The organism is Microbispora sp. ATCC PTA-5024, assembly GCF_000511135.2.
Classification (GTDB): domain Bacteria; phylum Actinomycetota; class Actinomycetes; order Streptosporangiales; family Streptosporangiaceae; genus Microbispora; species Microbispora corallina.
The window spans coordinates 76,906-132,803 of record NZ_KI866525.1 but is presented as its reverse complement, the minus strand read 5'-3'; the positions used below and the strand labels follow the sequence as shown (position 1 = coordinate 132,803).

Here is a 55,898-nt window from a genome sequence, read left to right as displayed (position 1 = left end):
GCCAGCCGGGAAGTCCGGGCGCGGCCCACCGAATGAGGGATCACACGTCGTACGACCGGCCGCCCGCGCGGGCGTAGGACCCACCGGGACCTTACGCGGCCTTCCCAACGCGCCCGGTCGGTGGGGTTGTCCGCGCGGGGTGCGGCGCTCGGTCGGGGAGACGGCCAGGGCGGACGAATCATGTCAGCGCGGGCGCCTGCTCGGCCGAACCGGACGCCACGCCGGACGCCACGCCGACGGGGACACGCTGCTGGTCGGGCTCCCGGCCGGGCGGCTCAGACGCGGGCGGCAACTGGAGGGGAGCCGCGTGCGTGAGTGCGGGCCGGGCCGGCGCGCGCCCGCGCAGCCGGGCCAGGGCGAGCCCGGCGGCCACGGTGGCCAGGACCACCGCGACACCGGTGACCTGCAAAGTCACGCGGGGGCCCACGATGTCGCAGAGCAGGCCGAGGAGCGGCCCGCCGATGGCCCCCGCGCCCGCGCTGACCACGCCCTGGACGGCGATGACCCGGCCGCGCATGTGGTCGGGGCTGTCCAACTGGGCGCGGGTCGCGAGGGTGGTGTCGATGATCACAGCGCCGGCGGCGATCGGCAGCATGAGCACGGCGAAGGCGGCCAGGCCGGGCATGAAGCCGCTGATGCTTTGGCCCACGCCGGTCAGCAGCGCGGTGACGAGCAGCAGGGCCACCGTGAGGCGGGGACGTCCGGCGGCGATCACCCCGCCGATCACGGTGCCGATCGCGAAGATCGTCGACAGCAGCCCGTATCCTCCGGCGCCCGCGGCCAGCGGCCCGGAGCTCATCGCCGCCATGGTGACCTGGTAGTTGCGGCCCAGGCTGCCCAGAATCAGCGCGAGCGCCAGCAGCACCACGAGCCAGGGCGTACGAAGCACGTAGGACAGGCCGGCCCGCACCCCGCCCCGGTCCGTCTCGGAGCGCAGGAGCCGGTGCATCTCGGAGGCGCGCATGGCAAGGACGGCCACGATGACGGCAGCGAAGCTCAGGGCGTTGACGAGGAACAGGCCGGCCGTGCCGGTGAGCGGGAGAAGGGCGCCGGCCAGGCTCATGCCGAGGATGCGGCCGGCCGAATTGATGATCGATCCCAGCGCGAAGGTGTTCGGCAGGTCCCGTGCGGGGACCACCTCGGCGCCGAATCTGCCGAGAGCCGGGCCGCCGATGGCGTTCACGACGCCGCTTGCGAACACGATGGCGTATACCGGTGCCACCGAGCCGGGGGCGCCCGCGGCGGCGAGCGCGAGGAGAGCGGCGAGCGCCGCCTGGGCCACCTGCGTGGCGAGCACGACCGGGCGGGCGGGGAGCCGGTCGGCCAGGGAGCCGCCCCACAGCCCCAGCAGGAGCGTGGGTGCGGCCTGGAGGACCAGGCTGAGGCCCACGCTGGTCGCCGATCCGGTGGCCGAGAGGATCAACCAGTTGACCCCCAGCACCTGCATCCAGGTGCCGGTGACCGAGACCAGGTCTGCTCCTGCCCAGAGGCGGTAGTTGTGATGACGAAGGGAGCGCAGCGTCGCCGCGGGCAAGGGCACGTCTTGGTCCTTCTTTGGGGCAATTGTCCGGAATGGCAACATCCCGAACCGAGAGAAGGATTCCGGCCGGACCGAAATATGGCGTGTATCACACCCGGAGAAGGTTTGACCAGGCTTCCTCTGAAGGTGGCCCACCGCCGGCTGGAGAGGGGGGCAGTGGCTCCCGGCACCCACGGGACAAGCACCCCCGGCGCCCGCGGCCCCGCGTCCGCGGAGACGTCCTCGGGCGGCCCCCTGCCTCAGGAGAGACGCAGTGGGTGCCGGTGTAGATCGTCGGCATGCCCGCATTGCAGTGGACGCACAGTGACCGGGTGGCGGGGCTCCGGCGCATGCGGTCGACCAGGTCTGGCTCGCAGAGCAGGGCGCGGGCCATGGAGACGAACTGGAAGCCCTCGGCCATCGCCCGCGCGGTGACGTACGCGGCCACCTCGTGGGGCAGCGGGTTCAGCGTCACCATCACGATCACCAACGCCGGCTCGGCCCCCATCGACGGCTGGACGCTGCGCTTCGCCTTCCCGTTCACCGGGCGGCGCCTGCTGCAGGGCAGGTCGGCCACCTGGTCCCAGTCCGGCACCGCCGTGACCGCCGTGAACCTGCCGTTGAACTCGGTGATCCAGCCCGGGGCGTCGGTGCATTGTCCATGCGGACGCCGTCGAAGACTCCCGCGTCGCAGGTGCCGAATATCTCACTACCGGACAAGACGCCGTCGTAGCGTACCCCGGCAGGTAGTCGGGGTCGGTGGACCAGATGGAGCCGTCTGAGTGCTCGACGAGCCCGATCCGAGCGTCATTGACGCCATGGTTACAGAAAAAGTACGCCGCCAAGACGACAGAGGAGCTCACCGTGCGGCTCAACACACTTCGCTCACGGGCCGCAGCGATCCGCCGTCATGGAGCTGTTGCGCGTCTGGGGAGTGGTGCGTCGAGGGCGTCGAGCACTGAGCGCATTCACGATCAACGCAGCGAAGAGATGCGGCAGAAGAACACGATCTGCGGACAGTCCACCCGGGTCCCGTGATATCTGCAACGTAGGCGCAGGTCGCCGGCGCGACGGTGGGATTCTCCCAAGTCACCGCGTGACGTCATCTGGAGCACCTCGTCGACAGCGGCGTCGCGCGCCGCGTTCCCCTAGCCCTCGGCCCGCTGCAGCCAGCAGCGTCAAGCATGGGGTGGGACGCGAGTGTCAAGCATCTCCCGTGACAGGACGTGGAAGCTGCACGAGGTCAGGGACACGTCAAGCCGGGCTTGCACCTCCGTCGCCGGCCCGCTGCCGCTCCGCGGTGGGGTCGACGGCAGATGGGATGGATAAGGTGGAGCGCATCGCGGGGGACGTCCCGAGCCTTCGCCACGGGCCGCCAGCAGCGTGGAGGTCAGTTCGCCGAGCGGTCACGTGAAGGAAAAACGGCATCAACCGTCACAATTAAGAACACGACGGCGAGCGCTGTTTCAAAAGCGATGTGATGAGCGCGACCAGGGTTTGCGTAGTGCGATCCAACGCATAACTCATGCCGCACTCCGACACCTGTATAAGACTCTGTAGCGCAGCCCGGGGATCTCCATGAACCAGGCTGTTGTACGTAGCCACCGCCGCCATAGAAGGTGACCTTCTTGTGTCATCACCCGAACGCTCTTAGCCAGACTGCTTGAAGCGGGGATGAACTCAAGCGAAGACTTCTGGAGCGGTGTAAACCTGTCGCCGCTTCCAATTTTCTCGCCGAGTCGAAGGAGTTGGACGTCGGGCATGCCTCGCTTCTCATAAAGAAGTTGAACCTCCGATAACGTCCTGTAGGGGTTTTCGGCAGGACCAGGCTGCATACTCACCCATCCTCGTATATAGACACTCCTTTCCTGGATAGGTTCAGCAGCCTAGCCCCGTGAGCGCAACCGGGAATTGGTCGCGTACTTACGGCGGGGTCAGGTCAACGCGATGCGCATGGGGATGCCGCAGGTCCCGTTCCGTGAAGATCGCTCCCTGAAGAAGAAGAAGGTGGGCCGCCGAGCATTACCATCGGCTGGCGTGCCCGTTGCGTGCCCGTACGGTCGGCGGTCAGCAGGAAATCACGGGGACTCGGGGTAACTCGACCGGCATGCGCGCAGGTCACCGTTCCCCAAGTCACCCGGCATGACGTTGAAAGACTTCCCAAGCTGCCAGCGCGGGTTTGATTCCCGTCTCCCACTCCACGAGCACAGGCCCAGGTCAGGATGGTAATCCAGACCTGGGCCTTGATTTCTTCTAGAGGCTTCTTGATCTTCTGTGCTCGTTACGCGCCCGATGCGTCTGAATCTTGCTTTTCGGGGCCTCCTCGGCGAGCCTCCCGAGCGCGTCGGCGATGGCCATCGCGGTGTGCTGGTAGATCAGCGCGGCCCGCGTAGTGGAGCGGCCCATGCGGTTCATCAGCTCTCGCAGCGTCGGCTCGCGGGGCAACCGCAAGATAACGCGAAACGATTACGGCAGCGTGAGGAAGGGGCTTCGGGGGGTCCCAGGCCATGGGCTCGGCGGCGTGCCGTTGGCGGCGACGGTGACGTAGGTCGCGTACTGGCCGCTGCTCGCGTGGACGTCCACACCGACCAGATGTAGGTTCGTCACACTGCCCTTCGGACAGGGGAAATCCTTCTTGGTGATGATAGTGCTGCCGTTTCCAGCCTTCAGGGTGGAAACCCTTATGTAGCAGTTTGTCAGTCCATTGAACCAGCCGTTCGTCGTGATGTAGGCGTCCGGGCGACCGACCCCTCTGCTTGGTGCGCTGATACAGGCGTTGACTTTCACGAATATGCCGCCGGTTGGATAGCTATTGTACTGACTGCATCCACCTCCGCTGGCGGCGGACGCGCTCCCAGAGAGCGGTGCAAGCACCGCACCTGCGACCGCCAACGCGGCCGCCGTCCGAGATAACGCCCGAATAGTTGGCACGCTACGACGTCCTTTCTGCGAGCGGTCGCGCCGAGACGGCGAACGGCTCACACATGTTTAATTCCGCCCGTATGGTGCTCGGAACCCACCGTTCCGAATAAACCCTCAGCATATTGAGCGTGATCATGCTGTCAAGAGGCCAGGGCCCCGGAGGTGTGAGGTCCCGCTGAACCTTCAACACTGCCCAAGTCTCCACGCGCGTACAGGAGGCCGCTGTTCCGTCTCTGTTTCCGCTGGACCCCGAGGAATCTCCGAAACGTTGGCAACTGCTGGAACCTGGAATCCCAGTTCAAGGGCGGTTTCGGAGATCGGCCACAGCGGGGCGCACACCTCGCACGTCCGGCCGTGCGGCAACGCCCGCCTGCCCGTGCGTGCCCGTACGGTCGGCGATCACCCGGGAGTCTCGGGGACTCGCGGTTGCTCGACCGGCATACGCCCAGGCCGGCGTTTGCCCAGCTCAAATAAGCGTTGCCTGTGCATGATCGCGATCGCCCCATCCTGCACGCACGGTCGTGAGCGCTCGGCGCGAGGTGGGCGTACTTCTGGGGTGGACAGGCGGTTGGGCGCGAGCGTCCGACCAGCCGACCTCGCTCGCCGGCCTGCTGGAGCCTCAGCGGACGCGGTGACCGAGCCGGAACACCGCCCGCACGTCGAACAGCGCGGCCGGGTCCGCCAGGGGGTCGCCGGCCACCGCGAGGATGTCGGCGTCCATGCCGGGCGCGAGGCGTCCTTTGCGATGGTCGACGCGGCACAGCCGGGCGGGAAGCGAGGTGACCGCCCGCAGAGCGTCCGCCGGTGGCCAGCCGAGCATCCGGACTAGCATGCCGACCGCGTGCGGCAGCACGTCGTGTGGCTTCGGCGGGCCGATCCCGGCGTCGGTGCCGCAGACGATGGTGACCCCGGCCCGCCTGATCTGCCCGAGCAGGTCGGTCAACGCGGCCATCCTGGCGGCGATCCGCGGCGGTACGGCACCTCCGGGGATCACCCCGAGCGTCGCCGACACGACCACTCCGGAGCGGGCGATCCTCTCGATGATCTCCGGCCTGGCCTCGACGCCGTCCTCGGTGAAGAACGAGCAGTGCTCGACGGAGTCGACGCCGGCCTCCACCGCGTCCGCGACCGCCTGGCCGCCGTGCGCGTGCGCCGTTATCGGCAGGCCCAGCCGGTGGGCCTCGGCCACGGCCGCGCGCAACTCGTCGACTCCGTACTGGGAGAGATGCGAATGGGTGCCGGGAGTGAGCTCGCCGCCACTCGCCATGATCTTGATGACGTCCACTCCCCGCTCGGCGTGAGCGCGGACGGCCTCCCGCACACCTTCGACGCCGTCGGCCTCGCCGCCGAGGTACCAGCAGTGGCCGCGGGTGACGGTGATCGGCGGCCCGGCCGTGAGCAGGTGCGGGCCCGCCGCGGGGTCGTGGGCGAACTCCTCGCGTAACCGCAGCCCGAGATAGCCGCGGTCGCCCAGGTCGCGCACGGTGGTGACGCCGGCGGCCAGCATTGTGCGGGCCGCGGCCCGCATGCCCTCGAGGACCTGGGCGTCGTCACGGGCGGCCAGCGCCCCGACGGGGTCGGCGCTTGCGTCGAACGCGAGATGCACGTGCGCGTCGATCAGCCCGGGCAGCAGCGTCGCGTCGCCCAGGTCGACCAGCTCGGCGCCGGAGGGGACGGCGCCGTCGTGCCGCACGGACACGATGCGGCCGTCTTCGACGACCACCGTGGGGTCGCCGTCGACGCTTTCGTCGCCGTCGAACAGGCGAGCGGCCCGGATAGCCTGTATCGATCGCTTGGCCGAAGCCACATCGGGGGATGCCACGTTCATGCCACGACTGTGGACCCCGGAGCCCGGCCGCGCATGAGTATGGGCCTACTCAATCGCGGGACCCGCGTTCGCCGCCCGCTGCTTCGGTGCGAGCGCGGTCAGGGCACGATGTCGTTCGCGACCTCGTGGTGGCTGACGCGTTCGCCCCATCGGCTCAGAGCATGGCGGGCGGCGACCTCGACAACGGCTCGTCCGGCTCCTCACCGGCGAACACACGGACATCCTCCATGCTCGAGAAGAACACGACAGAGGCGGAAGCGCTGGAGTGCTCAAAGGGCCGGTCCGGGTCGGCTTTTGCTTCGCCTGGGCGACTGCCGTTCCGGCAGTCCACGGACATCGGTTACGCCATCAATCCGTCTAGTGGAACCAGACATCAAAGATTGAACAGTGCGGCCCGTCGCCGAGGTTCGTATCGATAATGAGGTGTGGCAAGGCCGGTCGGCTGAGGAGGCGAGGGCCGACGAGAGTGATGCCGTGCAAATCCAGGACCTGGGAGATCTGCTCGCAGCCTTCCTCCCATCCGGGGATCAGCATTTCGGTGACAGCATCGAGCCTTGGCATGGAGTGGTACCCGCGACCGGCGGGATGATAAGAGCGCTCGTCGGGAGCCAGGATGCATGCGATCGGGGCGAGGCGGCACAACGCGACTGACAATCCTTCGACCGCCGTATAGCCGTCTGGATCGACATGACGGGCGGACCCGTCTCGCCGTGTCAGGAAGACGTCGACAAACGACGCGTAGCCGGAGCCGTAGTGTCCGAACTCCGCGTGTTCGACGACCAGCTCGGACACCCGATTGAAGGCGGCGACCACACGGCGCAGGTGGCCCTCCGCGGCCTCCGCCCCACCAGCCCAGGCGCCCTCGGGATGCCAACTCGTCCCCGGAGGCGCGGATCTGCGTGTCCCGATCGAGAAGGAGGGCCTCGACGTCCGCAGGCACACGCTCGTGCTTGCCCATGCCGACAGTCTCCCGGACGAGATGAGCTGGAGCTTGTTCGGCTGATCCTCGGCGCCGGGCCAGGAGTCACCCTCGCGTGACATGCGTCACGCCGCCGTCCGGCGGCGTGTTCCTCGTACTGGTGCTGGGCACTGGTGCTGCGAGTTCCAGCAGGACAGCGAGGTCGCCGGGCGGATCCCTGGCGGTTTGCAAATCGATTGGCTAAAGTTCCGAACCGGGACCCTTACACCGAGGAGAAGCATGGACAGTGGGCGTACCCGCAGAGCCCTGGTCGTCCGGGGTGGCTGGGAGGGGCACAGCCCGGTCGAGGCGACGGAGAGGTTCATCCCGTTCCTCAAGGAGCACGGCTACGCCGTCGAGGTGCAGGAGAGCCCCGAGGTGTACGCCGACGCCGAGAAACTCGCCGCGACCGACCTCGTCGTGCAGTGCTACACCCAGGGCCTCGCCACCGACGAACAGGTGCTCGGGCTGTCCGCCGCGGTCGCCGACGGCACCGGTCTCGCCGGCTGGCACGGTGGCATCTGCGACTCCTACCGTGGCTCGCCCGACTATCTCCATCTCACGGGCGGGCAGTGGGCCGCGCACCCGGGCGGCTTCGTCGAGTACGAGGTGGCCGTCGTGCCGGAGAGGCGCGGGCATCCGATCGTCGAGGGCCTGGACCGCTGGGAGCTGAACACCGAGCAGTACTGGGTGCTCACCGACGAGCTGAACGACGTGCTCGCCACGACCACGTTCGGCGTGCGTGACGAGACTCCGTGGCGCGAGGAGGTGACCTGCCCCGCCGTCTGGACCCGCCAGTGGGGGAGGGGCAGGGTCTTCGTCTCGACGATCGGCCACAAGCTGGAGGATCTCGACCACCCCGATGTGCGGACGCTGACCGAGCGAGGTCTGCTGTGGGCGAGTCGCTGAACCGGGAGCCGATCCGGATCATCCTTGACACGGACCTGGCCATGGGGGCACCGGGGTCGGACATCGACGACGGCTTCGCGCTCGCGCTGGCCCTGGCCGACCCCGGCCTCCGCGTGGAGATGGTCACGACGGTCGGCGGCAACAGCGACGTCGTGACCTCGACCCGGCTGACCCGTGAGCTGCTCGAGGTGCTCGGCCGCGACGACGTGCCCGTGGTGCAGGGTGCCCCGGTCGATGCCGTCGCGGCCGAGGAGATCGCCCGCCGGGTGCTCGCCGAGCCAGGGCGGTTGACCGTCGTCGCGATCGGACCGCTGACCAATGTCGCAGGCGCGCTCTCGATCGCGCCGGGCGTCGCCGGCGCGGTCCGCGAGATCGTCGTCATGGGCGGGGTGTTCCTCGAGCAGACGAACGTCGCGGCGATGCCCGGCGAGTACAACTTCTGGTGCGACCCGGAGGCGGCCCAGGCAGTCTGCGAGAGCGGCGCGCGCCTGCGGTTCGTCGGACTCGACGTGACCCGCCGGGTGCGGCTGAGCCGGGAGGACGCCCGAGCGCTGGCGTCAGGTGGGCAGTTCGGCCGGATCGCCGCGCGCCACACCGAGGCCTGGATCGACTTCCAGGAGCGGGTCAAGCCGCGAGAGGCGATCGAGCAGGGCAGTTGCGCGCTGCACGACCCGCTCGCCGTCGCGGTGGTCACCCGTCCGGATCTCGTGACCTGGAGCGAGGCGCACGTCGCCGTCGAAACGGCCGGCCGCGTCACGCGCGGTGTCGCGGTGGCCGACCTCCTGATGTGGGAGGACCCACCCGAGCCCAACTGCCGGATCGCGACAGCGGTGGACGCGCCGGCCTTCCGGGAGTTGTTCCTCGAACGGATGGAGTCTCTGCCGTGAGCCGGCCGGTCAGTCTCGTGGTCGTTGGATCGCTCAACCAGGCACTGGACGTGATCTGATCGAGGCGGTGCGCATGGGCGTCGCGCCGGAGCCTGCGCCGTCCGGCGCGGCGAGAGAAGGAGCGTCGCCCCCCGCACCAACGCACCTGACTGGCGTCGACCGGAGGTGTGCAGCCGCTTACGGTTTCTCGCAAACCGATTTGCATGCCGGCTGACCGGTCGCCCTTCGGACCACCCACTACCGGAAGGTACAGAGTTGACCAAGCTGCGCGTCGGCGTCATCGGACTGGGCGAGGTCGCCCAGGTCATCCACCTCCCCATCATCGAGTCGTTGCCCGACCGCTACGAGCTCGCGGCGATCTGCGACATCTCGCCGGGTCTGCTGGAGCGTCTGGGCGATCGCTATCGGGTGGGGCGCCGCTACTCCGACTTCCGCGAGATGCTCGCCGCCGGCGGCCTGGACTGTGTGCTGGTGCTGAACAGCGACGAGTACCACGCGGACTGCACGGTCGCGGCGCTCGACGCGGGTCTCGACGTGCTCGTCGAGAAGCCCATGTGCCTCAGCCCCCGTGAGGCACAGGAGATCATCGCGGCGCGCGACCGGTCGGGGAAGACCGTGATGGTCGCCTACATGCGGCGTTTCGCACCGGCGTTCACCGAGGCGGTCGAGAGGCTGCCCGAGCTCGGCCCGATCCGCTACGCGCGCGTCCACGACGTGATCGGAGAGAACCGGCTGATCGTCGACCAGACGTCGTACGTCGACCGGCCCGACGACGTCCCCCAGGAGGCGATCGACGAGAAGTGGGCGCGCCGGTCGGCGCTGGTGAAGGAGGCGCTCGGCGACGTCCCCCAGGAGCTGGAGTGGACCTACGGGTTGCTCTGCGGCCTCGGCAGCCACGATCTGTCCGCCATGCGGGAGCTGCTCGGCCGCCCGAAGGAGGTCTCGGCGGCGAAGATGTGGCGCAGCGGCGGCTACGTCGTCGCCCTCCTCGACTACGGCGACTTCGTCGTCACCTACGAGACGGGGGTGGACGACCAACTGCGCTACGACACCTACATCGAGGTGTACGGCGCGAGCGGAACGATGAAGGTGCAGTACGACACGCCTTACGTCCGGCACTTCCCGACGACGCTGCATCTGGAGCTCACCGACGGCGACTCCTACGAGCGTTCCGTTCGGCGACCGCACCTCAAGGACCCCTACACCTACGAGCTCGAGTACTTCCACGAGGCGGTCACCACGAGTGCGACGCCCAAGACGACCCCCGAGGACTACCTGCAGGACATGGAGCTCTTCGTCGACATCATCCGAGCCCTGGACAAGGGCTGATCGCGTCCGGCGTCGGGCGGCGCGGCCTTCCGGAAGATAGGTCGAGCCCGCCCGAAGACAGGCGTCGCGACCCCGGTCACGTCGCCGTAGCGTCGTCCTCGCCCAGTCCCCCCTCCTACCTGGAAAGGTGCCACACGCGATGACCGAGACCCTGACCGACGCCGATGTGGCGTTCTTCCGCGAGAACGGCTATCTGCTGCCCGGCCGCCAGCTCCTTTCGGAGGATCGCCTCTCGCGGCTGGAGCAGATCTTCAACGAGCACCTCAGAGACAAGGGCGACAAGCTCTCCGACGAGCTCGACACGCCGCACTACCGCGACGAGCGCCTGTTGGACTACCTGCTGTCCGACGAGGTTCTCGACTGGATCGAGCCGCTGGTCGGTCCCGACATCGCCCTCTGGTCGAGCCACTTCATCTCGAAGGACCCCTTCACGGGCCGGGCGACCCCGTGGCACGAGGACAGTGCGTTCTGGGAGGGGCGCTTCGACGACTACGACAACATCGTCACGATCTGGCTCGCTCTCGAGGACGGCTCGTTCAAGGAGAACGGCTGCATGAGGGTCATTCCCGGCTCCCACCTGAACGGCGGGTTCTCCGACAGCTACCAGCCGACCGACATGACCGAGCAGACGTTCCACGCAGAGCTCGCCGGCGTGGACGAGACGAAGGCCGTCTACTTCGAGTTGGAGCGCGGCGAGTTCTCCATGCACGACGGCCGGATCATCCACGGCGCCCGGGCCAACACAAGCGCCAGACGTCGCACCGGCTACACCATGCGGTACTTCCCGAGCTCGGTGAAGATGCAGGACGTCCCGCAGAACGAGGGCTGGAAGATCTGGCTGGCCAGAGGGGCCGACCTCGCCGGCAACGACTACGCGAACGCGCCCGCCCGCGCGTGAGGCCCGGCTCATGAGACTGGGACTTCTGACCGCCTGCCTGCCCGGCGAGTCGCTCGAGGACATCGCCCGGTGGGCCGGCGGCCACGGATACGCCGCCCTCGAGGTCGCGGCCTGGCCCGACCGGCCCGGCCGCGACTGGGAGGCCAGCCACCTCGACGTCGAGGCGTTCGGGCAGGCCGACGCCGACCGGGTCACGTCGATCCTCGACCGGCACGGCCTGACCCTGTCGGCGGTCGCGTACTACGAGAACAACCTGCACCAGGACCCGGAGGTTCGCGAGGCGACGCACGCACACCTGCGCCGGTGCGTCGACGCCGCCCAGCTGCTCGGCGTGCGCCTGGTCGGCACCTTCGTCGGCCGCGACGTGACGCTGACGACGACCGAGAACCTCCGGCTGGCCGAGCAGGTGCTACCGCCGCTGGTCGAGTACGCCGCGGCCCGCGACGTACGGCTCGTGATCGAGAACTGCCCGATGGAGGGCTGGCATCCCGACGGCTACCCGGCCAACCTCGCGTATTCCCCCGAGCTCTGGGGCTGGATGGCCGACCTCGGGCTGTGGCTCAACTACGATCCCTCGCACCTGGTCTGGCTCGGCATCGACCCGGTGGCGGCGCTCGAGGCGCACGCCGACCGGATCCTGCACGTCCAGGCCAAGGACGTCGAGGTGCACGCCGCCGCCCGCAACCGTTATGGGGTGTTCGGGCAGGTGCTCGACAGGCAGCCCTGGGTGAGCGGGTGGTGGCGCTACCGCATCCCCGGCCTGGGCGAGGTCGACTGGCGGCGTCTGATCGACGCGCTCCGCCGGCACGGGTACGAGGGCGTCGTCTCCGTCGAGCACGAGGACCCGGTCTGGAGCGGCGACCCCGATCGCGTCCGCCAGGGCCTGACCATCGCACACCGCACCCTCGCCCCGCACGTCCACATCTGATCGACCGCCCAGGAGGGCCCGTCCATGCACCGCGGTGTCTACTTCGATGCCTGGTTTCCCCGTCAGCACTGTTATCACCCGAGTCTCCCGCCCCGCCGTCTGCGAATGGTCGACGAACTCGTCGACTACCGCGCCACCGTGCTGGTGTGGGCGTCCATGGGCGGTGGCTCGCTGGCTCTGCCGTACCTCGAGCAGGAGGCGTTCGGCCCGGTCGACGCCCGCTCGCGCTTCTACGGCTTCGTCAACGACAGCGAGTTCATCGCCGCCTGCCACGAGAGGGGCATCAAGGTGCTGGGCATCGTCTTCGAGGCCCAGGGCTGGGAGTTCCCGGTCGAACTCACTGAGCAGGAGGACGCCGTCCTCGCCATCAACGAGCTGCGCGGCGTGGGAAAGCGCGACTGGATGGGGCTGCGCGAGTTCTCGTCCAACCGCTACCCGAAGCTCTGGAAGCCGGTCGAGCACTACTTCCCCGGCGGGCTGGTGAACTCCGAGGGCGACCCGGTCACCGACCTGATCGAGGAGTGCGTGGCCCGCGACATCGACGGCCGGCCCTGCCACGCGCACTGGGTGGAGTGCCCGGATCGCGAGCACCAGTGCTTCTACATGGACCGCAACAACCCGGTCTGGCGCGAGTACCTCAAGGCGGTGATCAGGATCCAGATCGACGCCGGTGTCGACGGCATCCAGCTGGACGAGGCCGAGCTGCCGATGGGCGCGTTCCAGTACGGCGCCTGCTTCTGCAAGGACTGCATGAAGGGTTTCCGCGCCTACCTCCAGGAGCTGAAGCCCGCCAAGGTGGACGTCGCGCTTGACGGGGTCGACCTGGAGACCTTCCACTACGGCGACTGGTTGCTCGCGCAGGGCTACGACTTCAGGTCGGACCGGGAGTCGACGCCGCTGTTCGGCGACTACTACGCCTTCCAGTGCCTCTCGATCAAGAAGTACTTCGCCGAGCTCGCCGGCTACGCCCGCGAGTACGCCCGGTCGCGCGGCCGCGAGATCATCGTCTCCGGCAACTTCTTCAACCTCGAGCCGATGTACCTCGCCCTCGCCGACGACGTCGACCTGGTCATCACGGAGATGCGGAACACGACGTACCGCCAGCCGGAGTGGTACCGGTACGTCGCGGCGTTCGCCGGTGACAAGGACGTCGTCGTGGTCGAGAACCCGTACGGCGGCGTCGTCCCGGAGCTGATCGACCTGCTCGGGAAGGGCAGGGGGTACGACCTGTTCCGGCTCTCGTCGTTCGAGGCGGCGGCGATGGGCTCGAACATGTCGGTGCCCTACGGCTCCTGGATGGGCAGCGTCATCGAGGACGCGTTCTACGCGCCTCACGAGCTGGCCGCTGGGATCCAGGCGTTCCTGGCCGACCACGAGCAGCTGTTCGCGCGCCGAACCGTCAACGAGGTCGCGGTCGTCTTCGGCGTCGAGAGCACGCGCGAGCTGATCGGCAAGGCGGACGCCGGTGACAACACCACCAACGCGCGCGACGAGTCGGTGGTGGTGCCGTACCGCGTCGTGACGAAGACGCTGTCGGACGCCGCGGTGCCGTACGACGTGGTGATCTGGCCGGACGGCGTCACCGCGCCGGACCGATCGAGCGCCGAGACGCTGCTGCGGTACTCGACCGTGATCCTGCCGGACGTCTTCGCGCTGACCGAGGGCCAGGCCGCCGCCGTCGAGGGGTACCTCGCGGCCGGCGGGACGGTCGTCGTCACCGACCGGGTGGCGCGCTCCCTCCCGCGGCACGCGAACGTCCGCACAGCGCGCCATGATGTGCTGGACGAGTTGCTCCCGCACGGGCGGCAGGTGGAGACCACGGTGTCCGCGGCCGCGAACATCCAGCACCTCGCCGACGGCTCCTACGCGCTGCACCTGGTCAACTACGATTACGACCCCGATGCCGACGCGGTGCGCGCGCTCACCGACGTCCCGCTCCGCGTGCGGCTGCCCGAAGTCCGCGAGCACGCGACCGTGGTGGCGAGCGACGGGACGCGAACGCCGCTGAAGCCGGTACGCGAGGACGGTGCGCACGTCGTACGCCTCGACTCGCTGGGCGTCTACGCGATCGTGGTGTTTCACGACGGGGAGCTGCCATGAGGATCGCGGCGCTCCGCGGGCGCGAGACCTTCGAGGTGGAGGAGGCCCCGGTCCCGTCGATCAGGCCGGACGAGGTGCTGGTCCGCGTCGCGGTCTCGGGCGTGTGCGCGTCGGAGCTCGAGCCGTGGCTGACCGGTCCGCCGGCGGGGGAGGTCCGGTACCCGGGCCACGAGGTCAGCGGCGTGGTCGCCGAGATCGGCGCCGAGGTGACGGCACCGGCGGTCGGCGACCGGGTCGGCGTCTGGGTCACCGAACGTGGCTTCGCGGAGTACGTCGCGGTGCCCGCGGCGTACTGCTTCCCGGCGGGCGACGGCCCGCTCGACGAGGCGCTCGCGGAGCCGATCGCCTGCTCCGTCAACGCCGTCGAGGCCGCCGGCGCCCGACTGGGCGACGACGTGGTCGTCATCGGGGCCGGATTCATGGGAAACCTGGTGCAGAGGCTCGCCGCTCTGCGCGGCCCGCGGCACCTGATCGTGGCGGACACGCGCGCCGACGCCCTGGAGCGCGCCGCGCGGCTCGGCGCGACGCGGACCGTCGACGTGACGAAGGAGTCGCTGCCCGACATCGTACGGTCCCTCACCGGCGGGCTCGGCGCCGACATCACCTTCGAGTGCACCGGCACCCAGGGCGCGCTCACGATGTGCGGCGACACCACCCGGATGAGCGGCACGATCGCGCTCGTCGGCTTCCACCAGGGCGCCGACCGCACCATCCCGCTGGCCTACTGGAACTGGATGGCCTTCACCATCGTCAACGCCCACTTCCGCGACCTCGCGGTGATCATGCGCGGCATGTCGGCCGGCATGCGCCTCCTCGCCGGCGGCGTGCTGTCCATGGACGGCCTCGTCAGCCACCGCTTCCCGCTCGAGGAGATCAACGCCGCCTTCGCCACCCTGCGCGAGAAGCCTGACGGGTTCGTGAAGGCGGTGGTGACGTTCCCGGACGTGTGACAGCGGGCGGTCGCCGCTCGGAGGCCGCTGGGGAACCCCACGCCGCGCAGCAGGGCCTGGCGTCCCCGGCGGTCTCTCAGGCGGTGCCGCGCTCGATCAGCGGGCAGGGCAGCACGACGGTCCGTCCGGCGCCGGTGTAGCGGCCCGACATCCGGCTCATCAGCAGGTCGCCCGCTGTGCCGCCGGCCTCGTACGCCGGGTTGCGGACCGTGGTCAGATGCGGTGTCACGATCGTGGCGGCGTCGACGTCGTCGAAGCCCACGATGGCCACGTCCTGCGGGACGGACAGTCCCAGCTCGTGGGCCACGTCGAGCGCTCCGATCGCCATCAGGTCGTTCGCGCAGAAGACGGCGTCGGGCCTGACCTTGAGCGCCATGAGCGTCTTCATGGCTTCGTAGCCCCCCTTGCGGGTCCAGTTGCCGCGCACCATCAGTTCGGCGGGGACCTTCCGCTTCGCGGCCTGCATGGCCGAGCGGAAGCCCGCCGTGCGCGACACGCCGTAGTGAGGCGGGCCCTGGATCATTGCGATCCGCTGGTAGCCGCGCGAGGCCAGGAAGGAACCCGCGGCGCGGGAGCCGGTCTCGTCGTCGGGGATGACCGCGTCGCAGAGGGGATGGTCGAGCTGGTCACCGATGCAGATGATGGGCGTCTGCTGGTCGACCTCCCCGAACACGACCTGCGACGCCGTCTCGCCGGACGCGAACACGATGCCGTCCACCCCGCGGTCCATGGCGTCCTGGAAGAACTTGCGCTCCCGGTCGTGCTGACCGTCGGTGTTGCAGACGTACGTCCCGTGCCCGGCGGCGTCGACCGCGTCCGCCAGGCCTCGGGTGAGCACGGCGTAGAACGGGTTCGTGATGTCGGGGACGACGACCGCGATCATGTGCGATCGCCGGGTCCGCAGGTTGCGGGCCACGATGTTCGGCCGGTACCCGAGCTCGCGGATGGCCTCCATCACGGTGCCCCGGGTGGCCGCGCCGACCGCGCGCTTGCCGGACAACACGTGGGAGACGGTCGTGGGGCTCACCCCGGCGTGGCTGGCGACCTGCGCGATTGTCACACGAGAGTGTTGGCTGGACGCAGCCTCGCTCCTCGACATGGCGCGTATTCTACTGGAACCTTGAGGCAAAACGATTTGATGTGGCGGGTCGTCCATGACCGACCTTGTCGAGCGGTTCAGCACCGAGTCGCTGCTCCTTCCCGACAGCGGCGCGCGGGTGATGCGCCCACGGCTCCACACCGTCGACGTGCACTGGCACGACCACTACGAGCTGTGCCTGGTGGTCTCGGGCGAGGCCGAGCACGTGGTCAACGGCGTCGCTCGGCCGATCGGCCGGGGGAGTGCCTTCCTGCTGTCGCCCGCGGACTTCCACGCCATCCAGCCGGTCGGTCACGAGCCGCTCTGCTGCTACAACACGGTCGTCGACCCGGGGCTCATGGAGCGGCAGCTCGCCGCCCTGGTGCCGCCTCCGGCCGGCGACCTCCCGTGGTGTCGCCGAACTACTTCAGCGAGCGGTTCCGGGACCACACCGGCTCGTCCTTCCAGGTCTACCTGCAGGAACGCCGTCTGCGGTTCGCGCGTTCCCTGCTCGCGTCGACCTCGTTGTCCGTGACCGAGGTGTGTCACGCCGCCGGGTTCAACACGCTCTCGCACTTCCGCCGTGCCTACCGGCGCCGGTACGGCAGCGCTCCGTCGGGGCGCTGAAGGCGGACGGGCGGCGGCGCTTCCGGGGGTATCGGGGCCGTCACAATGTGACGGACGCCACCCGAATCCATTGACAAAACGCCCGGCTCTTGGCGAGACTGCCCGCCACGACGCCAATCGATTTGCATCAAGGAAAAAGCTCGCATCGTCCTGAGCGAGTAGTAGGGAGCGGGTGTGGTGAGAATCCATGGGTCCTGGACGGCTCCGGCGATCATTGCGTTGGCGCTCGCGACGTCTCTGAGCCTCTCGTCGTGCGGAAGCGATGCGAAGAAGCCGACCACCGACGTCGGCAAGGGCGCAGGTCCCGTGAAGGACCCGGCTTCGCCGCAGACCGTGACGTTCTTCTCCTGGGTCGGCAACGAACCGACGATGAAGAAGCTCGCCGCCGAGTTCCACACGCAGCACCCGAACATCACGATCAAATTCGAGAACGCCCCCGCGGAACAGGCGCAGCAGGTGCTCAGCACCCGCATCGCCGGCAACACCGCCCCCGACGTCGCCTACATCAACGCCAGCGACACCAGCGACTACGCCGCCAGAGGGGCGCTCGTCGACCTCGGCGGCTACATGGGCCGCAGCACGGTCGTGAAGCCGGACGACTATGTCGACGGCTTCAAGACGTTCGTCACCTGGAACGGCAGGATGTGGGGACTGCCGTTCGACGGCGAGACGACCGGTCTGTTCTACCGGACCGACCGCTTCGAAGAGGCCGGGATCGCCGGCCCGCCGAAGACCTGGGACGAGTTCAAGGCCGATGCCGAGAAGCTCACCGACGCGGCCGGCGGCAAGTACGGCTTCGAGATGTTCGCCTCGGAGGCGGCCTACTACTTCTACCCCTGGCTCTACCAGGCCGGCGGCGACGCGCTGACCCAGGACGGCAAGGACATCGCCTTCAACAGCGCGGCGGGCAAGACGGCGGCCGCCTTCTACGTGGACCTCGCCAAGTACTCCCCGCGGGACTACCTCAACTCCAACTCCTACGACGGCCGGGTGGCGTTCGCGAAGGGCGACGTGGCGATGTACGTGGCGGGCGCCTGGTTCGCCGGCACACTCGCGGACGAGTACCCCAAGATCACCGGCAAGTGGGCCGCGGCGCCGCTCCCCAACGGAGCCGCCGGGTGCAAGACCACCATCGCCGGAGACTCGCTGGTGATGTTCAGCCAGACGAAGGTCTCCGACGCCGCGTGGCTGTGGATGGAGTTCCTGTCACAGCCCGGCAACCTGGCCAACTGGACGTACAAGACCGAGGGTACGCTGCTGCCTCCCACGAAGGCGTTGCTCGCCGGCGACGACCTCGCCAAGGAGAAGCCGGTCCTGAAGCCCTTCGCCGACCTGATGTCGTGCGGCGTCGCGAGCACGGTCGCGAACCCCAAGTATCCGCGGATCGAGACCATCCTCAACGAGGAGCTCAGCAAGGCCATCTACGGCGACCAGACCCCCGCGGAGGCTCTGGACAACGCCGCCCAGCAGGGCAGGGCGATTCTCGGCCGCCACTGACGAGCGTCGACGGCACCGGACGATGCTTCGCCGGGCCGGCCCGGCCCGGCGGCGCACGGAGGAGAGGGGGGGAATGGGATGGCGCAGCCGCTGGTGCGGACCGAGACGGACGCGGCGCCTGTGAAGACCGGAGGGCGATGGTCCCGGCCGCACCTCAGGCGAGGGACACCGCACGCGAACCGGCGCAGCCTCCCGGCCAGGGTCTGGAAGGAACGGTCGGCATACGTCTTCCTGCTGCCCGGCATGCTGATCTTCTCGGTCTTCACGCTGGCCGCGGTGGTCTTCGCCGTGTATCTGACCTTCCACCGGTGGAGCATCATCGAGCCGGACAAGCCGTTCGTCGGCCTGGACAACTACCGCGACATGATGCACGACAAGCGGTTCACCGAGTCGGTGCTGAACACCGTGTACTTCAGCGGCGCCTCGGTTCCGCTCTCGATGGCGACCGGACTGGTGCTGGCTCTGCTGGTCAACCTGCCGCTGCGTCTGCGCGGCCTGTTCCGGACCGCGTTCTACCTTCCGGTCGTCACCCCGTTCGTGGTCTCCGCCATCCTCTGGAAGTGGCTCTACAACGGTGACTACGGGCTGTTCAACTACTACCTGCTGCACGCGCACATCATCGACGCCCCCTTGCTGTGGCTGTCGGACAAGAACCTCGCGATGCCGGCGGTCATCTTGATGAGCGTGTGGGCGGGCACCGGATTCTCGATGGTGGTCTACCTCGCCGGGCTGCAGGCGATCCCCCAGGAGCTCTACGAGGCGGCCCGCATCGACGGCGCCGGCGCGTGGCACCGCCTGCGGTACGTCACGATCCCCATGCTCCGGCCCAGCACCCTGTTCCTGCTCGTCATGGGGATCATCAGCTCGCTGCAGGTCTTCACCCAGATCTTCGTGATGACCAACGGCGGACCGGTCAACAGGACGACGACGATGGTCTATTACATGTATCTCTGGGCGTTCAAGTACTTCGACATGGGCTATGCCAGCACCCTGGCGTTCGCGCTCTTCCTCATGCTGCTCGTGTTCACGGCGCTCCAGCTGCGCCTCGCCCGGCAGGCGTCCGGCGCATGAGCGGGGCCGACGAGGGAGTCGCCCTGCGTGAGAGGGCACCGGAGGCGCTGGAGCCCGCTCCGCCGGCCCGCAAGCCGCAGAACGGGAACAACCAGTTCGGGTTGCGGCAGAAGGCGGTCACCTATCTGGTGCTCGCCCCGCTCGCGATCCTGTTCCTGGCCCCGTTCGCGTGGCTGATCAGCGCTTCGTTCCAGCCGATGGGGGAGATCTTCTCCTCGGTGCCGCACTGGATCCCGAAGGACCCGACGCTGGAGGGGTACAAGGGCTTTCTGAACGTCGGTCACCTCACCAGGTTCCAGCAGGGCCAGGGGCACGGCGACTGGCGGTGGTTCGCGAACAGCGCCTTCGTCGCGGTCTCGATCACCGTGCTGCAGACGTTCTTCAACTCCCTGTGCGCCTACTGCTTCGCCAAGCGCCGGTTCCCCGGACGCAACGCGATCTTCTTGCTCTTCCTGGCGACGATGATGGTCCCCGGGCAGGTCACGCTCATCCCGGACTACCTGATCGTCCAGCACATCCCGTTCTTCGGCGGCAACGACTGGATGGGGAACGGCGGGCACGGCTGGCTCGACTCCTACTGGGGTCTGATCATGCCGGGGATCGTGTCGGCGTTCGGCATCTTCCTCCTCCGTCAGTACATGCTCTCGATTCCGGACCAACTGCTGGAGGCCGCCCGCATCGACGGCGCGGGGGAGTTCCGGATCTTCCGGTCCGTCGTGCTGCCGCTGTGCCTGCCGGCGCTCGCGGCGAACGCGATCTTCACCTTCCAGGGGGCATGGGAGGACTTCTTCTGGCCCCTGATCATCATGTCGAGCCCTGACAAGATCACCGCACCCGTGGGCCTCGCTCTGTTCGTGGTGCAGAACCGCACATCCTGGACATTGCTGTTCGCCGGGTCGGTGATCGCGACCTTGCCGATGATCATTGTGTTCATCGTCTTCCAGCGGAAGTTCGTGCAGGGCATCGCCCTCACCGGCATCAAGGGATGATCGTGACGGCGATGAATCCGGGCGTGGCCCGGGACGTGCTCACCCGGCTGCTCGACGCCGGGAACGGCGTGCTTAGGTGTGAGCCGGCCTGGGTCGCGCGCGACTTCCTGCCGCCGGGCCGGCGGCTGGGCCTGCCCGAGAACGCGTACGACGCCGGGGATCGCGGCGCCATCTGCGAGCGGTGGCTCGCCTCGACGACCAAGGCGGACAACCGCGTCGGTCCCCGGGACGAGGGGCTCAGCCACGTCGTGGGGGAGCACGGCGAGCGGCTCCCGCTGCGCGACGCGGTGGCGGCCGCCCCGGCGGCGGTCATGGGTGCGGCGTACGCCGCCTCGCACCCCGCGGGGCTGGGCCGGCTGGCGAAGATCTTCGACTACGCCTACCGGCTGCCGTACCACATCCATCCGCCCCAGGAGTTCGCGTCGCTGGTCGGCCGCAACGCGAAAGACGAGTCCTACCATTTCCTGCCGGGTGCCGACCCGGGCGCGCACCCGGAGACGTTCTTCGGCGTGCACCCCTGGATCGCGGAGGAGTCCGCGCACGAGGTGCTGTTGCCGTACCTCGTCGACTGGGACAGCGACCTGATCCTCCGGCACGCCCGCGCGGAGCTCCAGGTCGCCGGCGAGGGGTTCCACGTGCCGTCCGGCGTGCTGCACGCCCCCGGCACGGCCCTCACCCTCGAGTTGCAGGAGGACTCCGACGTCCTGTCGATGTTCCAGGCGTTGAACGCCGGCCGGATCATCTCCAAGGAACTGCTGTTCAAGGACGTCCGGCCGCGGGACCGCGAGGAGCACGGCGAGCGGGCCCCGCTCGGCTTCGTGGACTGGGAGCTCAACGGCGACCCCTGGTTCTACGAGAACCGCCACCTGAGCCCGCAGCCTGTCGCCGGCGCGAACGGCGACGGCGAGGAGACCTGGGTCTTCTACAACACCAGTAAGTACGCCGGGAAGCGTCTGGTCGTCCCGCCGGGCGGCGTCCACCGGTTGCGCGAGCCCGGCGTCTACAGCGCGTTCGCCTGGACCGGGGAGGGCAGGTTCGCCGGGCACGAGGTGCACGGCGGCGAGCCCGGCCGGGACGAGCTGGTGGTCACCCACGACGCGGCGACCCGCGAGCACGAGGTCGCCAACACCGGAAGCGAGGACCTCGTGGTGTTCCTGTTCTTCGGGCCCGACCTCCACACGGAGGCGCCGTCCATCGCGGGCCATGCGCGGTGACGGCGAGCTGACGGTCGGCCTGCTCGGGGCCGGCATGATCGCCGGCGTCCACGCGCACGCCTACCGCGGCTCCCCGGGCGTCCGGCTGGTCGCGGTCGCCGATCCGGTGCCGGGCAAGGCCGAGCGGATCGCCGGCCGGTACGGCGCGGGAGTCGTGCCGGACCTCGACGCGCTGCTCGGCCTCGGCGTCGACGTCGTCGACATCTGCACGCCGCCGACCGCCCATGCCGACGCCGTGGTCGAGGCTCTTCAGGCGGGCAGGCACGTGCTGTGCGAGAAGCCGATCACGCGCACCATGGACGAGGCGCGTCGCGTCCTCGCGGCCGCCGAGGCCGCGCCCGGACTGCTCTCGGTCGGGCAGGTGGCCCGTTACGGCCCGGACCACCGGCTCGCACGCGACCTGGCGGCGTCGGGCGACGTTGGGCTCGTACGCATGCTCAGTCACTCGACGACGACCTCGCTCCCGGGGTGGAGCGAGGCGGGATGGCTCGCCGACGCCGCGACGTCCGGCGGGCCGCTGCTCGACCAGGGCGTGCACGGTTTCGACTACGCCCGCTGGGTGATCGGCAGTCCCGCCGTGCGCGTGCACTGCATGGCGACCGGCAGCGGTGCGGGCCCGCTGACCTACACCCTGGCGACCGTCCGCTACGAGAACGACGCCATCGCGCACATCGAGTGCAGCTGGGCCCACCCGGCCTCACGCGGCTTCAAGCTCCGGGCGGAGATCGTCGGCACCGAGGGCCGGCTGTCGTGGGACTACGACCACATGATGGGCGGGGTGCTGCACGCCCGCGAGGGCGACGCGGAGTGGTGGGACGTGCTCGGCGACCGCGAGTTCACCCTTGAGCTGAGCGCGTTCTTCGACGCCTGCCGCAACGGCGGACCCCCGCCGGTGCCCGCCGCCGAGGCGGTCGAGTCGCTGCGCACGGCACTCGCCGCCATCGAGTCGGCCCGCACCGGCCAGACGATCGACCTGACCACGTGGGAGGCGTGATGTGGCGGAAGCCGGTCGGCGTCGCGATCCTGGGCGCCGCGCACACGGGCCACGCGTGGGCCTACTCGCGGGCGCTGACCGAGTCGCCGAACGCCCACGTCGTCGGCCTGTACGACCCCGAGCCCGAGCACACCCGCTGGATCCGCCAGGACTTCGGCGTACCGCTCATCGACGACGCCGAGGCGCTGCTGACCTCGCCCGAGGTGGACGCCGTGCTCGTGTGCGGCGCCAACGACGAGCACCGCGCCCACGTCGAACTGGCCGCCGTCCACGGCAGGCACGTCCTGTGCGAGAAACCGATCGCCACGACAGCCGAGGACGCCGAGGCGATGGTCGCCGCCTGCGCGGCCGCGGGCGTGCAACTGCACATGGCGTTCGTGTCCCGGTTCCTGCCGCTGGTCGAGCGGGCGCGTACCGCGGTGCGTGACGGCCGGTTGGGCGATCTGATCGGCCTGGTGGGCGCCAACCGCGGCCGCCCGCCACTGCCCCCGGCGTACCCCCGCTGGATCACCGACCCGGTGTCCGCCGGCGGAGGCGCGCTCATCGACCATTCCGTCCACGTCACCGACGTGATGCGCCACGTCAGCGGGCTGGAGGTGGCCGAGGTGTCGGCCGAGGCGGGGGCGCTGCTCTGGAACCTCGACGTCGACGACGTCGCGGTGGTCTCGCTGCGCTGGGAGAACGGAGCGGTCGGCAGCATCGACCCGAGCTGGTCGGTGCCGGCGGACCACCCGTGGGACTACGACTTCTCCCTCCGCCTCGTCGGCACCGAGGGGTCGCTGGAGATCACTGACGGGGCCGAGGCGCTGAGCGTCGTCAGCACGCGCGAGGGCGGCCCGCGCGGCCTGCGCCGGGCGTCGTTCGCCGAGGACGCCGATCGGGCGATGATCGAGGCGTTCCTCGCGTCGGTGCGCGCGGGCGTGGCCGGGGACCCGTGCGCGACGGGGGAGGACGGCGTGCGCGCCCTGGAGGTCGCGCTGGCGGCCTACCGTTCCTCGGATCTGGGGCAGGTCGTCGAGCTCCGGAAGCCCGCCGGACGTGCCGAGGTGCGCGGCGACACAGGGGAGGGGCGGAACGCGCCGGCGTAGCGCGGCCCGCGGTTGTGGGTGGGGTGGTTCCACTGTCGCGCGAGCGGGCGCCCGGCGGCGCCTACACGTGCAGCACGACCTCGCCGTCCTGCTGGGTGACCCGGTAGGTCTTGAGCCCGACGCGCTTCGGCTCCAGGAGCGACCGGCCGCTCTCGATGTCGAACTCCCAGCCGTGCCAGGGGCAGCGGATCACGCGGCCGGCCTTGCCGTAGACGTACTCGTGCGGGCCGGCGGCGACGAGGGTACCGCTCAGCGAGCCCGCGCACATCGACGCACCCATGTGCGGGCACCTGTCGCTGATCGCGTAGAACTCCTCGCCGACGCTGATGACGCCGACCCGCCGCCCGTTCACGTCGACGGTCCGGCACCCGTCCCGGCGCACGTCCTCGACGCTGCCGACCCTCACTTCCATGCGCCCACCCGCTGATCCTCTACCGCTGTGCCAATCGATTTGCTTAGCTTGACTATGACGGCTTCGCCCCCTCTCCGCAACAACCGTCCGGACAGGAGTTCCCATGGCCGACCCGCGCGACCAGTCCCTCGCCGAGGCGTCCGCGCCGAGCCGCTACCGGCTCGTCGACTGCGACGTCCACCCGGTCACCAAGAGCGGCCTCGGGGAGCTCCGGCCGTTCCTGTCCCAGGCCGAGCAGCGTCGCCTGGGCCTCGACGAGCGCCGCAACCTCACCACGGTCGGGCATCGCGAGGCGGTGTCGATCCCGCGGAACATGCTCTACGTCAACCAGGCCGGGGTGCTCCGCGACGACGCCCGCGCTCCGGACGGGTCCGCGCCGGGCGCCGACCCGGTCTTCACGGCGAAGCAGCTGCTCGACGGCAACGGCATCGACCGTGCGGTGCTCATCGGCGGCGAGGTGCTCGGACTGGGGGCCATGCCCGACCCGGACGCCGCGGCGATGATCGCCTCGGCGTACAACCGGTGGCTCGCCGCGACCTGGCTGGATGCCGACGACCGGTACCGCGGCTACATCGTGGTCGGTGCGCAGGACCCGCTGCTGGCGGCCCGCGAGATCCGGCGCGCGGCCGAGGACGAGCGCTTCGTCGGTGTGCTGCTTCCGCTCACCGACATGCTGATGGGGCTGCGGCACTATTACCCGATCTACGAGGCCGCGAACGAGGTCGGCATTCCGGTCGCCGTCCACCCCAACTCCGGCGAAGGCATCTTCCGCACCTCGCCGCCGATGGCGGGCGGGACGCCGACGTACTACGTCGAGTGGCACAGCGGGCTGAGCCAGGTGTTCCAGGCGAACGTGATCAGCCTCGTCTGCCACGGGGTCTTCGAGCGCTTCCCGAACCTCAAGGTGATCATCACCGAGGGCGGGCTGGGCTGGATCCCCGACGTGCTGTGGCGGCTCGACAAGAACGTCAAAGGCCTGCGCGACGAGGTGCCGTGGGTCAGGCGGCTGCCCAGCGAGTACGTCGTGGACCACGTACGGTTCACGACGCAGCCACTCCCGGAGCCGAAGCGCCGCCACCACCTGCACGTGCTCTGCGAGATCGCTCGCGCGGACCGCACCCTGATGTTCAGCTCCGATTACCCGCACTGGGACTTCGACGACCCGCGGCACGCCCTGGCGTCGCTCCCGCCGGCGATCAGGCAGCGGGTGAGCAGCGACAACGCCGTGGAGACCTACGGCGACCGGCTGTGACGATCGGGATCCGGCTCTGACCGGCGCATCCGTGCCGGTCAGAGCCCAGGAGCGCACCCCTGCCGAGTCTGGTCAGATGGGCGGGCGTGCCGGAGCGTTCTGGAAGGCCCGCAGGATCGCGGTGTACGCCGGCTTCGGCTGGAGGTTCTCGTCGAACGGCAGCGGCCGGCGCGCGGCTCCATCCTGGCGCGGGTAGTCCTCCTGCAACCAGGTGTAGCGGTCGCTCAGCCCGAAGTTGAGCACGACCTTCACCGCGGGCTCCTGGAGGGCCACGGACAGATAGCGCGAGTACACGTCCGCCACGGCCGTGTCGCGGCTGGGGATGTCGGCCTTCAGGCCGTCGTCCTGGACGTCCATCTCGGTGATGAAGATGGACAGCCCCCGCGCCGCGACGTTCGACAGGAACGTCCGGTAGGCCGCCGTGTCGAACTTCCGGGCGAACCCGTCGGCGTTCAGGTGTGCCTGGATCCCCAGCGCGTGCACCGGGACGTTCTTGCTCTTCAGATAGTCGATGGCCTTGAGCATCGACGTCCGGCGGGCGGCCGCGTCCGACCCGGTCTCGAACCCGAACTCGTTGATGAGGAGCAGAGCGTTCGGGTCGTACCGGTGGGCGAGGTTGAACGCCTGCTCCACGTAGGCCGGCCCGATCGTCTGATACCAGGGCTCGACGGTCCAGAACCCGTTGGCGTCCTTCCGGCGCCCGTCGGTCACCTCGTTGGCCACCACCCAGGCCTTCACCCGTCCGGCATAGTGCGCGACCTCCTGCTGGATCGTCCCGAAGAGAAGGTCGCGCGCGTCCTGGCTGCTGAGGTTGTAGAGGGCGTCGGGGTCCCACCCGTCACCCAGTCCCTCGTCCCAGACCAGGTGAGCCGCGAGCACCGGCTGAGCGTTGCCGGCGGCGAACGACACGATCTGGTCGCCGTAACTGAAGTCGAGAGGCGAGTCCTGCGTCGGCTTGAGCCGGTACCACAGCAGGTCGTCCTCGGTGAGCAGCATCCCGCTCTCGCGCGCGTACAGCGCCGCGTAGGCGGCGTCCGGCTGCACCTGCCACGTCGCGGCCGAGGAGCCGTACCGGATCCCCTTGGCCAGCGCCGCCTGATACAGGCCGCCCGTCGGCGCCGCCCACGCCGCACCCGTGTTCACGAACTGCGACGCTCCGCCACCCAGCAGCACCGCGGCGCCCAGGCCGCCCAGGAACGACCGTCGACGGAGACCTCCCTGACCTGCCATCGCCTTCTCCTTCACCCAGTTGTTTGAAGAATCGCGTTATGCAAATCGATTTACATACAGATACACCCGTCCGCCGCCCCTGGGAAGGCCTAAAGGTCGTGGACGCCGGCGTGCGAGCCGGTTCGGTACCAGCACCCTCGAAATCGGCGACGTGCTCGGTAGCGGTGACACTTCAGCGCGTGTCTGCTCACCACCTCGCCCTGAACTGCGCGTCACGCCGGACCGAGCAGGTCCCATCGGTTGCCCGCGATGTCCAGGAACACGGCGACGCGCCCATAGGGCTCGGTACGGGGCGAGGTCACGAACTCGACGCCGGCGGCGACCATACGCTCGTACGCGGTGTCGAAATGATCCACCTGGAGGAAGAACCCGACCCGGCCGGCTACCTGATTCCCGACGGCGACGCCCTGGCCCTCTCCATCGGCGCGGGCGAGCAGGATGCCGGTCTCGGCGCCGGGCGGCCGCACGACGACCCATCGCTTCGGTCGTCCGTCGTTCGTCAGCGACGGCGAGTCCTCCACCAGGTCGAACCCCAGCAGTTCGGTGAAGAACTCGATCGCCGGGTCGTACTCCTCGACGACGATGGTCACGAGATCGATTCGCATCGCAGGAGCATAGGCATTTCACGCTGATCATCGGCCCCGAACTCCTCAGAGCCGGGCAGGCGGCCCGAGGCCCTCGTCGAGATGATTCGACCGCTGCCGGGCCGGGCATGAAGGGCCAACGACAGGAGCGTAGATCGCCGGAGATCCTGGAGCCCGAACGTGGACCTCGTGGCCGTCATCGAGACCGTCGGGCGGGCGATCGACATGGCCGGCGTCGCGGTGATCGTTGTCGGCGCGTCGGTGGCGACCGTCTTGTTCGTGCGCTCGTTCCTGCTCCGCCACCCGACGGAGGATGCCTACCGGCAATATCGCAGAGGAATGGGGCGCGCCATCCTGCTCGGCCTTGAGTTCCTCGTCGCCGGAGACATCATCCGCACCGTGGCGATCTCTCCGACCTTTCAGAGCGTCGGCGTGCTCGCCGTGATCGTTGTGGTGCGCACCTTTCTCAGTCTGTCTCTGCAGGTGGAGCTCGAGCGCCGCTGGCCATGGCAGGCCCCTGCGAAAAGCGGCCCCTGAACCGTCACGTCCCCGTCCTGGATCGGGCCCACCCGGGACGACCGATGGCCGGCGCCACCGAGTCCGCCGAGGCGACCGGCGACCTTTCTGTGGAGGCATTTCACCTGGCACTCTCCCGATCAACACCGTGATGTTCGTAGCGTCGATGGTGACGGGCGCATGCTCCGGGAGAGCATGCTTGGGGGAGGAGAGCCGATGCAGTATTCAGCGATCAACCCCGGAGACCTGGGACGCCGTATCGCCTATCACCGGAAGAGGCTCGGCCTGACCCGCGAACAGGTCGCCGAGCGAGCCGGGATGGTGTCCGGGTTCGTCGAATATCTGGAGGAGAGGCCGTCCTCGCTCACGGAGGGCACGCTGCTCAGGCTCGCCGCCGCCCTGGAGACCACGGCCGACGACCTGCTGGGCGGGGGCGCCGACAGGCCGGCGGGGAAAGGCCCGGCCGCGGCTCGGCCCGTCCTGTGCGCGCTCGAGCCGGACGAGTGTCTGCGGCTCATCGCGTCCGGCGGCGTCGGCAGGGTGGCCTTCACCGGGCCTTCCGGTCCTATCGTCCTTCCGGTCAACTTCAGGCTCCACCGCGGCGCCGTCGTCTTCCGCACCCGGTTCGGCGGAGCCGTAGACCAGAACGTGCGCGACGTCCTGGACGATCCCAGGGCGATGACCGGCTTCGAGATCGACCACATCGACGAGGCCAGCAGGGAGGGATGGAGTGTGATGATCCAAGGCCCTGCCCAGTTGCTCACGCCGGAGGACGTCCCGTCCGATCTGGAGCCCTGGCCGGGCGGTGAACGCGGACTCTGCGTCCGCATCGTCCCCCGGCACATCGCCGGCCGCCGCATCCGCAGTAGCTGAACCGCTCTCGCGGCGCCGGTACGAAGGTCCCGGGCACGTGGGACTTCCTTCCCTGTTCCACGAAGTCAGCCGGCACCAGCGTGGAGATGACGGGGGAGGTGGTCACATGATCACCATGAGCGTCGTCAAGGCGTGCGGCGGAGGGCTGATCGGTCACGCGTCCGTCCATCCCGACATGATCGCGGCCGCACGGCAGGAGGTCGCCGCCGCCGTGAGCGCGGATCTGCTGGTGGACGGGTACGTCGCCGACCTGGATGACGACATCGCGCTGATCTTGACGCACACGGAGGGGCCCGACAGCCGGCCCGTCCACTCGTGCGCGTGGACGACGGTGCAGCGGACCGTGAGCGTGGCCAAGGAACTGGGACTGTATGCCGCCGGCGGCGAGATGCTGCCCGACGCGTTCTCGGAGAACCTGCGCGGCATGGGGCCGGCGTTCGTGGAGGTGGAGTTCGACGAGCGTCCCGTCGAAAGCGTCGTCTGCCTCCTGGCCGACAGAACCGAGCCGGGGGCATGGAACCTCCCCCTGTGCAGGAGCTTCGCCGACCCCTTCACCACCGCCGGTCTCGTCGCCGACCAGAAGATGCGCGCCGGATTCGGCTTCGAGGTCTACGACCTGTGGGAGGACCGGCGGATCGTCTTCGACTGCCCGGCCGATCTCTACGACCTGCTGGCCTGTGTCAGCGCCCCGGCCCGCTACGCGGTGCACCACGTGCGCTCGAAGACCCTGGGGATCCCGGCGGCGGCGACCGGCACGCAGCGCCTCCCCCTCGTGGCGGGCGGGTACGGCGGCACGGAGGACCCCCTCATGATCGTCCGATGTGAGTCGGGGTTGCCTTCGGTGGGTGAGGTCCTCGAACCGTTCGCCTTCCCCTACTCGGTCGCCGGAGCCGTGTGCGGGTCGCATCACGCGCCCTACGTCCCGGTGGCCGCCGGGCAGCCTGGCCCCTCGCGGTTCGGCGGCGCGCCGCGCGTGGTCGCTCTGGGCTTCCAGATCCGCGGAGGCAGGTTGATCGGGCCGCGCGACCTGTTCGCCGACGCCGCCTTCCACCCGGCGCGCGCACGGGCGGGCGAGGTCCTCGAGTACTTCCGCCGCCATGGGCCGTTCGAGCCGCATCGGCTGGGTTCGCAGGACTCGTCGTATCCGACCGGCACCCCGGTCCCCAGGCGCCTCGCCCACCGGTGGACACCCGTCGCGGCGGAGCCCCCGGCCACCCGGCAGCCGACGGCCGAGTCGGAGGATGAACATGCACAGCCGTGATGGACAGGTGCGCGAGCCTGTCGTGCGATAAACGGCGAACAAAAGTGTCCGGACGGGAGGTACGGGCCATGGAAGCCAAGCAGTGGACAATACAGATCCACATCACCGAAGACGGCGACGCGACATCGGCGAGAGCGGTGCTGACCACGAGGGACGGCGCCCACCTGGCCGGCGTCGGGCACGCCCGGCGCAACCCGATCGACCGTTCCGTACCCGAGATCGGGGACGAACTCGCGGCCGCCCGCGCCCTGGCCGATCTGGCCGGCAAGCTCATGGCGGCCACATCCCAGGACATCGCCGCGGTCTCGACAGCCCGTGAGCGGTGCGGGCTCTGGTGACGCACGCCGGACCAGACTGATCCGGGCGACGACCCCCTCGGTCAGTGGGCCCTTTCGCCGGTCGCCGGAGGCACTACGGCCACCGGGCAGCGAGCGTGATGCAGGACCGCCCGGCTGACCGAGCCCAGCACGGCGGCCGCGAAGGGCCGCAGGCCGTGGGATCCCACGACGAGCAGGCTCGCGGCCGCCGACGCGTCCACCAGGGCGGTGACCGGGTGCGCGGCGACCATGGTCAGGTGGATCTCGATGTCGCCGTACCGCTTCTGCCAGGCCGCGAGCCGGTCGCGGGCGGCGGCATGGCTCGCGTGCCAGACCTCGTCGGGGTCGAAGCCGACTCCCGGCGGCGCGTAGATCTGAGGTGGCGGCTGCCAGGCGTGGACGACACGGGCGGGACAGCCCAGGAGCCGCGCCTCCTCCAGGGCGTAGGCCACGGCGGTTTCGCAGCCGGCCGAGCCGTCGTCACCGACGACGACCTCCGCGGGCGCTCCGGGCGGCACCGGCCGGACCACGACCAGGGGAACGGGCAGGCGTCCGGCGATGTGGCCGCCGACGGACCCGAGCAGCATGCCCGTGAACCCGCCCAGCCCCCGGCTGCCGATCACCACCAGGGCGGAGTCCGCCGCCTGCGCACGGAGCACCTGGGCGGGATGTCCCTCGACGACCTCCTCCGTGACATCGACGCCAGGACGCCTGTCCCTCGCCGTCCGCGCGGCCGTGTCGAGGATCTGGAGCCCGGACTGGGCGAGATGGCCAGGCATGTCGGGAACCGGATAGTGGGGGACCTCGTAGAGCAGGCGGTCCAGCGCGTGCACCACGCGCAACGGCAGCCCCTTTCTCGCGGCCTCGTCGACGGCCCACTCCACCGCCGCCGTGGCTGCGGGGGAGCCGTCGGTGCCGACGACGACGGGTCTGGACATGCCCCTCCTCGTACGCGATGCGCCGCCGGACGAGGGGAGGTCGCGCCGGCCCGCGGCATCTCCTGGTGAGGATGCCGGGAGGGGCGCCGATAAAGCGCCCTCACCTCCTCATACCCGCGATCCGGAGCGCGGCATCGACCGCCGTGACCATGTCTACGGCCGGAATCGACATGCCAGGGACGAGGCCGGCGACGGACACCGGAGTCCCGGACTGAGCGTGCCGTCTCTCCGGCGTCCCCATGAGGGTCAGCGGCGCAGGAACTCCAGGAGCCGGGGCAACGGCCACGTGTTGATCACGTGGTCGGGGTCGAGCCAGGCCCTCTGGGCGGTGCCGACGCCGTAACGCATGCCGGCCAGGTGCGGGACGGCGTGCGCGTCGCTCGCGATGGAGAACAGCAGGCCGTGGTCCCGCGCCCGCCTGGCCAGGCCGGCGGGCAGGTCGAGGCGGTCGGGGAAGGCGTCGATCTCCAGGGCGGTGCCGGTGCGGGCGCACGCCCGGAACACCTCCTCCCAGTCGGCGTCGACCGGTTCCCGCCTGCCGATGACCCTGCCGGTCGGGTGACCGATGATCGTGACGTACGGGTTCTCGCAGGCGCGGACGAGCCGCCGGGTCATCTCCGCGCGTGACTGGGTGAAGTGCGAGTGGACCGAGGCGACGCACAGGTCGAACCCGGCCAGGAACTCCGGCGGCCAGTCGACGTCACCGTCCGGGCCGATGTTCAGCTCGGCGCCATGGAGCAGCGCCATGCCCGGGTACGCGTCGCGCAGCCGGCGCACCTGCCCGCGCTGGTCGAGGGCCTTGGCGTCGGTCATGCGCTGCATGTAAAGGTTCGGCGCGTGATCGGTCACGGCGACGTACGCGTACCCGAGCGCGGAGGCCGCCGCGACCATCTCCTCCAAGGACGCCAGGCCGTCGGTGAGGTCGGTGTGGATGTGCAGGTCGCCGCGGATCCCGGCGGACGTGACGAGATCCGGCAGCTCTCCCAGCATCGCCGCCTCGATCTCGCCGGAGTCCTCCCGCAGGGGCGGCGGGATCCACGGGAGGCCGAGCATCTCGTACACGTCCTCCTCCCGGGCCGAGGCGATCAGATCGCCCGAGGTCACGTCGAAGACGCCGTACTCCGACAGCTTCAGCTTCCGGTGTACCGCGATCTCGCGGGTGCGGATGTTGTGCGCCTTGGAGCCGGTGAAGTACTGCAGAGCCGCGCCCCAGGAGTCGCGGGCCACCACACGCAGGTCGACCTGCAGGGTCGGGGTGCGCACCGAGCACTTGGTCTCGCCGCGGGCGATCACCTCGGTGACGCAGGACAGCGAGGTGAAGGCCGCCATCAGCGGAGCGGAGTCGTCCCCGGCGGCCAGGACGTCGATGTCCCCGATCGTGTCCTTCATCCGCCGCAGAGAGCCCGCGTAGGCGCAGCGGTCGCAGCCGGGCACGGCCGCGAGCCGTGCGACGATGTCCTCGGCGAGTCCCATGGCGAGGCCGATGTGCACCCGCCGTCCGGCCTTGCTCAGCACCTGGATGCCGTGGAGGAGGTTCTCCTCGGTCTTCGCGCCGAAGCCGTGCAGACCCTGCAGCTCTCCGGCGTGGATCGCCCGTTCCAGCGACTCGACGGAGTCGATCCCGCGCTCCTGGTAGAGCACCATCGCCTTCTTCGGCCCCAGCGTGGGGACCGTGGTCAGCTGCCGGACTCCGGCGGGCACCCGTGCCCGCAGCTCCTCGAGCTGGTGGATGGCCCTGGTGTGGACGTACTCGTCGATCTTCGCCGCGATGGACGCGCCGACGTTGGGTATCCCCCGCAGCGCGCGCTCGTCGAGGCCCGATATGTCCTGGGAGTACCCGCCCACCGAGCGAGCCGCCTTCTCGTACACCCGGACCTTGAACGCGTCGCCACCGGTGATCGCGATCAGATCGGCGTATTCCTGCAGGAGGTCCGCGACCTCGTCGTTGAGTCGCTCCATGTGATCACCTCGCCGGCGCCGCCTCACGACGTGAGGGGCGGCCTTCCTGTCCCTCCAGCCTCGCTCCTTCCCCTCCCCTCGCGCCAGTGCGTGCGTCCTCGTCACCGGTACGTGTTCTGATGGAGGGGATCGGGCAGGTTCCGGCGTGATCCGGAGAGTTCCGGGAGGAGCGGCCATGCTCGTCTACGAGATCATGAGCAGCCCTGCGATCACCCTTCGGCACACCGACACGGTGCGGCAGGCGATCCGGGTTCTCCACGACCACGACATCAGCGCGGCCCCCGTGCTGGGCGACCACGACGAGATCGTGGGGATGGCCGCCGACATCGACCTGCTGTGCGGGGCGTTCGAGGCGGATCCCCGGGTCGCCGCCGCGGCCGCCCGGGACGAGCCCCTCCCACGGCACGTGAGCGACGTGATGAGCAGGCAGGTGGCCGTCGTCTCGGAGACCACCGACGTGGTCACCCTCATCGAGCTGATGACAGCCAAGCGGATCAAGAGCGTTCCGGTGCTGTGCGACGGGCGTCTCGTGGGCATGGTCAGCCGGCGCGACCTCATGGCGATGCTGGCCGGGACCGACGACGATCTGCGGGCCGCCGTCGTCGCCGCCCTGCGCGAACGGTATCCGTACGGGCCGGAATGGGAGGTGACGGTCCGTGAGGGCGTGGTCGAGCTGCACGGACACGCGACCGACAGTCTCGACGAGGCCGCCGACGAGATCACGCGGTCGGTCCCCGGAGTCAGCAGGGTGCGCCACAGCTGAGAGGGCATGTCATCGGCGCCGGACTGCCGCGAAGGGCGACCCCGCCGCCGTCCGCGGCGGGCGTCAGCGGAGGCGGCGCAGGAAGAGCGAGGGAGGCTGCGGGGCGGGCGCGAGCCGTACGCGGGCGTCCACCGCGACCACGCCGCCGGGCGTGACGATGACGGGATTGAGGTCGAGCTCGGCGATCTCGGGCAGGTCGTCCATGAGGCGGCCGACGCGGATGATCTGGTTCTCCAGCGCGGGCACGTCGGCCTCCGGCCGTCCCCGGTAGCCGTGCAGGAGCGGCGCGCAGCGGAGCTCCGCGATCATCCGCCCGGCTTCGGCCCGGTCGATGGGCGGCACCCGGAAGGCGCGGTCGGCGAGCAGCTCGGTCGTGACGCCGCCCCAGCCCACCATGATCAGCGGCCCGAACGCCTGGTGCGCCACGCCTCCGAGAATGATCTCGACGCCCTCGGCGGCCATGGCCTGCACGATCGCGCCCTTCATGGCGGAGCCGATGCGTGCGGCCATCTCGCGGTAGGCCTGCCGGACCTGCTCCGGGGTCTGCAGGCCGGTCCGGACGCCGCCGACATCGCTCTTGTGCACCAGGGCGGGGCCGGTGGCCTTCAGCACGGCGGGCAGGCCGACGAGCGCGGCGGCCTCGGCGGCGGTCTCGGGCCCGTCGGCGCTGACGGATTCGGCGACGTGGACTCCGTACGCCGACAGCAGGCGGGCGGCGGTCGGGTCGTCGAGCCAGCGCCCGCCCGGGTGGGCGGCGAGGTCCGCCTCGATGATCCGCCGGGCCGCCGTGAGATCGACACCCGGCAGGTCCTCGGGCGGGGTCACCGGCCGGGCGCGCCAGGCGGCGTGCTCGGCGGCCCGGGCGAGGGCGTGCACGGCCTGCTCGGGAAAGGCGTAGCCGGGCACCCTGCCGTCGATGAGGTCGTCGTGCCCGGCGACACAGGCGACCAGGGGCTTGGCCGCGCCTCTGGTCGCGTCCGCGACGGCCTGCCGGGTCGCGTCCAGGCCCGAGCCGAACGGCGGGGTGTAGACGATCAGTACGGCGTCGACGCCCGGGTCGGCCAGGACCGTCTCGATGGCGGAGGCGAAGTCGCCCGCGTCGCCGTCGGCGGTGAGGTCGACCGGGTTGCCGACGGCCGCGGCCGGGCGGAGCCGGGCGCGGAGCGCCTCGTGGGTGGCGGGGGACAGTTCGGGGACGACCAGGCCGAGCCGTTCGCACGCGTCCGCCGTCATCGCCTGCGGGCCTCCGGAGTTGCCGACGATCGCCACCCGGCGGCCCGCAGGCAGCGGCTGGAAGGCGAGCAGCCGCGCGGTGTCGAGCAGGTCCTGCACGGTGTCCTCACGGATGACGCCGCAGGCCCGCAGCAGCACGTCCACGGCGACATCGGGGGTCGCCGCGGCGGCGGTGTGCGATCGGACCGCCCGGTCGCCCGAGGCGCTGCGCCCGCTCTTCACCACGACGATCGGCTTACGGGCGCCGATCCTGCACGCGATGCGGCCGAACCTGCGCGGGTTGCCCAACGACTCCAGGTACATGCCGATGACCCGGGTGGCCGGGTCGTCCTCCCAGTATTCGAGCAGGTCGTTGCCGCTCACATCGGCCTTGTTCCCGACCGAGGCGAAGGAGGAGACGCCGAGGCCGAGCAGTCCGGCCCGCTCGATCACGGCGGCGGCGACCGCGCCCGACTGCGACATCAGGCCCAGCGGGCCCGCGGGGGGCCGTCCGGGCAGGAACCCGGCGTTCAACGGCACGGCCGTGTTCACGACTCCCAGGCAGTTGGGCCCGACCAGGCGCATGCCCGCGTCGCGGCAGACGCGCAGCAGCTCCCGCTCCGTCTCGCCGCCTCCCGCCTCGGCGAACCCGGCGGTGAGGACGACCAGGGCACGCACCTGATGGCGGGCGCAGTCGCGGGCGACGCCGAGCACGGCCGCGGCCGGGGTGGCGATCACGGCCAGCTCCGCGGGACCGGGCAGCGAGGCGACATCGGGGTAGGCGGGCAGGCCGTACACCTCGGCGGCGCGGGGGTTGACGGGATAGACAGGCCCGGGGAAGCCGCTGTCGACCAGGTTGCGCAGCACGCGGTGCCCGATTCGGCGGGGGTCACGGCTGGCGCCGACGACGGCGACCGAACCCGGTGTGAACACGTGGGCGAGTGAGCTGCGCTCCGCCTCGTGCGCCCGGGCCTCGATCTCCGCCAGCAGGTGCGCGGTGGGGTGCGGGACGACGCGAAGCTCGACGCAGCCGTCCTCGTACCGCCGCGTCACGGGCAGGCCCAGATCCTCGACGACTCGCAGCATCCGCCGGTTGTCCGCCAGGACGAAGGCCACGAGCTCGGTCACGCCGTGCTCGGCCGCGTCGACCACGATGTGCTCCAGCAGCAGCGTGCCCAGGCCGTGGCCGTGCACCTCGTCGTCCAGCAGGATCCCCAGCTCGGCCTCCGGCCTGTCCGGGCCGGGGATGTACTCCGCCACGCCGACCAGCCGGCCGCCGACCGACGCGACCAGCGCGTGCCCCCGGTAGCCGGGGCCCGTGGCGCGGTCCACGCAGGCGTGGGCCGTCGCGGCGCCTCCGGTGAAGAACCGCAGGTACGCCGAACGCTCCGAGGACCGGTCGATCAGCTCGTGCAGGGCTTCCCGGTCGGACGGGCGCAGCGGGCGGATGTGCGCCACCCCGCCGTCACGCAGCAGGACGTCGCACTCGTCGGCAACGGTTCGCGTCATGATTCGCGCGTCCGGCGACGGTGTAGCCGTCCCCGGAGTCCTCCTCTCCTCATGGTGGGACCCCCGGTCCCGGCGGCTCACCCTCGGCCCGTCGTTCGGGCAGGGGGAACACGTGGCTGTCGCCGCGCCGGAGCCGGGCGTGGTGCCCGTGCACGGCGACGTCCAGCGCGGGCGGACCGTCGTCGGCCCGGGTGATCCGCACCCTGGTGGGATCGGCGTCGATGCAGAGTTCCGCGTCCCGGTAGCGGACGCAGAGCGACAGCGTCGTGAGGTGCTGGGGGAGCACCGGGTTCAGATGCAGGCCGTCGGGCCTGGCCTCCAGATCGAGGTAGCAGCGCTGGACCAGGTCCAGCGTGCCGGCCATGGCGCCCAGGTGGATGCCTTCGGCGGTGGTCCCTCCCTGGACGTCGGTGAGGTCGCCGGTGAGCGTCTCGGTGAAGAACTGCCATGATCCCGCCCGGTCCGTGCGGGCGAGCACCCAGGCGTGCACCACGGCGCTCAGCGTCGAGCCGTGGCAGGTGCGGGAGAGGTAGTGGCGGACGGTGCGGCGGATCACGCCCGGCGGGGGCGGGTAGCCCAGCCGGTCCAGGATCCGCCTGAGCTCCCGGGCTGTGAGCAGGTAGAACAGCATGAGCACGTCGGCCTGCTTGGACACCTGGTAACGGTTGGGACTGTCATCCTCGGCCTCCAGCGCCCGGTCCAGCCGCCGGACGTGCCGATAACGGCTCCAGTCCAGCTCCGCCAGGCGCTCGTAGCCGGTGAACTGGCTGATGACCTCGTCGTGGAAGTCCACGCGCATGCGCCGGGCGATCTCCTCCCAGCGCTCGGTCTCCACATCCGTCAGGCCGAGACCGCGGCACAGATCCTCCCGCGCGCGCCGCGGCACCAGGTCGAGCGCCTCACGGGTGCGCAACAGCAGCCAGACGGTCATGATGTTGGTGTAGGCGTTGTTGTCCAGGCCGGGAGCCGGCGCGCCGGGATAGGCGTCGTGGTACTCGTCCGGCCCCATCACCCCCTGGATCTCGTAGCGGCCCGACGCGGGGTTGAGACGTGCCAGCGAGGCGAAGAAACGGGCGATCTCGACCAGCAGACGAACACCCGTCCCGGCCAGGAACTCCATGTCTCCGGTGACGGCGTAGTGCTGCCACGCGTTGTAGGCGATCGCCAGCCCGACGTGGCGCTGGAGATGCGAATGGTCGGGTGTCCAACGCCCTGAGCGGGGGTTGAGGTGGAACCGCTGGGTCTCGTCTCGCCCGTCGCTGCCGCTCTGCCAGGGGAACATCGCACCGCACAGGCCCGCGGCGCGGGCGGCGGCGCGGGCCTCCGGCAGCCGCCGCAGACGGTACCGCAGCACCCCGCGGGCGATCTCCGGGAACCGCAGGGTCAGCCAGGGAAGCACGAAGAGCTCGTCCCAGAACACGTGCCCGCGGTACGCCTCACCGTGCAGGCCTCGCGCCGGCACGCCCACGTCGAGGTCGGCGGTGTGCGGCGACAGCGTCTGCAGCACGTGGAAGGTGTTCAGGCGGACGTCCCGCTGGATGCGCGCGCCCGTCACCTCCAGGCGGGCTCTTTCCCACAGGTCGTGCCAGGCGATCTCGTGCCGCTCCAGCAGCTCGGCGAAGCCCGGCGCGAGCTCGGCCCGGCGTGACGCCGCCGAGGACGCGTCGGCGATGGCGAGATCGCGCGACGTGGTGAGCGCGACGATCTTGTTGATCCCGGCCGGACGGCCGCGTTCGAGCCCCAGCGTCCGCGTCTCCGCGATGAGGTCGTCGTGCCGCTCGAGCTCGGGCGGCTCCGCGACGTCCGGGGAGACGTCGAGGCGCGCGGCCAGCACGATCTCGACGCCCGACGAGCGCGTCCGGGCGCGGAGCCAGGTCAGGTCTCCCCGGGTCCCGGTCGCGTGGCGTGTCAGGTGGTCGCCGCGCAGGTCGCGGTACCGGGCAACCCCTTCGTTGGTCACGCGCCCGTCGAGGGCGGAGCGCACGCGGAGCGGACCGGACCAGTTCTCGGCGGTGAACGTCGTCTCCAGGGCGGCCAGGTAGGGGTCGGCCATGGAGACCAGGCGGCGCTGCCGGACCGACGTGATGCGGCCCTCGGCGTCCCGGTAGCGGATCAGCCGGTGCAGGACGCCGTGGCGCATGTCCAGCTCCTGCCGGTACCGGAGCAGGCCGGCCGTGCCGGCGAGGAACCACTCGGAGCCGGGCGTCGCGAAGGTCAGGGGCAGCCAGTTCGGCAGGTTGACCATGTCCTCATTGGTCAGTTCCTGACCGGCGACCTTCGAGGTGAGCCGGTCGTAACAGCCCGCGACGTACGTGCCCGGGTAGTGGACCCCGTCGGCGACGGCCTCGGGCGCCGCTCCCCGTGTGGCGAAGCGGCCGTTGCCGAGCGTGCACAGCGCCTCTCGCAGTCCCTCTCGCTCGGGATCGAACCCCTCGTACACCAGCGACCACGGATCCACCGCCGCTCCCTCCGGGCCCGTGCGGCACGGTGCGACGGGCACCGCCCGCCGCACCGTGGGAGTACCCGGAAGCGTCGCCGGCCTCGGCAAAGAGAGTCCCATCTCGCGATTACGGCACCGGTCCGCATGCTCGGACTCCCGGCCGGCGGACGCGACTTTCAGGCTCGGCGATCTGCAAGCCGGGGGCCGAAGCGGGGCATCACCTCCAATGGGGGTGAGCGATGGCGCGGTTACGCGACTTCCTCGAACGGTTCCGCCCAGGGGGGGTTCCGGGCGCCGCCGCGCCGATCGCGGTCCCGGCCGACTACGCGTCAGACCGGGCCGCCGAACTGGAGGCGGTCTTCTCGGCGCTCGAAGAGGTGCGGTCGAGGTGCGCCGCCGAGCGGCTTCGCGCGGGGCACGACGCGGAGGAGACGCGTGCCCGCGCCCGCGTCCGGGCGGCCGCCATCGTCTCCGCCGCACGGCGGGAAGCGGAGGCGGAGCGGGCGGCAGCCGCCGCCGCCGTACGGCGAGAGGCCGACGAGGAGAGCGAGGCTCTGCTGCGGGAGGCCGCGCGCACGGCCGCGGACGTCCGGCGACACGCCGCCGGCCGCATGCCGGGGATGGTCGCACGCGTCGTGGCGGAGGTGCGGTCGCTGGCCGGTGAGGTGCCGTGACCGCCGCGTGGGTGTCCGGCTCGACCCGGGCGCGGGCCCTGGTACGCCGCGGGCTCGGGCTCCGGCGGGCCCGGGAGCTCGCCTCCTGCGGCTCGGCGGCCGAGGCCGTCGCCGCCCTGGCACGAACCTCCTACGGGCACGATGTGCGGCCCGGCCAGAGCCTGCCCGCGGCCCAATGGGCCGTTCTCGCCACTCTCCTGTGGCACCTGCGCGTTCTCGCCGGCTGGCTCCCCACCGAGGGGGCGCAGATGGTCCGCGTCCTGGCGCGGTGGTTCGAGATCGCCAATGTGGACGAGTTGATGTGCCGTTTCGCCGGTCGCCCTTGCGATCCCGAGTTGGTTCTCGGCTCCCTGCACACGGCGTGGCCGCGGTTGCGGAACTGCGCGTCGCGGGCAGAGGTCCGGGCGACCCTGATCGCCTCTCCCTGGGGCGATCCCGGCGGTTCCACCCGGCGCGACATCCAGCTGGGCATGCGCCTGGCCTGGGCGGCGCGCCTCGCCGACGCCCTTCCGCCCCCCGCCCGGGTGTGGGTGAGGGGTGCGACGGCGCTGCTCGTGGCCCGTGAACGGTTCGCCCAGGGCCGTGAGCTCCCGGCCGGGGCGCGTGGCCGCTGCCGGTCCCTGCTGGGGGCCGGCGCCGCGGCGGCGACGTCGATCGCGGACATGTCGCGACGCCTGCCGCCGAGCGCCCGCTGGGCTCTGCGGGACGTCGGCGATCCCGCGTCGTTGTGGACCGCCGAGCGGCGCTGGTGGAATCGGGTGGAGGACGACGGCCACGCCCTGCTGGCCGGATCCGGCTTCTCGGCGGACCCCGTGGTGGGGGCCCTCGCCGTGCTCGCCGCCGATGCCCGGCGCGTGCGCGCCGCGTTGGAACTCGCGGCGCGTGGAGGTGCCGGCGATGCGCTCGACTGACCGGTCTCATCGGACGACCTGGCGTGAGGCCCTGCGGCCCGTGCGGATGGAGCGGGTCGCGATCGTCGCGCCCGCGCGCTCCGCTGCCGGCGTGCTGGCACTGGTGGGCGAGGCGGGAGCGGTCGAACTGTCCACTGCGCCGGACGCGCCGCTGGAGGCCGTGTCGGAGTCGGCCGTGGTCCGCGACGACGTCGCGGCGCTGGCCGGCTGGATGCCCGCGGCTCAGGTCGCGGAGCTGTCGGCCCGGCTGGCGCCTCACGGCGGGGCGGTCGTCCCGATCTCCAGGCCACGGGGCGTCGAGGCGCCGTCCCTGCTGAGATCGGGCGGGCTTCGCGGGTCCATGTCCTCCCTCGTCGCTACGTACGGGATCGTGCCGTACCGGGATGTCGACCCCACCCCGCTCGCAGCCGCCGCCTACGTGGTGATGTTCGGCATGATGTTCGGCGACGCCGGGCACGGGCTGCTGCTGCTCGGCGCCGGGGCGGGGCTGCGTCACGGGCGTCCGGAGCGGCTGGCCCGGTATCGCCGGGCCTGGCCGTTCGTCGTCGGCGCGGGACTGACGAGCGTGTGCTTCGGCCTGCTCTACGGGGAGTTCTTCGGGCCGACGGGAGTCGTCCCCGTGTTCTGGCTGGAGCCGCTCGCGCAGCCCGGACGGCTCCTGCTCGCCGCCCTCGGGATGGGCGCCCTGCTGCTCGGCGCCGCCCATCTGCTCGGCGTCGTCAACCGGTGGCGCGAAGGAGGCTGGCCGGTCGCGCTCTACTCGCCGGCGGGGATCGCCGGCGCGGCCGTGTTCGCCGGATCCGGGCTGGTGCTCGCCGGGTGGTATGCCGGGCTGGACGTCCTCACCGTGACCGGCGGCCTGGTCGCGGCCGCGGGGCTCGCGCTGGCCTTCGCCGGTTTCCTGGCCGAGGCGGGCGGCGGCGCGGGCGCGACCGCCCAGGCGGCCATGCGGCTCTTCGACGTGGTCGTACGGCTGGGCGCGAACCTCGTGTCGTTCGCCCGGCTGGCCGCGTTCGGCCTCACCCACGCGGCCATCGGCGCCCTCGTCTGGACGGGCGCCGCCACGCTGTGGCCGGCCAGGCCCGCCGCCGCGGCGCTGATCTTCATCGTGGGCAACGCGCTCGCGCTCACGATCGAGGGGCTCGTGGTCGCCGTCCAGGCCCTGCGCCTGGAGTACTACGAGCTGTTCTCCCGGCTCTTCCAGGCCGAGGGGCGCCCGTTCCGTCCCTGGCACCTTCCACCGACATCCAGGGAGGCAAGGTCATGTCCGTCTGGATCCGACGAGGCCTGTACGCCGTGAACACCCTGATCGCGCTCGCCGCCCTCACCGTTCTCGTCTCGGCTCTCACCATCGGCGCCACGGCGGCGGACGCCGGGGGGCCCGCGCACGCGCAGGCCGCGGCGGCGCCGAGCGGAACGGCGCTGCTCGGCGCCGCTATCGCCGTGGCAGGCTCGGCGATCGGCGCGGGGTTCGCGGTCGCGTACACGGGCGCGGCCGCACTCGCCGCGATGAGCGAACGCCCCGAACTGTTCGGCCGGGCCATCGTCATCGTCGGCCTGGCCGAGGGCATCGCGATCTACGGGCTCGTCGTCGGCGTCATCCTCATCCAACGGGCGTGACCGGCCGTGGGCACCGTGGCGGTCATCGGGGAGGTCGTGCGCGTGGCCGGTTTCGGCCCGGCGGGCGCTCTCGTTCTTCCGGCCGAGGACGCGGAGGCGGTCCGCGAGGCATGGCGGAGCCTCGGACCGGACGTGCTCGTGGTGGTCCTCACCCCGCGGGCGGCCGGCTTCATCGTGGACGCGGCTCCCGGGGACGCGGCCGGCGGGCCGCTGACGGTGGTGATGCCGGCATGACCGAGATCCGGAACGCGCTGGCGCCGGTGGCCGACGCCCTTCTCCGGCAGGCGCGGCGGGAGGCGGACGAGATTCTCGCCGAGGCCGGGCGCGACGCCGCCCGGACGATCGACGCCGCACGGCTTACGGCGCAGGAGATGATCGCCGACGCCCGGGCGCACGGCCTGGCGGAGGCGAGGGCGCAGGCGGCAGCCGTACGCGCCCGGGCCCGCCGGCAGGCCCGCGGGGTGGAACTGGCCGCCCGGCGGGAGGCCCTGGAGGAGCTGCGCGGACGTGCGCTGACGGCGGTCCGGGGGCTTCGGGACGACCCCTGCTACCCCCGATTGGTCAAACGGCTGGGAGAACTGGCCCGCGAGTCGGGCGGCGACGACCTGGTGGTGCGGGAGCACCCCGACGGTGGCGTCGTGGCCGAGGGACGAGGCCGCCGGGTCGACTGCTCCCTCGACGCGCTCGCCGCTCGCGCCGTCGACCGGCTGGGAGCGGAGGTGGAACGGCTGTGGGCACCGTGACAAGGGTCAACGGCCCTCTGGTCGAGGTCGAGGGGCTGGCCGGCGCGGCGATGTTCGAGATGGTCGGCCTCGGACACCGCCGCCTGCCCGGTGAGATCGTCTCCCTGCGGGGTGAACGGGCGACCGTCCAGGCCTACGAGCACACCGGCGGGCTGGCCCCCGGCCACCCGGCGGAGCGCCGGGGCGTGCCGCTGTCCGCCCGGCTGGGACCCCACCTGCTCGGCGGGGTGTTCGACGGGCTGCTCCGCCCCCTCAGCGGTGGAGGGATGTGGCTGGATCCCGCCGCGCCCCCACGCGCCCACGCCGCCCGCTCATGGCGGTTCCGCCCCCTCGTGGAGGAGGGACGCACGGCGGCGCGGGGCACGGCCGTCGGGTGCGTCGAGAGCGGAGCCGCACCGCCCTACCTGCTGCTTTCGCCCGGTGGCGAGGTCACGTCGATAAGGGGAGCCGGTCTCTGCCCGGCCGGGGCCACGGTCGCGGTCATCGGCGGCGCGCAGGTCACGATGGAACGCGAGCAGCCGGTGCGGCGGGCCCTGCCGTACTCCGCGCGCCTCGACACGATCACGCCCCTCACGACCGGCCAGCGGGTCATCGACCTGCTGTTCCCGGTCACCCTGGGCGGAACCGTGGCCGTCCCCGGCGGCTTCGGCACCGGCAAGACCGTCCTTCTCCAGCAGATCGCGAAGTGGTGCGACGCGGACGTGGTGGTGTACGTCGGCTGCGGGGAGCGCGGCAACGAGATGGCCGACGTCGTCGCCGAGCTCGGCCGGTTGACTGACCCGCGCACCGGCGGCCGCCTCGCCGACCGCACCGTGGTTATCGCGAACACCTCGAACATGCCGATGATGGCCCGCGAGGCCAGTGTGTACACCGGCGTCACGGTCGCCGAGCACTTCCGTGACATGGGCTACGACGCCGTGGTCATCGCGGACTCGACCTCACGGTGGGCGGAGGCGCTGCGGGAGCTCGGCTCCCGCAGCGGTGCGCTGCCGGCGGAGGAGGGCTACCCGGCCGACCTCGCCTCCGCTCTCGCGGCCTTCTACGAGAGGGCGGGACGCGTCACCACGCTCGGGGGCGCCGTCGGGTCGGTGACGATCATCGGCGCGGTCTCCCCTCCAGGAGGCGACATGACGGAACCGGTCACCACGCACACCCAGCGGTTCGTCCGCTCCCTGTGGGCGCTCGACCGCGATCTGGCCTACGCGCGCCACTATCCCGCGGTGTCCTGGGCCGGGTCCTTCGCGCGCGACGCGGACGCCGCGATGGCGGGGATCCCCGGCGGCGCGGAGCGACGTGCCCGCGTCGGCGCCCTCCTGCGGGAGGCCGATCGCCTGACCGCGCTGGCCGAGCTGGTCGGAACCGGAGCGCTCCCCGCCCACGAGCGCGTCGTCCTGCTCGGCGGACGCCTGATCCGCGAGGGATTCCTGCGGCAGAGCGCGCTCAGCCCGCGCGACGCCTTCTGCCGGCCCGAGCGCACCGCCTCGATCGCCGACGCGTTGCTCGCCGTCGTCGACCGCTGCCGGAGCCTCGTCGAACAACGGGTGCCGGTCGCGCGGGTCGAGCGGCAGGACTTCACTCCGGTCCTGCGGGCCAGGGAGATGCCCGACGAAGAGATCGTGGCGCGGCGGGACGCGGTGCTGAACGGTCTGGAGACGTCGAGGTGACCGCCTGGGCCCCGGTGGACCACACCGACGTGGCGGAGCTGCGCGGCCCCCTGATCGTGGTTCGCGGCGCGGAGGGCGTCGGCTGGGACGAGTACGCCTCGATCGAGCTGGAGTCCGGAGAGCGCAGGAACGGTCTCGTCCTGGAGGTGGACCGCGATCTGGCCGTCGTCCAGGTGTTCGAAGGGACCTCGGGAATCCGGGCCGAGGGGACGCGGGTGACCTTCGCGGGCCATCCCATGCGGATCCCGGTCGGGCCGGGCTGGCAGGGCCGGGTCTGCGACGGACGCGGGCGGCCGCTCGACGGAGGCCCCCCGGTCTTCGGCGCGACCGACGTGCCCGTCACCGGCTTCCCCCTCAATCCGACCCTGCGCGAGCCGCCCTCCGAGCCCGTGCTGACGGGGGTCTCCGCGATCGACCTGCTGACCACGCTGGTCCGCGGCCAGAAGATCGCCGTGTTCTCCGTCGGGGGGCTGCCCCACCTGGAGCTGGCCGCCCAGATCGCCGCCCAGGCGGGCACCGGCGGCGCCCCGTTCAGCGTCGTCTTCGCCGCGGTCGGCCTGACCCACGCCGACGCGGCGACCGTACGGGACACCCTGGAGGAACGCTCCGCGGCCGGCGAGCTGACGCTCCTGCTGAATCTCGCCGGCGATCCGGTGGTCGAGCGCGTGCTCACCCCCCGGATCGCGCTGACCGTCGCCGAACACCTCGCTTTCACGCTGGGACGTCACGTCCTGGTGGTGCTGGCCGACATGACGAGCTACTGCGAGGCGCTGCGCGAGGTGTCCGCGGCCCGTGGAGAGATCCCGGCCCGGCGGGCGTACCCGGGCTACCTCTACAGCGATCTCGCCTCCCTGTACGAGCGGTGCGGGCGGGTACGGGGCCGTCCCGGCTCCGTCACCGTCCTGCCGGTGCTCAGCATGCCGGCGGGGGACATCACCCATCCCGTGCCTGATCTCACCGGGTACATCACCGAAGGGCAGATCGTCCTGACCCGGGACGCTCCCGTCTATCCGCACATCGACCCGCTGTCCTCGCTGTCCCGGATGATGCGGGCGGGAGTGGGGCAGGGCCGGACGCGGCCGGAGCACATGGATCTGGCGGCGCAGATCCTGGCCGCCCTGTCCCGCGCCCGCCAGGCCGCGGAACTGGCCGAGATGGTCGGGGAAGGCGCGCTCAGCGACCTCGACCGCCGGTACCTCGCCGCGGCCGACGCGTTCGGACGGCGGCTGCTGGCCCAGCGGCGTGACGAGTCCCGCCCGCTGGAGGAGACCTTCGACCGGGCCTGGCGGGTGGTCTCCGTACTGCCCAGGCAGGAGCTGTCCATGCTGCCTCCGGAGGCCCTCGACGCCGGCTACCGGGAGGAGACGTGACGCTCCGAGTCCCTCCCGGCAGAGCCGGACGGCTGTGGCTGCGCCACCGCCTGGACGTCCTCCGGCGGGGTCTCGCCGTCCTCGATCGCAAGCTCCGCATCCTCCGGAGGGAGCGTGATCGCCTGATGGTCCGTGCCGCACGTGCCGGGGAGGAGTGGGAGGCGGCGTGCCGGGCCGCGGACACCTGGACGCGACGCGTCGCGATGCTCGGCGGTCAGCGTGCGTTCCGGCTCGCCGACGGCGGCCGTCCGGCCGAGGTCCGGGTGGAACGGGTCGACGCCATGGGGATGAGCTACCCGGGCCGGACCGCTTTCCTGCCGCCGGAACCGGACGAGTCCGCGCCGCTTCCGCTCACCGCCGCGCTGGCACCGGCCGTGGACGCCTGCCGCGCCGCGCTGCGCGCCGCCGTCGAGTACGCCGCCGCCAGGGAGGCCGAGCGGATCGTGAGCGCGCAGGAGACGGCGACCGGCCGCCGGATCCACGCGCTCCGCGATCACGTCCTTCCTCGTCTCGAGGCGGCGCTGGCCGCCGTCGAGCTGTCGCTCGACGAGCTGGAGCGGGCCGACGGCGCCCGGGTGCGTAGGGCCGTCGGCAACCGGGGTACGTCACCCTCGCCACCGACGCATTCGTGGGTGACGGGGAACGACGAGCGGGAACGGCCTCAGCCGTCGCCCGGGACGTATCGGGAAGGTCGGGGGTCCACCATGAAAGCGGCAGTAGGGGATCGGCTGGTGGTCGAGCGCCACGGGGACGCGCCGCACCGCATCGGCATCATCACGGCCCTGCACAATCCTGAGGGGTCGCCTCCCTACACGGTGCACTGGCTCGACGAGGAGAGGCACGAGACTCTCGTCTTCCCCGGGCCGGACGCGCACATCGAGCACCGTCACGAAAGCCGGCGCGAGGGTCAGTGAGCCCCTTCGTCCGGCGTATTCGACGCTGAGCAGCGGGGACATGCATTCAGCACTCCGGTGAAGGGCTTCAGGGGCGGGGGCGCTACAGATGAGGCCGTGGGCACAGGTCAAGGAGACGCACGCAGGCGTGGTGATCCTCCTGGGGGATCGCGCTTTCAAGCTGAAGAAGCCGGTGGACCTGGGCTTCTTGGACTTCACCACGCTGGAGGCCCGGAGGAAGGTCTGTCACGAGGAGGTGCGGCTCAACCGCAGGCTGGCGCCGGACGTCTACGAGGGGGTGGCCGACCTCGTCGGGCCGGACGGGCAGGTCTGCGAGCACCTCGTCGTGATGCGGCGCATGCCCGACGAATGCCGCCTGTCCGCGATGGTCCGCGCCGGCGAACCCGTGGAGGCGCCCCTTCGCCAGGTGGCCCGGATGGTCGCGAGCATGCACACCCGATCCCCGCACACTCCGCGGATCGACGAGCAGGGGAGCGGGAAGGCGCTGCGCTCCCGCTGGGTCGCGAGCTTCAACGAGGTCCGGGCACTTCCCGACCCCGTCCTCGGCGCCGGGATCCTCGGCGAGATCGAACGGCTCACGCTGCGCTTCATCGACGGCCGCGAACCCCTCTTCGCCGGTCGCGTCGCCGATTGCCGCATCGTGGACGGACACGGCGACCTGCTCGCCGACGACATCTTCTGCCTGGACAGCGGGCCGCAGATCCTCGACTGCCTGGAGTTCGACGACCGGCTCCGCTTCCTCGACGGCCTCGACGACGCGGCGTTCCTCGCCATGGACCTGGAGCGCCTGGAAGCCCCGCGGCTCGCCGAGCTGTTCCTGCACTACTACGCCGAGTTCTCCGGCGATCCCGCCTCGCCGTCGCTGTGGCATCACTACGTCGCCTACCGCGCCTTCGTCCGCACCAAGGTCGCCTGCCTCCGCCACGGCCAGGGAGAATTCGGCTGCGCGCGGGAGGCGCATCGCCTGGCAGAGTTGACGCTCCACCACCTGCAGGCGGGCGCGATCACCCTGGTTCTCGTCGGCGGGACGCCGGCGACCGGCAAGTCGACCCTGGGTGCCGCCATCGCCGACCGGCTCGGTTACACGCTGCTGCGCAGCGACCGCGTCCGCAAGGAGCTCGCCGGCATCCCGCCCCGGCAACCCGCGCCCGCCCCCTTCGGCGAAGGCATCTACTGCGCGGACCTGACCGAGCGGACCTACGCCGAGCTGCTGTCCAGAGCCGAAAGGCTCCTCGGCCACGGCGAGCCGGTCATCATCGACGCCTCGTGGACGGACGCCGCACACCGCGCCGCCGCCGAACAGCTGGCCCGGCGCACCTCCAGTGACCTCATAGCGCTGCGCTGCTCCGCGCCGCCGTCCGTCATCGCCGAGCGCCTCGCGCGACGTACGAGCGGAGTGTCGATATCCGACGCCGACCAGGCGGTCGCCGCTGTCATGACCGCGAAGGCCGCGCCGTGGCCCGACGCGACGCGGGTCGACACCGGGGCGTCCCCGGAAGGGGCACTGGAGCAGGCGCTCGCGGTGATCCATGCCCGCCACGCCGGAACGGCCCGGCGGTTCCGGCGCCCCCGGATGGAACCGGGCTGACCCCGTCAAGGGGGACAGCACGTCCAGCGGACTGCTCACCGGCTGTACGAGCGCCGTATGGTCGCGGGTTGCGTTCGCCGCGGCATGAACGTCACGGCGACCATCAGTTTGTTCGTCCGGAAGCTGCCGCCGGACCGCGGCTACCTCGCCACGCCCGGACTGGAGGGCTGCCGACTTTCCTGGAGGGTTTCCGCCTCACCGGCTCCGAGCTGGATCACCTCGGCGGTCCTGGACGGCACTGGCCCGACCTCCCGGGCGCGAAGTAGAACTCCTGCGCTGTGGCGACCGGTTGTCATCTCATTCTCGTGTGAACGACGCGGGTCACGCGCCTGTCGCTTATCCACGCCTGAGGCGTCCAATGAGTGGCTACAAAGCCCTCCCTTGACCTCCAACGAGCCTCGCGCTATACGTGCTTTAAGCGTGAGTCTGCAAAGCCTCAGCCTGAAGATCAATGTGGTGCCGTTGGCATCCAAAGGCTGAGTTCGGGTTCCAGCCTGTGGCGCATCGGGATCAGAAAGCTAGTTGACGAATCCTTCATATGAGAGGTGTCGCCATGCATGAAGTATCCCGGGAAGAAGGAGCTTCTCCTGACGTGCATGGCGCACAGCACGCTCTCGCAAACACTGAGCGGGAGTGGGAGACCGCCGGACTCATGCCTGCGGACCTTGAGCGCATCGTTGCCCGGCAACGGGAATGGGCGGAGGCAAGGAGGCTCATGGCCGATGCGGCCGCCGATCCATGTTCCGATGTGCCGCCTGGCGTGGCCCGATGGGATAGTGACAACGGGTGGTGCGTATCAGAGGGCTTTGCGATCATGGGTGTAGCCGTCGCAATTGGGGGTCTGGTCTGGCTGCTGTTCGAGTTGCTCAAGACGGCGTGGGCCGTTGGCTGGAATATGTTTCCCTCCATGCCCGGTGGTGACGGCGACCTCATTCAGCTGACTGAAGAACCCGGGCTGGCCGGCTACCTCACCGTCACAATGATCACGGAGTGTCCCGGCGGCAACATAAGGTGGTGGAAGGCCGCCGAGGTCTACAACTCGTCGGGTCAAGAGGTGGGGCCTAGGTATGGCGCTTGGGTCAAAGATGACGAACATGTGCGGACTGTTCATATTCCGAATGGCACTCCTGACGAGATGAAGGGCTGGTTCCTGGTTCTGAAGAAGGCGAAAGCGTTCGGTGTGCACACCTCGATGTACTCGATTTTCGACCTTTCCTCCAAGGCGGACCGCCACATCACCTTCACCTGGCAGAAGGATGCTCCCGGCCAGTGAGATTTCTTCACCTGCCCTCCTGGAAACCGCTCATGGTGCCGGTCGTGGAACTGTGGAGGGATGGACTGTCGAGGACGCGGGCGCGCTCCTGTATCCGGAGATGAGCCCAAACCAGTCCCCTTGCTTCTCGCTTGGCGGCGGTTCCCGGTTCGGGACAGTCAGTGGCGGACCACGATCACGGGTGCGCGCGAGTGGTGGAGGACGGCGTGGGCAGTGGCTCCCAGGCCCAGGAGAGCGGCCGCCCCGGTGCGCGCGCCGACGATGACCAGGTCGGTCTCGGCCGAGGCCTGGATCAGGGCCTTCGCCGGGTGCGCGCACACCACGCGCTGCGTGAGCGCCACGTCGGGGAAGTCCTCCCGCCGGCCCGCGATGCTCTCCGCGAGCAGGCGTGCCTCCTCCGCCCCGACACTCTCCACGTCGGCGTGGACGACCGGGTGCGTGCCCCCGGGTGCCGCCGCGGCCGGATGGGTCCAGGCGTGAACGGCGCGCAGGGTGGCGTGCCGCAGAGCGGCCTCGCGGAAGGCGAAGTCCAGGACGGATTCCTGGTCGGGATGTCCGGTGACGCCGACGGTGATCTCACCGCGGACGCCGTCGGCGGCCTGCCGGACGACGGCCACCGGGCAGGGAGCCCGGGCCGTGACGTAGCGGCTCACCGAGCCCAGCAGCAGCTCGGCGAAACCGCCCCGGCCGCGGTTCCCCACGACCAGCAGTTGGGCGTCCTCAGCGGCGGCGACCAGTGCCTCCCCGGTCGCGCCCTGGACGATCTGAGTGGAGACCTCCAGGTATGGCATGCCCGCTCGCGCTCGGATGATCGCCTGGTGAAGCATGTCGTCCACCGCGGCCTCGGCGTCGGCGTCCCAGCTCGCGGGTTGCGGGACCAGAGGCACGTGGTACGGCCAGCGGAGCGCGGCGTACACGATCCGCAGCGGGGCGCCGCGGAGAGAGGCCTCATCCCCGGCCCAGGCCGCGGCCTGGAGCGAGGATGTCGATCCGTCGACGCCGACGACGATCGGCTCTGCCATGGCCGCCACCTCACAAGTCGATCGGATCGGGCGATGGTGCTCTTATGGCTGTTGTGCCCTCCGGTGCCACGCGTGCACTCATCGCGAGGCTGCGGGCGCGTCAGGGCACACCCCGTCGGGCGGCATGGCGACGGATGAGGGCCCCGGCGTAGTTCGTCCGCTCCCCAGACGATGAACGGGTAGGGGAGCAGGAGGAGCAGGTCGGCGGGACGGGGCGGGGCGGTGCCCAGGATGCCCTGGAACGGCGGGAAGTAGACGAAGCCTGGCGCGCGGCAGCATCGGGCCGCGGATCACCCCTTCGGATCGGGGGCGTGGCGGTCGTTCCGGTGCTGCCCTTCAGCCCCGGTGGGCGCGCCGGGGCCGCGTCTCGGCTGTTTCCCCTGGAAAGTGGGTACGGATGGGCGCAGGACACTCGGTCCCTGTGCCAAGGGGAGGGGTCACTCGGGGGCGTGCGGTGGCCCAACAGGAGCGTCCAGGGGGTGGGCGTCATGTTCCTTGATCGCCACGACGCGGGGGTGCGCCTCGCCGAGGAGATGCGCGGGCGGGCCGGGACCGGGGACGCGGTCGTCCTGGGGCTGCCCAGGGGCGGCGTGCCGGTGGCGTACGAGGTGGCCGAGGCCCTCGGGGCGCCGCTGGACGTGATCGTGGTGCGCAAGCTCGGGGTGCCGTACCAGCCGGAACTGGGGTTCGGCGCCGTCGGCGAAGGCGGGGTGAGCGTCGTCAACCGCGAGATCGTACGGCTGGCGAACCTTGGGGAGACCGAGATGTCCGCTGTGGAGGAGCGTGAACGGGCCGAGGTCGAGCGCCGGGCGCGCCGGTTCCGCGGCGACCGCCCGCCGGTCGATCTGGCGGGCCGCACGGTGATCGTGGTGGATGACGGGATAGCCACCGGGGGAACGGCTCGTGCCGCCTGCCAGGTCGCACGCGCGCGGGGCGCGTCCCGGGTGGTGCTGGCCGTGCCCGTGGGAGCGCGGAAGACGGTCGACAGCCTCGGTGTGGAGGCCGATGAGGTGGTCTGTCTGGAGATGCCCGACCACTTCTACGCGATCGGCCTCTGGTATCGCGATTTCTCCCAGACGACGGACGGGCAGGTCATGGAGTTGCTGCGGCGGGCCGCGTCCCGGCGCGGGCATGACGGCGTCACGGCGGGATCGAACCCGGCCACGTTCATCGAGGAGGTCGAGGTCGACGCCGGGCTGGTCCGGCTGGCCGGCCGGCTGGTCGTCCCTGCGAGGGCGGCCGGTGTCGTGGTGTTCGTCCACGGCAGCGGCAGCAGCCGGCACAGTCCGCGCAACCGGTACGTCGCGACCGTGCTCAACCACGCGGGTTTGGGGACGCTGCTGTTCGATCTGCTCACCGCCCAGGAGGAGATCGACCGCGGCAACGTGTTCGACATCGGACTGCTGGCCGGAAGGCTCGTTCGCGTAATCGGCTGGCTGCGCGGCCAGCCGCCGGCGGCGGGGCTGCCCGTGGGCTGTTTCGGCGCCAGCACCGGAGCCGCGGCCGCGCTGTGGGCGGCCGCGGAACCCGGCATCGAGATCGCCGCCGTCGTGTCCCGCGGCGGCCGGCCGGATCTGGCCGAGCCGCGCCTCGCTGCGGTCCGCGCCCCGACCCTGCTGATCGTGGGTGGCCGCGACGACGTGGTGCTCGGCCTCAACAGGGCGGCTCAGGAGCGGTTGCGCTGCGAGAGCTCACTCCAGGTCGTCCCCGGCGCGACGCACCTGTTCGAGGAGCCCGGAGCGCTCGAGAGAGTCGCCGACCTCGCCTGCGACTGGTTCACCGGCCACTTCGCGCGGCCTGCCGGATGAACGCCGTGCCGGAGCGGCGGCTCGGCGCGAGGGGGGGAGATCGCGATGATCTGGGAACCCATCCGGAAAACCGGACAGGAGGTGGCGCGGGCCAATCTGACGGACTACGAGCGTGAGCGGCGGGGCTTCTCCTGGCAGGCGGCGCGGCGCGCGCTGTCCGGCCTGCCGGAGGGCCGGGGGCTGAACATCGCCTACGAGGCCGTGGACCGCCATGTGGACACCGCGCGGCGCGATCACGTGGCGCTGCGGTGCGTCGGCAGGGACGACACGGTCACCGAGATGACCTACGAGGATCTCCGCCTCGCCACCAACCGCTTCGCCAACGTGCTTCGCGGCAGTGGGGTGGGCAAGGGCGAACGGGTGTTCACGCTGCTCGGCAGGGTGCCTGATCTCTATGTCGCCGTGCTGGGGACGCTGAAGAACCTGAGCGTGCTGTGCCCCTTGTTCTCCGCCTTCGGCCCGGAACCGATCCGCGAGCGGCTGCGTCTCGGCGACGGGCGCGTCCTGGTGACCACCCCGGAGCTCTACTCCCGGAAGGTCGCCCCGATCCGGGAGTCGCTGCCGGGCCTGAAGCACGTGCTGGTCACCGGCGACGCTCCTCCGCCCGCGGGCGCCCTGTCCCTGCGGGAGTTGACGGCAGGCGCGTCGGCGGAGTTCGTGATCCACCCGACGGATCCCGAGGACATGGCGCTGCTCCATTTCACCAGTGGGACGACCGGCACCCCGAAGGGCGCCGTGCACGTGCACGAGGCCGTGCTCGCGCACCACGTCACCGCCGTCTACGCTCTTGACCTGCGCTCCTCCGACGTCTTCTGGTGCACCGCCGACCCCGGCTGGGTCACCGGCATGTCGTACGGCGTGATCGCGCCGCTCAGCCTGGGGGCCACTCTCGTGACGGACGCGGGTGAGTTCGACTCGCGGCGCTGGTGCCGGGTTCTCCAGGATCAGCAGGTCACCGTCTGGTACACCGCCCCAACGGCGTTGCGGATGCTGATGCGGCACGGCGACGCCCTTCCGGGCGAGTACGACCTGTCCCGGCTGCGATTCGTCGCCAGCGTGGGGGAGCCGCTGAACGCGGAGGCGGTCGTGTGGGGGCCGCGTGCGCTCGGCCTGCCGATCCACGACAACTGGTGGCAGACGGAGACCGGCGCCATCATGATCGGCAACCTCGCCGCGACGGACATCAAGCCGGGGTCCATGGGGCGTCCGCTTCCCGGGGTCGAGGCGGCGGTGCTGGAAAGGGGCGCGGACGGGCGGGCCCGCGTCGTCGACGGCCGGGTACGGGAGATGGACGAGCCCGGCGTCGAGGGGGAGCTCGCGCTCCGCCCCGGCTGGCCGTCGATGTTCCGCGCGTACCTCGGTGACCCGGAGCGGTACCGTCAGGCGTTCGCCGGGGGGTGGTACCTGACCGGTGACATCGTCCGAAGGGACGAGGACGGCTACTTCTGGTTCGTCGCGAGGTCCGACGACGTGATCAAGTCGGCCGGGCATCTCGTCGGGCCGTTCGAGGTGGAAAGCGTGCTGATGGAGCACCCGGCGGTGGCGGAGGCCGGCGTGATCGGCAAACCCGACCCCCTGGCCGGCGAACTGGTGAAGGCCTTCGTCACGCTCAACACCGGCTTCGAACCCACCGAGAGGCTCCGGCTTGAGCTGATCGCTTTCGGCAGGCGCCGTCTCGGCGCGGTCGCGCCGCGGGAACTCTCCTTCGACCAGAACCTCCCGCACACGCGCAGCGGCAAGGTCATGCGCCGCCTGCTCAGGGCAAGGGAGTCCGGCCTCCCGGAGGGCGACGTCTCAACCCTCGAGCGCCACGCCGGTACCGTGCCCTGACAGCCGGCCGCTCACGGCCCGGCGTGTGCGGCGAGGAAGCCCGCTCCGCCGGCGATGGTGGCGAAGGCCGGGTAGTCGTCCTCCTCGATACGGCACCCGCTGTATTCGCTCAGCGTCTGCACGAAGGTGAGGAAGTCGAGCGAGTCCAGTTCGAGCGCGTCGCGGATGTCGGCGTCCCGCGGCAGCACCGCCGGGTCGGCGTCCGGCGCCACCTGGCTCAGCGCGGCGGCGATGAGCTCCTGAGCCCGCTGCGGCGTCACAGCGTCTCCGGCCGGCTGAGCAGCCGGTCGACGATGGTGAGGAATCGCCCGCCGGTGTAGCCGTCGGTCGCCCGGTGGTCGGCCGCCAGAGTGACGGTCACGAGTGGCCGGACACCCAGCAGCCCCCCGACGGCCCACGGGCGGTCGAGGATCTTTCCGAAGCCCACCAGGGCGACCTGTGGCGGATAGATGACTCCGTGCACGGCCTCGACTCCCTGGTCACCGAGGTTGGTGACGGTGATGGTCGCCTCGGTCATCTCGGCGCCGCGCAGCCGGCCCGTGCGCGCCCGGGTGACCAGGTCCTTCAACGCGTTCATCAGATCCTCGATCTCGCGATGCGCCGCGTCGTGCAGGGCCGGAGCGATCAGGCCCCCGCCTTTCAGCGAGATCGCCACCCCCAGATGCACGGCCTCACCGGGAACGAAGGCGTCGTCGGTCCAGAAGCCGTTCAACTGCGGCACTTCGCCGGCGGCGCGGGCGGCCGCCTTGAGGAACAGGGCTGCCGGGAGCAGCCGATGTGACACGGGCAGATCCCGGTTACGCTCGCGCAGCCAGGCGAGCGCGCCGCCGAGGTCCACCGTCGTGCTCAGGTAGTAGTGCGGGATCTCGCGTTTCGACTTGGCCATCGCTCTCGCTATCGCCTGGCGCATCGCCTCCCGCCGGCGTTCCAGGTCAGGGCTCGGTACGGCTCGCGCCGCCGCGGGCGGGCGTGCGGCCGCCCGCTCCGTCTCCTCGCGCGGCCGGGGTCCGGCTTCCTCGCGCGGCCGGGGTCCGGCTTCCTCGCGCGGCTGGGCTCCGGCGGCCCGTCCGGCCTCCCTCCGCACGTCCTGGGCGCGGATCGCACCGGCGAGTCCCGTGCCGCGGACACCGGAGAGGTCGACGCCGAGCTCCCCGGCGATCCTGCGGGCCAGCGGCGAGACCCTGACCTTCGACAAGGGCACCGCGTGTTCGACGTCCGCACGAGTCACCCGCCCGCCCGGACCCGTCCCGTGTATCCGGGAGACGTCCACTCCGCGCCGGCCGGCGAGATGCCGTACCAGGGGGGTGGCGGCCGGCGGCTGGGCGGGCGGCGGACCCGGCGCCGGCATGCGACTCGGCGGCGGCCGTCGCCGGCGCGCCCGTCTCCCCTGGGGCGGGGAGGGCGCCGCCTCGGGAGACACGGCTTCGGC

General features: G+C 70.9%; 49 protein-coding genes and 1 pseudogene. 35 read left to right on the top strand and 15 right to left on the bottom strand.

Features of this window, described 5'->3' with window-relative positions:
• Window positions 1-178: 178 nt before the first annotated feature.
• Window positions 179-1,540: an MFS transporter gene (locus MPTA5024_RS26645; RefSeq protein ID WP_198167410.1), complete on the bottom strand. Its 1,362-nt coding sequence runs from the start codon at window positions 1,538-1,540 to the stop codon at window positions 179-181.
• A 278-nt stretch (window positions 1,541-1,818) separates the two neighbouring features.
• Between MPTA5024_RS26645 and MPTA5024_RS44715 the strand changes: the two genes are divergently transcribed.
• Entirely contained in the window at window positions 1,819-2,301 is a 483-nt protein-coding gene (locus tag MPTA5024_RS44715) for a cellulose binding domain-containing protein (protein ID WP_157099744.1), read from the top strand.
• A 1,684-nt stretch (window positions 2,302-3,985) separates the two neighbouring features.
• Here the strand turns inward: MPTA5024_RS44715 and MPTA5024_RS41320 are convergent.
• The 3 genes from MPTA5024_RS41320 to MPTA5024_RS41315 all read right to left on the bottom strand — a co-directional run bounded on the left by MPTA5024_RS41320 (window position 3,986) and on the right by MPTA5024_RS41315 (window position 7,061).
• The gene (locus MPTA5024_RS41320; protein ID WP_036329725.1) at window positions 3,986-4,450 is read right to left on the bottom strand and encodes a hypothetical protein; all 465 of its coding nucleotides are present in this window, start codon (window positions 4,448-4,450) and stop codon (window positions 3,986-3,988) included.
• Window positions 4,451-5,060: 610 nt separating this feature from the next.
• Window positions 5,061-6,269, bottom strand: a complete 1,209-nt coding sequence (locus MPTA5024_RS26635) for an amidohydrolase family protein (protein WP_051458716.1) — start codon at window positions 6,267-6,269, stop codon at window positions 5,061-5,063.
• 357 nt (window positions 6,270-6,626) lie between these two features.
• Complete coding sequence (locus tag MPTA5024_RS41315; protein ID WP_157099743.1) at window positions 6,627-7,061, bottom strand: hypothetical protein; 435 nt, start codon at window positions 7,059-7,061, stop codon at window positions 6,627-6,629.
• A 406-nt stretch (window positions 7,062-7,467) separates the two neighbouring features.
• Here MPTA5024_RS41315 and MPTA5024_RS26620 point away from each other — a divergent pair, with 406 nt between their 5' ends.
• The 7 genes from MPTA5024_RS26620 (at window position 7,468) to MPTA5024_RS26590 (ending at window position 15,228) form a co-directional block, all read left to right on the top strand.
• On the top strand, window positions 7,468-8,136 hold the full coding sequence (locus tag MPTA5024_RS26620; protein WP_036329718.1) for a ThuA domain-containing protein: 669 nt from the start codon (window positions 7,468-7,470) through the stop codon (window positions 8,134-8,136).
• Window positions 8,121-9,023, top strand: coding sequence for a nucleoside hydrolase (locus MPTA5024_RS26615; RefSeq protein ID WP_036329716.1), 903 nt, complete (start codon window positions 8,121-8,123; stop codon window positions 9,021-9,023). The genes MPTA5024_RS26620 and MPTA5024_RS26615 overlap by 16 nt, the downstream gene beginning before the upstream one ends.
• A 255-nt stretch (window positions 9,024-9,278) precedes the next feature.
• Window positions 9,279-10,352, top strand: coding sequence for a Gfo/Idh/MocA family protein (locus MPTA5024_RS26610; protein WP_036329714.1), 1,074 nt, complete (start codon window positions 9,279-9,281; stop codon window positions 10,350-10,352).
• A 139-nt stretch (window positions 10,353-10,491) separates the two neighbouring features.
• Entirely contained in the window at window positions 10,492-11,250 is a 759-nt protein-coding gene (locus MPTA5024_RS26605; RefSeq protein WP_036329712.1) for a phytanoyl-CoA dioxygenase family protein, read from the top strand.
• A gap of 10 nt (window positions 11,251-11,260) precedes the next feature.
• A complete protein-coding gene (locus MPTA5024_RS26600; protein WP_036329710.1) occupies window positions 11,261-12,178 on the top strand; it encodes a sugar phosphate isomerase/epimerase family protein in 918 nt (305 codons plus the stop codon).
• 105 nt (window positions 12,179-12,283) lie between these two features.
• Window positions 12,284-14,278: a hypothetical protein gene (locus MPTA5024_RS26595; protein WP_051458715.1), complete on the top strand. Its 1,995-nt coding sequence runs from the start codon at window positions 12,284-12,286 to the stop codon at window positions 14,276-14,278.
• The gene (locus MPTA5024_RS26590) at window positions 14,275-15,228 is read left to right on the top strand and encodes a zinc-binding dehydrogenase (RefSeq protein ID WP_051458714.1); all 954 of its coding nucleotides are present in this window, start codon (window positions 14,275-14,277) and stop codon (window positions 15,226-15,228) included. The genes MPTA5024_RS26595 and MPTA5024_RS26590 overlap by 4 nt, the downstream gene beginning before the upstream one ends.
• A gap of 76 nt (window positions 15,229-15,304) precedes the next feature.
• Here the strand turns inward: MPTA5024_RS26590 and MPTA5024_RS26585 are convergent, their stop codons facing one another.
• Window positions 15,305-16,288 carry a LacI family DNA-binding transcriptional regulator gene (locus MPTA5024_RS26585; protein WP_051458713.1) on the bottom strand — a complete coding sequence of 328 codons (984 nt, stop codon included), beginning with the start codon at window positions 16,286-16,288 and terminating at the stop codon, window positions 15,305-15,307.
• 94 nt (window positions 16,289-16,382) lie between these two features.
• Here MPTA5024_RS26585 and MPTA5024_RS40065 point away from each other — a divergent pair.
• The 8 genes and pseudogenes from MPTA5024_RS40065 to MPTA5024_RS26550 all read left to right on the top strand — a co-directional run.
• Window positions 16,383-16,718, top strand: a pseudogene (locus MPTA5024_RS40065) (AraC family ligand binding domain-containing protein); the annotation flags it as partial.
• Window positions 16,715-16,933: a helix-turn-helix transcriptional regulator gene (locus MPTA5024_RS44710; RefSeq protein WP_036329706.1), complete on the top strand. Its 219-nt coding sequence runs from the start codon at window positions 16,715-16,717 to the stop codon at window positions 16,931-16,933. The pseudogene MPTA5024_RS40065 and the gene MPTA5024_RS44710, both read left to right, overlap by 4 nt.
• 306 nt (window positions 16,934-17,239) lie before the next feature.
• Window positions 17,240-18,430: an ABC transporter substrate-binding protein gene (locus tag MPTA5024_RS26575; RefSeq protein WP_157099742.1), complete on the top strand. Its 1,191-nt coding sequence runs from the start codon at window positions 17,240-17,242 to the stop codon at window positions 18,428-18,430.
• A 78-nt stretch (window positions 18,431-18,508) separates the two neighbouring features.
• Entirely contained in the window at window positions 18,509-19,501 is a 993-nt protein-coding gene (locus tag MPTA5024_RS26570) for a carbohydrate ABC transporter permease (protein WP_051458712.1), read from the top strand.
• Window positions 19,498-20,490, top strand: coding sequence for a carbohydrate ABC transporter permease (locus tag MPTA5024_RS26565; RefSeq protein WP_051458711.1), 993 nt, complete (start codon window positions 19,498-19,500; stop codon window positions 20,488-20,490). Before MPTA5024_RS26570 ends, MPTA5024_RS26565 begins: the two co-directional genes overlap by 4 nt.
• 2 nt (window positions 20,491-20,492) lie before the next feature.
• The gene (locus MPTA5024_RS26560) at window positions 20,493-21,704 is read left to right on the top strand and encodes a hypothetical protein (RefSeq protein ID WP_051458710.1); all 1,212 of its coding nucleotides are present in this window, start codon (window positions 20,493-20,495) and stop codon (window positions 21,702-21,704) included.
• Window positions 21,694-22,698 (top strand): Gfo/Idh/MocA family protein, encoded by a 1,005-nt coding sequence (locus tag MPTA5024_RS26555; protein ID WP_036329702.1) that lies wholly within the window; start codon window positions 21,694-21,696, stop codon window positions 22,696-22,698. The genes MPTA5024_RS26560 and MPTA5024_RS26555 overlap by 11 nt, the downstream gene beginning before the upstream one ends.
• Complete coding sequence (locus MPTA5024_RS26550; RefSeq protein ID WP_157099741.1) at window positions 22,698-23,786, top strand: Gfo/Idh/MocA family protein; 1,089 nt, start codon at window positions 22,698-22,700, stop codon at window positions 23,784-23,786. The genes MPTA5024_RS26555 and MPTA5024_RS26550 overlap by 1 nt, the downstream gene beginning before the upstream one ends.
• A 61-nt stretch (window positions 23,787-23,847) precedes the next feature.
• Here MPTA5024_RS26550 and MPTA5024_RS26545 read toward each other — a convergent pair whose 3' ends face one another.
• On the bottom strand, window positions 23,848-24,198 hold the full coding sequence (locus tag MPTA5024_RS26545) for a Rieske (2Fe-2S) protein (protein WP_036329700.1): 351 nt from the start codon (window positions 24,196-24,198) through the stop codon (window positions 23,848-23,850).
• A gap of 103 nt (window positions 24,199-24,301) precedes the next feature.
• On the opposite strand from MPTA5024_RS26545, the gene MPTA5024_RS26540 reads away from it, so the two are divergent.
• The gene (locus MPTA5024_RS26540) at window positions 24,302-25,450 is read left to right on the top strand and encodes an amidohydrolase family protein (protein WP_051458708.1); all 1,149 of its coding nucleotides are present in this window, start codon (window positions 24,302-24,304) and stop codon (window positions 25,448-25,450) included.
• Window positions 25,451-25,522: 72 nt separating this feature from the next.
• Here the strand turns inward: MPTA5024_RS26540 and MPTA5024_RS26535 are convergent, their stop codons facing one another.
• Both MPTA5024_RS26535 and MPTA5024_RS26530 read right to left on the bottom strand, forming a co-directional pair.
• On the bottom strand, window positions 25,523-26,680 hold the full coding sequence (locus MPTA5024_RS26535) for an endo-1,4-beta-xylanase (protein WP_051458707.1): 1,158 nt from the start codon (window positions 26,678-26,680) through the stop codon (window positions 25,523-25,525).
• A gap of 212 nt (window positions 26,681-26,892) precedes the next feature.
• On the bottom strand, window positions 26,893-27,285 hold the full coding sequence (locus MPTA5024_RS26530) for a VOC family protein (RefSeq protein ID WP_036329698.1): 393 nt from the start codon (window positions 27,283-27,285) through the stop codon (window positions 26,893-26,895).
• A 168-nt stretch (window positions 27,286-27,453) separates the two neighbouring features.
• Here MPTA5024_RS26530 and MPTA5024_RS26525 point away from each other — a divergent pair, with 168 nt between their 5' ends.
• From MPTA5024_RS26525 to MPTA5024_RS26510, 4 genes are all read left to right on the top strand, one after another.
• Window positions 27,454-27,801: a DUF1622 domain-containing protein gene (locus tag MPTA5024_RS26525; protein WP_332310634.1), complete on the top strand. Its 348-nt coding sequence runs from the start codon at window positions 27,454-27,456 to the stop codon at window positions 27,799-27,801.
• Window positions 27,802-27,996: 195 nt separating this feature from the next.
• Window positions 27,997-28,653, top strand: a complete 657-nt coding sequence (locus tag MPTA5024_RS26520) for a helix-turn-helix domain-containing protein (protein ID WP_036329694.1) — start codon at window positions 27,997-27,999, stop codon at window positions 28,651-28,653.
• 106 nt (window positions 28,654-28,759) lie between these two features.
• Window positions 28,760-29,914, top strand: coding sequence for a fructose 1,6-bisphosphatase (locus MPTA5024_RS26515; protein ID WP_036329692.1), 1,155 nt, complete (start codon window positions 28,760-28,762; stop codon window positions 29,912-29,914).
• Window positions 29,915-29,982: 68 nt separating this feature from the next.
• On the top strand, window positions 29,983-30,252 hold the full coding sequence (locus tag MPTA5024_RS26510) for a dsRBD fold-containing protein (RefSeq protein ID WP_036329690.1): 270 nt from the start codon (window positions 29,983-29,985) through the stop codon (window positions 30,250-30,252).
• 41 nt (window positions 30,253-30,293) lie between these two features.
• On the opposite strand, the gene MPTA5024_RS26505 is transcribed toward MPTA5024_RS26510, so the two are convergent.
• Window positions 30,294-31,169, bottom strand: a complete 876-nt coding sequence (locus MPTA5024_RS26505; protein ID WP_036329688.1) for a universal stress protein — start codon at window positions 31,167-31,169, stop codon at window positions 30,294-30,296.
• A 246-nt stretch (window positions 31,170-31,415) separates the two neighbouring features.
• Window positions 31,416-33,128, bottom strand: a complete 1,713-nt coding sequence (polX, locus tag MPTA5024_RS26500; RefSeq protein ID WP_036329687.1) for a DNA polymerase/3'-5' exonuclease PolX — start codon at window positions 33,126-33,128, stop codon at window positions 31,416-31,418.
• A 175-nt stretch (window positions 33,129-33,303) separates the two neighbouring features.
• Between polX and MPTA5024_RS26495 the strand changes: the two genes are divergently transcribed.
• A complete protein-coding gene (locus MPTA5024_RS26495) occupies window positions 33,304-33,891 on the top strand; it encodes a CBS domain-containing protein (RefSeq protein WP_036329685.1) in 588 nt (195 codons plus the stop codon).
• Between the two features lie 63 nt (window positions 33,892-33,954).
• Here the strand turns inward: MPTA5024_RS26495 and MPTA5024_RS26490 are convergent, their stop codons facing one another.
• Window positions 33,955-36,612, bottom strand: a complete 2,658-nt coding sequence (locus MPTA5024_RS26490) for a bifunctional acetate--CoA ligase family protein/GNAT family N-acetyltransferase (protein ID WP_036329683.1) — start codon at window positions 36,610-36,612, stop codon at window positions 33,955-33,957.
• 49 nt (window positions 36,613-36,661) lie between these two features.
• Entirely contained in the window at window positions 36,662-39,070 is a 2,409-nt protein-coding gene (locus tag MPTA5024_RS26485; RefSeq protein ID WP_036329680.1) for a glycoside hydrolase family 65 protein, read from the bottom strand.
• Between the two features lie 221 nt (window positions 39,071-39,291).
• Here MPTA5024_RS26485 and MPTA5024_RS26480 point away from each other — a divergent pair, with 221 nt between their 5' ends.
• From MPTA5024_RS26480 to MPTA5024_RS26430, 11 genes are all read left to right on the top strand, one after another.
• Window positions 39,292-39,726, top strand: coding sequence for a hypothetical protein (locus MPTA5024_RS26480; protein WP_036329678.1), 435 nt, complete (start codon window positions 39,292-39,294; stop codon window positions 39,724-39,726).
• Window positions 39,723-40,637 (top strand): hypothetical protein, encoded by a 915-nt coding sequence (locus MPTA5024_RS26475; RefSeq protein ID WP_036329676.1) that lies wholly within the window; start codon window positions 39,723-39,725, stop codon window positions 40,635-40,637. Before MPTA5024_RS26480 ends, MPTA5024_RS26475 begins: the two co-directional genes overlap by 4 nt.
• The gene (locus MPTA5024_RS26470) at window positions 40,624-41,937 is read left to right on the top strand and encodes a V-type ATPase 116kDa subunit family protein (RefSeq protein ID WP_036330750.1); all 1,314 of its coding nucleotides are present in this window, start codon (window positions 40,624-40,626) and stop codon (window positions 41,935-41,937) included. Before MPTA5024_RS26475 ends, MPTA5024_RS26470 begins: the two co-directional genes overlap by 14 nt.
• Complete coding sequence (locus tag MPTA5024_RS26465) at window positions 41,901-42,257, top strand: ATP synthase subunit C (protein WP_051458706.1); 357 nt, start codon at window positions 41,901-41,903, stop codon at window positions 42,255-42,257. Before MPTA5024_RS26470 ends, MPTA5024_RS26465 begins: the two co-directional genes overlap by 37 nt.
• 6 nt (window positions 42,258-42,263) lie before the next feature.
• On the top strand, window positions 42,264-42,491 hold the full coding sequence (locus MPTA5024_RS26460; protein ID WP_036329674.1) for a hypothetical protein: 228 nt from the start codon (window positions 42,264-42,266) through the stop codon (window positions 42,489-42,491).
• The gene (locus MPTA5024_RS26455; RefSeq protein ID WP_036329672.1) at window positions 42,488-43,000 is read left to right on the top strand and encodes a V-type ATP synthase subunit E; all 513 of its coding nucleotides are present in this window, start codon (window positions 42,488-42,490) and stop codon (window positions 42,998-43,000) included. Before MPTA5024_RS26460 ends, MPTA5024_RS26455 begins: the two co-directional genes overlap by 4 nt.
• Window positions 42,988-44,664 (top strand): V-type ATP synthase subunit A, encoded by a 1,677-nt coding sequence (locus MPTA5024_RS26450; protein ID WP_036329670.1) that lies wholly within the window; start codon window positions 42,988-42,990, stop codon window positions 44,662-44,664. The genes MPTA5024_RS26455 and MPTA5024_RS26450 overlap by 13 nt, the downstream gene beginning before the upstream one ends.
• Window positions 44,661-46,034 carry a V-type ATP synthase subunit B gene (locus MPTA5024_RS26445; RefSeq protein WP_036329668.1) on the top strand — a complete coding sequence of 458 codons (1,374 nt, stop codon included), beginning with the start codon at window positions 44,661-44,663 and terminating at the stop codon, window positions 46,032-46,034. The genes MPTA5024_RS26450 and MPTA5024_RS26445 overlap by 4 nt, the downstream gene beginning before the upstream one ends.
• Window positions 46,031-46,948, top strand: a complete 918-nt coding sequence (locus MPTA5024_RS40060; protein WP_084370029.1) for a V-type ATP synthase subunit D — start codon at window positions 46,031-46,033, stop codon at window positions 46,946-46,948. The genes MPTA5024_RS26445 and MPTA5024_RS40060 overlap by 4 nt, the downstream gene beginning before the upstream one ends.
• 127 nt (window positions 46,949-47,075) lie before the next feature.
• Complete coding sequence (locus MPTA5024_RS26435) at window positions 47,076-48,536, top strand: bifunctional aminoglycoside phosphotransferase/ATP-binding protein (RefSeq protein WP_232326654.1); 1,461 nt, start codon at window positions 47,076-47,078, stop codon at window positions 48,534-48,536.
• A gap of 553 nt (window positions 48,537-49,089) precedes the next feature.
• Window positions 49,090-49,809, top strand: coding sequence for a hypothetical protein (locus tag MPTA5024_RS26430; RefSeq protein WP_198167408.1), 720 nt, complete (start codon window positions 49,090-49,092; stop codon window positions 49,807-49,809).
• 158 nt (window positions 49,810-49,967) lie between these two features.
• Here MPTA5024_RS26430 and MPTA5024_RS26425 read toward each other — a convergent pair whose 3' ends face one another.
• Window positions 49,968-50,831 (bottom strand): universal stress protein, encoded by an 864-nt coding sequence (locus tag MPTA5024_RS26425; RefSeq protein ID WP_036329662.1) that lies wholly within the window; start codon window positions 50,829-50,831, stop codon window positions 49,968-49,970.
• A gap of 488 nt (window positions 50,832-51,319) precedes the next feature.
• Between MPTA5024_RS26425 and MPTA5024_RS26420 the strand changes: the two genes are divergently transcribed.
• Both MPTA5024_RS26420 and acsA read left to right on the top strand, forming a co-directional pair.
• Window positions 51,320-52,639: a phosphoribosyltransferase family protein gene (locus MPTA5024_RS26420; RefSeq protein WP_036330746.1), complete on the top strand. Its 1,320-nt coding sequence runs from the start codon at window positions 51,320-51,322 to the stop codon at window positions 52,637-52,639.
• Between the two features lie 45 nt (window positions 52,640-52,684).
• Window positions 52,685-54,469, top strand: coding sequence for an acetate--CoA ligase (gene acsA / locus MPTA5024_RS26415; RefSeq protein ID WP_036329660.1), 1,785 nt, complete (start codon window positions 52,685-52,687; stop codon window positions 54,467-54,469).
• Window positions 54,470-54,480: 11 nt separating this feature from the next.
• On the opposite strand, the gene MPTA5024_RS26410 is transcribed toward acsA, so the two are convergent.
• Window positions 54,481-54,729 (bottom strand): acyl carrier protein, encoded by a 249-nt coding sequence (locus MPTA5024_RS26410; RefSeq protein ID WP_036329658.1) that lies wholly within the window; start codon window positions 54,727-54,729, stop codon window positions 54,481-54,483.
• Window positions 54,726-55,817 (bottom strand): 2-oxo acid dehydrogenase subunit E2, encoded by a 1,092-nt coding sequence (locus MPTA5024_RS26405; protein ID WP_198167407.1) that lies wholly within the window; start codon window positions 55,815-55,817, stop codon window positions 54,726-54,728. The genes MPTA5024_RS26410 and MPTA5024_RS26405 overlap by 4 nt, the downstream gene beginning before the upstream one ends.
• Window positions 55,818-55,898 lie beyond the last annotated feature (81 nt).

Excerpts from the sequence above, each read along its gene's own strand:
- MPTA5024_RS44715 (WP_157099744.1), top strand. The coding sequence starts at position 1,819 with ATGCCCGCATTGCAGTGGACGCACAGTGACCGGGTGGCGGGGCTCCGG.
- MPTA5024_RS26635 (WP_051458716.1), bottom strand. The coding sequence starts at position 6,269 with ATGAACGTGGCATCCCCCGATGTGGCTTCGGCCAAGCGATCGATACAG.
- MPTA5024_RS26620 (WP_036329718.1), top strand. The coding sequence starts at position 7,468 with ATGGACAGTGGGCGTACCCGCAGAGCCCTGGTCGTCCGGGGTGGCTGG.
- MPTA5024_RS26605 (WP_036329712.1), top strand. The coding sequence starts at position 10,492 with ATGACCGAGACCCTGACCGACGCCGATGTGGCGTTCTTCCGCGAGAAC.
- MPTA5024_RS26600 (WP_036329710.1), top strand. The coding sequence starts at position 11,261 with ATGAGACTGGGACTTCTGACCGCCTGCCTGCCCGGCGAGTCGCTCGAG.
- MPTA5024_RS26595 (WP_051458715.1), top strand. The coding sequence starts at position 12,284 with ATGGTCGACGAACTCGTCGACTACCGCGCCACCGTGCTGGTGTGGGCG.
- MPTA5024_RS26590 (WP_051458714.1), top strand. The coding sequence starts at position 14,275 with ATGAGGATCGCGGCGCTCCGCGGGCGCGAGACCTTCGAGGTGGAGGAG.
- MPTA5024_RS26570 (WP_051458712.1), top strand. The coding sequence starts at position 18,509 with ATGGCGCAGCCGCTGGTGCGGACCGAGACGGACGCGGCGCCTGTGAAG.
- MPTA5024_RS26565 (WP_051458711.1), top strand. The coding sequence starts at position 19,498 with ATGAGCGGGGCCGACGAGGGAGTCGCCCTGCGTGAGAGGGCACCGGAG.
- MPTA5024_RS26555 (WP_036329702.1), top strand. The coding sequence starts at position 21,694 with ATGCGCGGTGACGGCGAGCTGACGGTCGGCCTGCTCGGGGCCGGCATG.
- MPTA5024_RS26550 (WP_157099741.1), top strand. The coding sequence starts at position 22,698 with ATGTGGCGGAAGCCGGTCGGCGTCGCGATCCTGGGCGCCGCGCACACG.
- MPTA5024_RS26545 (WP_036329700.1), bottom strand. The coding sequence starts at position 24,198 with ATGGAAGTGAGGGTCGGCAGCGTCGAGGACGTGCGCCGGGACGGGTGC.
- MPTA5024_RS26540 (WP_051458708.1), top strand. The coding sequence starts at position 24,302 with ATGGCCGACCCGCGCGACCAGTCCCTCGCCGAGGCGTCCGCGCCGAGC.
- MPTA5024_RS26535 (WP_051458707.1), bottom strand. The coding sequence starts at position 26,680 with ATGGCAGGTCAGGGAGGTCTCCGTCGACGGTCGTTCCTGGGCGGCCTG.
- MPTA5024_RS26530 (WP_036329698.1), bottom strand. The coding sequence starts at position 27,285 with ATGCGAATCGATCTCGTGACCATCGTCGTCGAGGAGTACGACCCGGCG.
- MPTA5024_RS26520 (WP_036329694.1), top strand. The coding sequence starts at position 27,997 with ATGCAGTATTCAGCGATCAACCCCGGAGACCTGGGACGCCGTATCGCC.
- MPTA5024_RS26515 (WP_036329692.1), top strand. The coding sequence starts at position 28,760 with ATGATCACCATGAGCGTCGTCAAGGCGTGCGGCGGAGGGCTGATCGGT.
- MPTA5024_RS26510 (WP_036329690.1), top strand. The coding sequence starts at position 29,983 with ATGGAAGCCAAGCAGTGGACAATACAGATCCACATCACCGAAGACGGC.
- MPTA5024_RS26505 (WP_036329688.1), bottom strand. The coding sequence starts at position 31,169 with ATGTCCAGACCCGTCGTCGTCGGCACCGACGGCTCCCCCGCAGCCACG.
- polX (WP_036329687.1), bottom strand. The coding sequence starts at position 33,128 with ATGGAGCGACTCAACGACGAGGTCGCGGACCTCCTGCAGGAATACGCC.
- MPTA5024_RS26495 (WP_036329685.1), top strand. The coding sequence starts at position 33,304 with ATGCTCGTCTACGAGATCATGAGCAGCCCTGCGATCACCCTTCGGCAC.
- MPTA5024_RS26490 (WP_036329683.1), bottom strand. The coding sequence starts at position 36,612 with ATGACGCGAACCGTTGCCGACGAGTGCGACGTCCTGCTGCGTGACGGC.
- MPTA5024_RS26480 (WP_036329678.1), top strand. The coding sequence starts at position 39,292 with ATGGCGCGGTTACGCGACTTCCTCGAACGGTTCCGCCCAGGGGGGGTT.
- MPTA5024_RS26470 (WP_036330750.1), top strand. The coding sequence starts at position 40,624 with ATGCGCTCGACTGACCGGTCTCATCGGACGACCTGGCGTGAGGCCCTG.
- MPTA5024_RS26465 (WP_051458706.1), top strand. The coding sequence starts at position 41,901 with ATGTCCGTCTGGATCCGACGAGGCCTGTACGCCGTGAACACCCTGATC.
- MPTA5024_RS26455 (WP_036329672.1), top strand. The coding sequence starts at position 42,488 with ATGACCGAGATCCGGAACGCGCTGGCGCCGGTGGCCGACGCCCTTCTC.
- MPTA5024_RS26430 (WP_198167408.1), top strand. The coding sequence starts at position 49,090 with ATGCATGAAGTATCCCGGGAAGAAGGAGCTTCTCCTGACGTGCATGGC.
- MPTA5024_RS26425 (WP_036329662.1), bottom strand. The coding sequence starts at position 50,831 with ATGGCAGAGCCGATCGTCGTCGGCGTCGACGGATCGACATCCTCGCTC.
- MPTA5024_RS26420 (WP_036330746.1), top strand. The coding sequence starts at position 51,320 with ATGTTCCTTGATCGCCACGACGCGGGGGTGCGCCTCGCCGAGGAGATG.
- acsA (WP_036329660.1), top strand. The coding sequence starts at position 52,685 with ATGATCTGGGAACCCATCCGGAAAACCGGACAGGAGGTGGCGCGGGCC.
- MPTA5024_RS26405 (WP_198167407.1), bottom strand. The coding sequence starts at position 55,817 with ATGCCGGCGCCGGGTCCGCCGCCCGCCCAGCCGCCGGCCGCCACCCCC.